The organism is Pseudoponticoccus marisrubri (genome assembly GCF_001482405.1).
Classification (GTDB): Bacteria; Pseudomonadota; Alphaproteobacteria; order Rhodobacterales; family Rhodobacteraceae; genus Pseudoponticoccus; species Pseudoponticoccus marisrubri.
The window spans coordinates 111,912-158,304 of record NZ_LPXO01000010.1; the positions used below are offsets into that span (position 1 = coordinate 111,912).

General features: G+C 69.3%; 49 protein-coding genes and 1 riboswitch (1 of these 50 running past the window's edge). Of the genes, 28 read left to right on the top strand and 21 right to left on the bottom strand.

Going from position 1 to position 46,393, the window contains the following annotated elements; genetic code table 11:
- From AVJ23_RS15635 to AVJ23_RS15665, 7 genes are all read right to left on the bottom strand, one after another.
- Window positions 1-91, bottom strand: partial view of an ABC transporter ATP-binding protein gene (locus AVJ23_RS15635; RefSeq protein WP_058863146.1) — the 5' end (the start) only. The gene continues 1,049 nt to the left of window position 1, outside the view; the window shows 91 of its 1,140 coding nt (coding positions 1-91); it begins with the start codon at window positions 89-91; the stop codon falls past the left edge of the window.
- Window positions 91-993 carry a carbohydrate ABC transporter permease gene (locus AVJ23_RS15640; protein ID WP_084794652.1) on the bottom strand — a complete coding sequence of 301 codons (903 nt, stop codon included), beginning with the start codon at window positions 991-993 and terminating at the stop codon, window positions 91-93. Before AVJ23_RS15640 ends, AVJ23_RS15635 begins: the two co-directional genes overlap by 1 nt.
- The gene (locus tag AVJ23_RS15645) at window positions 990-1,925 is read right to left on the bottom strand and encodes a carbohydrate ABC transporter permease (protein ID WP_058863147.1); all 936 of its coding nucleotides are present in this window, start codon (window positions 1,923-1,925) and stop codon (window positions 990-992) included. Before AVJ23_RS15645 ends, AVJ23_RS15640 begins: the two co-directional genes overlap by 4 nt.
- Window positions 1,926-1,983: 58 nt before the next feature.
- Window positions 1,984-3,243 (bottom strand): ABC transporter substrate-binding protein, encoded by a 1,260-nt coding sequence (locus tag AVJ23_RS15650; protein WP_058863148.1) that lies wholly within the window; start codon window positions 3,241-3,243, stop codon window positions 1,984-1,986.
- A 96-nt stretch (window positions 3,244-3,339) separates the two neighbouring features.
- On the bottom strand, window positions 3,340-4,182 hold the full coding sequence (locus AVJ23_RS15655; protein WP_058863149.1) for a fumarylacetoacetate hydrolase family protein: 843 nt from the start codon (window positions 4,180-4,182) through the stop codon (window positions 3,340-3,342).
- On the bottom strand, window positions 4,179-5,489 hold the full coding sequence (gene eno / locus AVJ23_RS15660) for a phosphopyruvate hydratase (protein ID WP_058863150.1): 1,311 nt from the start codon (window positions 5,487-5,489) through the stop codon (window positions 4,179-4,181). Before eno ends, AVJ23_RS15655 begins: the two co-directional genes overlap by 4 nt.
- Window positions 5,490-5,559: 70 nt before the next feature.
- Window positions 5,560-6,519, bottom strand: a complete 960-nt coding sequence (locus AVJ23_RS15665; RefSeq protein ID WP_058863151.1) for a phosphotransferase family protein — start codon at window positions 6,517-6,519, stop codon at window positions 5,560-5,562.
- 121 nt (window positions 6,520-6,640) lie between these two features.
- On the opposite strand from AVJ23_RS15665, the gene AVJ23_RS15670 reads away from it, so the two are divergent.
- Complete coding sequence (locus tag AVJ23_RS15670) at window positions 6,641-7,609, top strand: LacI family DNA-binding transcriptional regulator (RefSeq protein WP_058863152.1); 969 nt, start codon at window positions 6,641-6,643, stop codon at window positions 7,607-7,609.
- Window positions 7,610-7,694: 85 nt separating this feature from the next.
- Here AVJ23_RS15670 and AVJ23_RS15675 read toward each other — a convergent pair whose 3' ends face one another.
- Both AVJ23_RS15675 and AVJ23_RS15680 read right to left on the bottom strand, forming a co-directional pair.
- The gene (locus tag AVJ23_RS15675) at window positions 7,695-8,723 is read right to left on the bottom strand and encodes a ParB N-terminal domain-containing protein (RefSeq protein WP_058863153.1); all 1,029 of its coding nucleotides are present in this window, start codon (window positions 8,721-8,723) and stop codon (window positions 7,695-7,697) included.
- Window positions 8,720-10,030 (bottom strand): AAA family ATPase, encoded by a 1,311-nt coding sequence (locus AVJ23_RS15680; RefSeq protein WP_099045525.1) that lies wholly within the window; start codon window positions 10,028-10,030, stop codon window positions 8,720-8,722. The genes AVJ23_RS15675 and AVJ23_RS15680 overlap by 4 nt, the downstream gene beginning before the upstream one ends.
- A gap of 368 nt (window positions 10,031-10,398) precedes the next feature.
- Between AVJ23_RS15680 and AVJ23_RS15685 the strand changes: the two genes are divergently transcribed.
- Window positions 10,399-11,109 (top strand): DnaA N-terminal domain-containing protein, encoded by a 711-nt coding sequence (locus tag AVJ23_RS15685; RefSeq protein WP_058863154.1) that lies wholly within the window; start codon window positions 10,399-10,401, stop codon window positions 11,107-11,109.
- A gap of 6 nt (window positions 11,110-11,115) precedes the next feature.
- Here AVJ23_RS15685 and AVJ23_RS15690 read toward each other — a convergent pair whose 3' ends face one another.
- From AVJ23_RS15690 to AVJ23_RS15735, 10 genes are all read right to left on the bottom strand, one after another.
- Window positions 11,116-11,850 carry an ABC transporter permease gene (locus tag AVJ23_RS15690; RefSeq protein WP_058863155.1) on the bottom strand — a complete coding sequence of 245 codons (735 nt, stop codon included), beginning with the start codon at window positions 11,848-11,850 and terminating at the stop codon, window positions 11,116-11,118.
- Entirely contained in the window at window positions 11,847-12,593 is a 747-nt protein-coding gene (locus AVJ23_RS15695; RefSeq protein WP_058863156.1) for an ABC transporter ATP-binding protein, read from the bottom strand. Before AVJ23_RS15695 ends, AVJ23_RS15690 begins: the two co-directional genes overlap by 4 nt.
- A 28-nt stretch (window positions 12,594-12,621) precedes the next feature.
- Window positions 12,622-13,557 (bottom strand): ABC transporter substrate-binding protein, encoded by a 936-nt coding sequence (locus AVJ23_RS15700; protein ID WP_058863157.1) that lies wholly within the window; start codon window positions 13,555-13,557, stop codon window positions 12,622-12,624.
- Entirely contained in the window at window positions 13,554-14,546 is a 993-nt protein-coding gene (locus AVJ23_RS15705) for a HesA/MoeB/ThiF family protein (protein WP_058863158.1), read from the bottom strand. The genes AVJ23_RS15700 and AVJ23_RS15705 overlap by 4 nt, the downstream gene beginning before the upstream one ends.
- A complete protein-coding gene (locus AVJ23_RS15710) occupies window positions 14,543-15,139 on the bottom strand; it encodes a thiamine phosphate synthase (protein WP_058863159.1) in 597 nt (198 codons plus the stop codon). The genes AVJ23_RS15705 and AVJ23_RS15710 overlap by 4 nt, the downstream gene beginning before the upstream one ends.
- Entirely contained in the window at window positions 15,136-15,915 is a 780-nt protein-coding gene (locus tag AVJ23_RS15715; protein ID WP_058863160.1) for a thiazole synthase, read from the bottom strand. The genes AVJ23_RS15710 and AVJ23_RS15715 overlap by 4 nt, the downstream gene beginning before the upstream one ends.
- Window position 15,916: 1 nt before the next feature.
- Window positions 15,917-16,114 carry a sulfur carrier protein ThiS gene (gene thiS, locus AVJ23_RS15720; RefSeq protein ID WP_058863161.1) on the bottom strand — a complete coding sequence of 66 codons (198 nt, stop codon included), beginning with the start codon at window positions 16,112-16,114 and terminating at the stop codon, window positions 15,917-15,919.
- Window positions 16,098-17,081: an FAD-dependent oxidoreductase gene (locus AVJ23_RS15725; protein WP_058863162.1), complete on the bottom strand. Its 984-nt coding sequence runs from the start codon at window positions 17,079-17,081 to the stop codon at window positions 16,098-16,100. The genes thiS and AVJ23_RS15725 overlap by 17 nt, the downstream gene beginning before the upstream one ends.
- Entirely contained in the window at window positions 17,078-17,875 is a 798-nt protein-coding gene (gene thiD / locus AVJ23_RS15730; RefSeq protein ID WP_058863163.1) for a bifunctional hydroxymethylpyrimidine kinase/phosphomethylpyrimidine kinase, read from the bottom strand. Before thiD ends, AVJ23_RS15725 begins: the two co-directional genes overlap by 4 nt.
- Before the next feature lie 66 nt (window positions 17,876-17,941).
- Window positions 17,942-18,042: riboswitch (TPP riboswitch) on the bottom strand.
- A gap of 101 nt (window positions 18,043-18,143) precedes the next feature.
- Window positions 18,144-19,124, bottom strand: coding sequence for a LysR family transcriptional regulator (locus AVJ23_RS15735; RefSeq protein WP_058863164.1), 981 nt, complete (start codon window positions 19,122-19,124; stop codon window positions 18,144-18,146).
- 309 nt (window positions 19,125-19,433) lie between these two features.
- Here AVJ23_RS15735 and speB point away from each other — a divergent pair, with 309 nt between their 5' ends.
- The 8 genes from speB (at window position 19,434) to AVJ23_RS15775 (ending at window position 27,807) form a co-directional block, all read left to right on the top strand.
- Window positions 19,434-20,501, top strand: a complete 1,068-nt coding sequence (gene speB, locus AVJ23_RS15740) for an agmatinase (protein WP_058863165.1) — start codon at window positions 19,434-19,436, stop codon at window positions 20,499-20,501.
- A 38-nt stretch (window positions 20,502-20,539) separates the two neighbouring features.
- The gene (locus AVJ23_RS15745; RefSeq protein ID WP_058863198.1) at window positions 20,540-21,373 is read left to right on the top strand and encodes an ABC transporter permease; all 834 of its coding nucleotides are present in this window, start codon (window positions 20,540-20,542) and stop codon (window positions 21,371-21,373) included.
- Window position 21,374: 1 nt separating this feature from the next.
- On the top strand, window positions 21,375-22,187 hold the full coding sequence (locus AVJ23_RS15750) for an ABC transporter permease (RefSeq protein ID WP_058863166.1): 813 nt from the start codon (window positions 21,375-21,377) through the stop codon (window positions 22,185-22,187).
- Window positions 22,184-23,347 carry an ABC transporter ATP-binding protein gene (locus AVJ23_RS15755; protein WP_205626870.1) on the top strand — a complete coding sequence of 388 codons (1,164 nt, stop codon included), beginning with the start codon at window positions 22,184-22,186 and terminating at the stop codon, window positions 23,345-23,347. The genes AVJ23_RS15750 and AVJ23_RS15755 overlap by 4 nt, the downstream gene beginning before the upstream one ends.
- Window positions 23,348-23,386: 39 nt before the next feature.
- Entirely contained in the window at window positions 23,387-24,505 is a 1,119-nt protein-coding gene (locus tag AVJ23_RS15760) for an ABC transporter substrate-binding protein (protein ID WP_084794656.1), read from the top strand.
- Between the two features lie 70 nt (window positions 24,506-24,575).
- Complete coding sequence (locus tag AVJ23_RS15765; protein WP_058863169.1) at window positions 24,576-26,123, top strand: amidohydrolase family protein; 1,548 nt, start codon at window positions 24,576-24,578, stop codon at window positions 26,121-26,123.
- Complete coding sequence (locus AVJ23_RS15770; RefSeq protein ID WP_058863170.1) at window positions 26,120-26,962, top strand: creatininase family protein; 843 nt, start codon at window positions 26,120-26,122, stop codon at window positions 26,960-26,962. Before AVJ23_RS15765 ends, AVJ23_RS15770 begins: the two co-directional genes overlap by 4 nt.
- Window positions 26,959-27,807, top strand: coding sequence for a creatininase family protein (locus tag AVJ23_RS15775; RefSeq protein ID WP_058863171.1), 849 nt, complete (start codon window positions 26,959-26,961; stop codon window positions 27,805-27,807). Before AVJ23_RS15770 ends, AVJ23_RS15775 begins: the two co-directional genes overlap by 4 nt.
- A 45-nt stretch (window positions 27,808-27,852) precedes the next feature.
- On the opposite strand, the gene AVJ23_RS15780 is transcribed toward AVJ23_RS15775, so the two are convergent.
- Window positions 27,853-28,467, bottom strand: coding sequence for a glutathione S-transferase family protein (locus AVJ23_RS15780; protein ID WP_367576931.1), 615 nt, complete (start codon window positions 28,465-28,467; stop codon window positions 27,853-27,855).
- Window positions 28,468-28,527: 60 nt separating this feature from the next.
- Here AVJ23_RS15780 and AVJ23_RS15785 point away from each other — a divergent pair, with 60 nt between their 5' ends.
- The 10 genes from AVJ23_RS15785 to AVJ23_RS15825 all read left to right on the top strand — a co-directional run bounded on the left by AVJ23_RS15785 (window position 28,528) and on the right by AVJ23_RS15825 (window position 37,783).
- A complete protein-coding gene (locus AVJ23_RS15785; RefSeq protein ID WP_058863172.1) occupies window positions 28,528-29,214 on the top strand; it encodes a helix-turn-helix transcriptional regulator in 687 nt (228 codons plus the stop codon).
- Between the two features lie 50 nt (window positions 29,215-29,264).
- Entirely contained in the window at window positions 29,265-29,663 is a 399-nt protein-coding gene (locus tag AVJ23_RS15790; protein WP_058863173.1) for a dihydroneopterin aldolase, read from the top strand.
- 409 nt (window positions 29,664-30,072) lie between these two features.
- Complete coding sequence (locus tag AVJ23_RS22865; RefSeq protein ID WP_157772686.1) at window positions 30,073-30,618, top strand: hypothetical protein; 546 nt, start codon at window positions 30,073-30,075, stop codon at window positions 30,616-30,618.
- A 300-nt stretch (window positions 30,619-30,918) separates the two neighbouring features.
- Window positions 30,919-31,701: a CPBP family intramembrane glutamic endopeptidase gene (locus AVJ23_RS15795; RefSeq protein ID WP_240484680.1), complete on the top strand. Its 783-nt coding sequence runs from the start codon at window positions 30,919-30,921 to the stop codon at window positions 31,699-31,701.
- A gap of 71 nt (window positions 31,702-31,772) precedes the next feature.
- Entirely contained in the window at window positions 31,773-32,612 is an 840-nt protein-coding gene (locus tag AVJ23_RS15800; protein ID WP_058863175.1) for an amidohydrolase family protein, read from the top strand.
- A 96-nt stretch (window positions 32,613-32,708) separates the two neighbouring features.
- A complete protein-coding gene (locus AVJ23_RS15805; protein ID WP_058863176.1) occupies window positions 32,709-33,257 on the top strand; it encodes a MaoC family dehydratase in 549 nt (182 codons plus the stop codon).
- The gene (locus AVJ23_RS15810) at window positions 33,254-34,402 is read left to right on the top strand and encodes a CaiB/BaiF CoA transferase family protein (RefSeq protein ID WP_058863177.1); all 1,149 of its coding nucleotides are present in this window, start codon (window positions 33,254-33,256) and stop codon (window positions 34,400-34,402) included. Before AVJ23_RS15805 ends, AVJ23_RS15810 begins: the two co-directional genes overlap by 4 nt.
- Complete coding sequence (locus AVJ23_RS15815) at window positions 34,399-35,526, top strand: extracellular solute-binding protein (protein WP_058863178.1); 1,128 nt, start codon at window positions 34,399-34,401, stop codon at window positions 35,524-35,526. The genes AVJ23_RS15810 and AVJ23_RS15815 overlap by 4 nt, the downstream gene beginning before the upstream one ends.
- Window positions 35,517-36,680, top strand: coding sequence for a CaiB/BaiF CoA transferase family protein (locus AVJ23_RS15820; protein ID WP_058863179.1), 1,164 nt, complete (start codon window positions 35,517-35,519; stop codon window positions 36,678-36,680). The genes AVJ23_RS15815 and AVJ23_RS15820 overlap by 10 nt, the downstream gene beginning before the upstream one ends.
- Entirely contained in the window at window positions 36,677-37,783 is a 1,107-nt protein-coding gene (locus tag AVJ23_RS15825; protein ID WP_058863180.1) for a lactonase family protein, read from the top strand. The genes AVJ23_RS15820 and AVJ23_RS15825 overlap by 4 nt, the downstream gene beginning before the upstream one ends.
- Here the strand turns inward: AVJ23_RS15825 and AVJ23_RS15830 are convergent.
- Complete coding sequence (locus AVJ23_RS15830; RefSeq protein ID WP_240484682.1) at window positions 37,780-38,580, bottom strand: IclR family transcriptional regulator; 801 nt, start codon at window positions 38,578-38,580, stop codon at window positions 37,780-37,782. The genes AVJ23_RS15825 and AVJ23_RS15830 overlap by 4 nt on opposite strands.
- Before the next feature lie 167 nt (window positions 38,581-38,747).
- Here AVJ23_RS15830 and AVJ23_RS15835 point away from each other — a divergent pair, with 167 nt between their 5' ends.
- The 8 genes from AVJ23_RS15835 (at window position 38,748) to AVJ23_RS15870 (ending at window position 46,005) form a co-directional block, all read left to right on the top strand.
- Window positions 38,748-40,067 (top strand): ABC transporter substrate-binding protein, encoded by a 1,320-nt coding sequence (locus tag AVJ23_RS15835; protein WP_058863181.1) that lies wholly within the window; start codon window positions 38,748-38,750, stop codon window positions 40,065-40,067.
- Window positions 40,068-40,157: 90 nt separating this feature from the next.
- Window positions 40,158-41,054 carry a carbohydrate ABC transporter permease gene (locus AVJ23_RS15840; protein ID WP_058863182.1) on the top strand — a complete coding sequence of 299 codons (897 nt, stop codon included), beginning with the start codon at window positions 40,158-40,160 and terminating at the stop codon, window positions 41,052-41,054.
- Entirely contained in the window at window positions 41,054-41,923 is an 870-nt protein-coding gene (locus tag AVJ23_RS15845; protein ID WP_240484684.1) for a carbohydrate ABC transporter permease, read from the top strand. Before AVJ23_RS15840 ends, AVJ23_RS15845 begins: the two co-directional genes overlap by 1 nt.
- 58 nt (window positions 41,924-41,981) lie before the next feature.
- Window positions 41,982-43,073, top strand: a complete 1,092-nt coding sequence (locus AVJ23_RS15850) for an ABC transporter ATP-binding protein (protein WP_058863184.1) — start codon at window positions 41,982-41,984, stop codon at window positions 43,071-43,073.
- Window positions 43,073-44,191: a mandelate racemase/muconate lactonizing enzyme family protein gene (locus AVJ23_RS15855; RefSeq protein WP_058863185.1), complete on the top strand. Its 1,119-nt coding sequence runs from the start codon at window positions 43,073-43,075 to the stop codon at window positions 44,189-44,191. Before AVJ23_RS15850 ends, AVJ23_RS15855 begins: the two co-directional genes overlap by 1 nt.
- Entirely contained in the window at window positions 44,188-44,517 is a 330-nt protein-coding gene (locus AVJ23_RS15860; protein WP_058863186.1) for an L-rhamnose mutarotase, read from the top strand. Before AVJ23_RS15855 ends, AVJ23_RS15860 begins: the two co-directional genes overlap by 4 nt.
- The gene (locus AVJ23_RS15865) at window positions 44,507-45,553 is read left to right on the top strand and encodes a Gfo/Idh/MocA family protein (protein WP_058863187.1); all 1,047 of its coding nucleotides are present in this window, start codon (window positions 44,507-44,509) and stop codon (window positions 45,551-45,553) included. The genes AVJ23_RS15860 and AVJ23_RS15865 overlap by 11 nt, the downstream gene beginning before the upstream one ends.
- Complete coding sequence (locus AVJ23_RS15870) at window positions 45,553-46,005, top strand: MaoC/PaaZ C-terminal domain-containing protein (protein WP_058863188.1); 453 nt, start codon at window positions 45,553-45,555, stop codon at window positions 46,003-46,005. The genes AVJ23_RS15865 and AVJ23_RS15870 overlap by 1 nt, the downstream gene beginning before the upstream one ends.
- Window positions 46,006-46,393 lie beyond the last annotated feature (388 nt).

Below are 46,393 nucleotides of genomic sequence, written 5' to 3' on the forward strand. Positions count from 1 at the left end.
ATTCGCCATCGGCGATCTCGAGGTTGATGTCGCGCAGCGCGATCACGTCGCCATAGGCTTTCCAGATGGTCTCGATCGAAAGACTGGCCATTACTTGACGGCTCCCTGCGTGAGGCCCCGGACGAAATACCGGCCGCCGAGGAAATAGATGACGAGCGGCGGGATCGCGGCGATCAGCACCGCGGCCGAGCCGAACCCGTATTCGCTGACGCCGGTATCGTCGGCGTTCAGGCTCATCAGCGCGGCGGTGATGGGCCGGAAATCCGAGCTGCTGAAGGTGACGGCGAAGAGGAATTCGTTCCAGATGAAGGTGAATTGCCAGATCACCGTGACGATGATGATCGGCGGCGAGAGCGGCAGCACGATGCGCCAAAAGGTGCGGAAGAACCCTGCCCCGTCGATCTGCGCCGCGCGGATCAGGTCGTCGGGCAGGTTGATCATGTAGTTGCGGCAGAACAGCGTGGTGAAGCAGGTGCCCTGGATGATGTGCACCAGCGCCAGACCCGTCAGCGACTTGGCCAGCCCCAGCCAGGACAGCGCGATGGCCCAGGGCAGCAGCACCACCTGCGGCGGCAGGAAGACCCCGATGGTGATGCAGACGAAGATCACGTCGGCACAGGGCATGCGCCACTTGGTCAGGGCAAAGCCGTTGAGCAGCCCCACCGCGGTCGAGATCACCGTGGCCGGCACCACCATCAGCATCGAGGCCCAGAAATAGGGCTTCACCCCGGTGCAGCTGGCATTGATGCAGGCGGTGGACCAGGCGGTGCCCCAGTTCTCGAGCGTGAGCCGCGTGGGCCAGCCGATGAAGCTTTCGCGCAGGATGTCCTCGTTCACGCGGACCGAGTTCAGCGCGATCACCGCCAGCGGCATCAGCACGAAGCCCGCCATCACGAGCAGCACGGCATAGAGCGCGACGCGCCCGGCGATCTGGCCCGCGCTGCGCGGCTTGCGCCGCGTCAGGTCGGGGATATGAGTATCGGCCACGGTCATGCCGCGCCCCCTTTCCGGCGCTTCAGCGCCCAGTTCAGCGCCAGCACCGGCAGGAAGACCACGACCAGCCCGATCAGCATCCAGACCGCCGCCGCGGCGCCCTGCGCCAGCTCGCCCGCGGCGAACAGCCGGTCATAGACGAAGATCGCGGGGAAGGTGGTCGAGATGCCCGGCCCGCCATGGGTCAGCGCCAGCACGAGGTCGAAGGTCTTGATGGCGAATTGCAGCAGGATGATCAGCACCGAGATCAGCACCGGCCAGATCGCCGGCAGCACGATGCGGCGATAGATCCGCAGCATGGGCGCGCCGTCGATCTGCCCGGCCTTGACCAGGTCGCGTTCGACGCCGCGCAGCGCGGCCAGCACCATGACCATGACAAAGCCCGCCGCGTGCCAGACCGCGGCGATCACCACGGCATAGATCGCGGTCTCGCGGCTGGTGATCAGCCCCATCTCGAAACCCTGCCAGCCCAGCTGCTTGACGAAGGCCTCCAGCCCGGTCGAGGGGTTGAGGATCCATTGCCAGGTGGTGCCGGTCACCACGAAGGAAATCGCGATCGGGTAGAGGAAGATCGAGCGCAGCAGGTTCTCGCCCCGCACCTTCTGGTCCATCAGGATGGCCAGGACCACGCCCACCAGCGTGGTCAGCCCGATATAGAGCAGCCCGAACAGCGCCAGGTTCCACACCCCGGTGGTCCAGCGCGGGTTGCGCCACAGCCGGGTATAGGCGTCGAAGCCGGCGAAATCGTAGACCGGCAGCAGCGTCGACGAGGTCAGCGACAGGTAGATGTTCCAGATCACGAAGACGAAGATGTAGATCCCCGTGGTGATCAGCGTGGGCAGCAGGACCGCCAGCGGCACGAGTTCCGAGATCCGCCGCGCACGGCTTTTCGGACGTGGCCGGAAATCCGCCGCATGGGGGGCAGAGGGCATGGCCGTCTCCTGTAAGACAGGCCCGGGCCGGCTTGCGCGACGGCCCGGGCGGCGTGGGTCAGTACTCGTTGATGACGGCCTCGGCCATGCGGCGGGCGGCGGTCTGGCTGTCCATGTCCGAGGTGATGAACTCCGAGATCACGGTGAACATCGCCTTGCGGAACTTCTCGGGCACAGCCATGTTGTGCGCCATCGAGCGCACCACCGTGCCGGCCTCGGCCGCGGCGCGCAGATCCTGCAGGTTCTGGCGCTGGCAGGGGTTGAAATCCTCGCCCAGCTCGACATCCATCCGCGCCGGGATGGAACCCTTGGTGACGTTGAACACCTTCTGGAATTCCGGCGTCATGATGGTCGAGGCCAGCAGCTTCTGCCCCTCGATGTAATCCTCGCGGCTCTGCTCGAAGAAGACCACCGAGTCCGAGTTCAGGATATAGCCCGGCTGGCCGCTGTTCATCGGCGCGCCGGCGCAGAGATAATCGACATCGTATTCGTAGCCGGCGGCGTTCATCGTGCCGATCGCCCAGTCGCCGTGGAAGTAGAACCCGGCCTCGCCCTCGGCCATCATGCGCAGCGGCTCCTCCCAGCCGCGTCCGGGAAAGGCGTCATCCATCCAGCCCACCATCAGGCGCAGCTGGTCGAAGGCGGCCTGCATCTCTTCGCCCTGCAGCGCGTCGAGATCCATCTCGATGAAGGCCTCGCGGAACAGCTCGGTCGAGATGCCCTGCACGATGATCTCGAACAGCGTGCCGTCGATCCAGTCCTGCCCGCCATGGGCGACGGGGATGATCCCCTGCTCCGCCATCTTCCCGGCGATGGCGTTGAACTCGTCCCAGGTGGTGGGCAGCTCGGTGGCGCCCACCGCCTCCATCGCGGGTTTGCTGGCCCACATCCAGTCGATGCGGTGGATGTTCATCGGCGCCGCGACCCATTCGCCGCGCGGCTTCATGACCGAGACCAGCTCGGGCGCGACCACCTCTTCCCAGTTCTCCTCGGCGGCCAGGTCGTTGAGATTGGCGGTCAGCCCGGTCTTGGCCCATTCGCCGATCTCGGGGCCCTTCAGCTGCACGGCCGAGGGCGGGTTGCCCGAGATCACGTCGGCGCGCAGCCGCGCGATCGTGTTCGAGGTATGGCCCGGCACGGCGGTCTGGTTCCAGCTGCCGCCGGCCGCTTCGTACATCTCGCCCAGCTTGTTGATCGCCTCGGCATTGGAGCCGGAATGCCACTGGTGCAGCATGTTGGTCTTTGGCTCGGCCTGCGCCTGCAGGCCAAGGCAGAGCGCCGCGGTTCCGGCCAGAAGGCCCGTCATCATCTTCGTCATGGTATCCTCCCTGAAGTGTCCCAGTATCTCGGCCGCGCGTCGTGTTAACGTGAACATCGCAAGACGCAGGCGGCCCCGTGTTTCGGCAAGCGGCGCCTAGAGCGCCACGACCCTCTGTTTCTGCGCGCCCAGCCCGTCGATCCCGAGGCGGACCTCGTCACCGACCGACAGCCATTCCTGCGGGTCCATCCCCGCGCCGACGCCCGGCGGCGTGCCGGTGCAGATCAGGTCGCCGGGCTCCAGCCGGGCGAACTCGCTCATGTAGGAGACGATGGTCGCCACGTCGAAGATCATCGTCGACGTGCTGCCGCTCTGCTTGCGGGCGCCGTTCACCTCCAGCCACATGTCCAGGGACTGCACGTCGCCCAGCTCGTCCGGGGTGACCAGCCAGGGGCCGGTGGGGCAGAAATTGGGGAAGGACTTGCCCTTGACCCATTGCCCCGCGCGTTCCAGCTGCCAGGCACGTTCGCTGATGTCATTGACCACGACAAAGCCCGCCACGTGATCCATCGCCTCGGCCTTGTCGATGTTGAGCGCCGGTTTGCCGATCACGATGCCCAGCTCGACCTCCCAGTCCAGCTTGGTCATCTTCGGCGCGTGCAGGATGTCGTCGAAGGGCCCGCAATAGGTGCCGGTGGCCTTGTTGAACAGGATCGGCTCGTCGGGGATGGCCATGCCCGCCTCGGCGGCATGGTCGGAATAGTTCAGCCCGACGCACCAGATGTTGAAGGGCTGCGCGGTGGGCGGCGCGACGCGGCCCCCCTGCACCACCGGCAGGGCCGAGAGATCGGCGGCGCGCAGCCGCTCCATCAGCTCGGGCGAGAGCGTCCTCGGCCCGAAATCCTCGACGATCGAGGAGACGTCCCGCGCCTGCCCCTGCGGGTCCAGCACGCAGGGTGTCTTGGCCCCGTGCCGGTCGCCATAGCGCATCAGTTTCATGTGGTTTCCTTCTGTCTCGCGCCCCACCAGGTGCCCGCCAGCGGCGCGCCCCCGACAAAGGCCCCCTGCCCCAGCCTCTCGGCGATGCGCAGGCATTCGTTCCATTTCGCCATCCGGTCGGACCGCGTGAACGAGCCGACCTTGAGCTGCCCGCCGCCCAGCCCGGTGGCCAGGTGGCTGATCGAGACATCCTCGGTCTCGCCCGAGCGGGCCGAGACGATGGCGCCCCAGCCCCGGCCCCGCGCCGCGCGGAAGGTGTCGATGCTTTCGCTGACCGTGCCGGCCTGGTTGACCTTGACCAGCACCGCGTTGCAGGCGCCGGCGGCCGCGGCCTCGTCGACAAGCTGGGCATTGGTCACAAGGTAGTCGTCGCCGATGATCTGCACCCGGTCGCCGAACCGGCGGGTGAAGGCGGCCATGGCCTCGGGGTCGTCCTCGCCCACAGGGTCCTCGATCGAGGCGATGGGATAGCTGTCCAGCCAGCCGCCCAGCATGTCGATCAGCGCCTGCGAGCCCATCTCGCGATCCTCCAGCGCCAGCCGGTAGCGCCCGCCCTGCCCGAACTCGCTGGCCGCGATGTCGAGCGAGATCACCACCCGGTCGCCGGGTGTCTCGCCGGCCAGCTCGATCGCGGCAACCAGCGTCTCCAGCGCCTCCTCGTTGCTGTCGAACTGCGGCCACCAGCCGCCCTCGTCCGCCACGCCGGCCAGCCGGCCCTTGCGCGCCATGATGTCGCCGGCGGCGAAATAGACCGCGCTGGTGATCTCCATCACCTCGTCGAAATCGCGCGCGCCGGGCACCATGATCATGAAGTCCTGGATGTCGACGCGCCGCCCGGCATGGGCCCCGCCACCGAAGATCTGGATCTCGGGCAGCGGCAGGCTGGGCGTGGTGCCGTAATGCTCGGCCACGTGCTGCCAGAGCGGGCGCCCTGCCCCGGCCGCCGCGGCATGCAGCACCGCCAGCGAGGCCGCCACCGTGGCATTGCCGCCAAGGCTTGCCTTGAGCGGCGAGGGATCGAGCGCCAGCATCGCCGCATCCGCCCCGGCCTGGTCGGCCACCTCGCGCCCCACCAGCGCCGCCGCGATCGGGCCGTTCACGCTGGCCACGGCGCGGGCCACATCCTTGCCGCGCAGCCGGTCGCCGCCATCGCGCAGGTCGATCGCCTCGCGCGTGCCGCGCGACGCCCCGGCGGGTGCGATGGCCCGGCCAAGCGCCCCGCCCTCCAGCACGACATCCACCTCGACCGTGGGGTTGCCCCGGCTGTCCCAGACCCGGCGGCCCTTTACCGCTGCGATGCGTGTCACGTGACCGCTCCTTCCAGATGTTCGAAGATGGTTCGGCGCAGATCCTCCAGCCGCGTCACGGGCTGCGCGATCAGCTGCCGCGACAGGGCGCGGACCTGCGCCCGCGTGGCGGGGGCAAGGTACTCGACCGGCGACTTGCCGCCTGCTGCCGGGCCAGCATCAGCCCCGGCAGCAGGCGGCAGACCCGCGCCTCGAGCGCCGCGGCTGGCTCCCACGTGACATGCGGGGCGTAGGCCTGCCAGAAGGACGCGATCTCGGCCCCCAGCAGCGCGCGGCTGCCCGGCAGATGCGCGGCCTTCAGCACGAGGTGGTTGAGGCAGAAGGACAGGTCGAAACTGGCATCGCCCATCGTGGCGCATTCGGCATCCAGCAGCACCGGCCCGCTGTCGCGGAAGAGGATGTTCTTGGGGCTGACATCGCCATGCACCAGCACCTGCGCGCTGTCGTAAAGCATCGCCGCCAGGGCGCGCAGCGGGTCGGCCAGGTCGCGATGGACGCGGCCGGCCTCGACCAGGTAGGGCTCGATCCGCAGGGCGTAGAAATCCTTGCGGTTGTCGAAAGGGGTGCGGTCGAAGCCGGGCGTGGCGGACTGCGCGTGGATCCGGCCCAGCAGGTCCGCCACCTGCCCCGCCTCGCCGCCCCGGGCGCGGCCCTCCAGCAGCGCGGCCTTCCACAGGGTGACCCCCTGCCCCTCCAAGTACTCCATGGCGAAGCCGTGCTGCGTCTCCGAGCGGCCCAGCAGCGCCACGGCGCTGTCGGGACAGACCTGCGCGGCGACGCTCAGCCAGGCATATTCGGCGGCGTTGCGATGCACCGGCGCGCGCCAGTCCGCCGCCACCCGCAGCCGCGGCAGCGCGAATTTCACGCAAAGCGCCCGGCCGCCCAGCTCGACCCGCGCGATGTCCGAGGCGACGCCGCCGGTCAGCGGCGTGACCGCACCCACATCCGCGGCCCGGCCGAGGCCCAGCTCTTCGATCAGGGCGCGGCAGCGGGCCGTCAGCGTGTCGGGGTCGAGGTCGCAGGCGATCATCTTGGGATCCGTCGGGCAGTTGCTGGCACATTGTTCACGTGAACATATGTCGTCGAATCCACGATTTGTGTCAAGACTGCGATTGAGATCGGTGCTAGGAGGTCGAAAAGAAAGGACCACAGTGCCCACCCGTGTCACGATAAAATCCATCGCCCGCGATCTTGGCATCTCGCACATGACGGTGTCGCGGGCGCTGTCGAATCACCCCAACGTGCAGAAGGAAACGCGCGAGGCGGTGCTGAAACGCGCCGAGGAGCTGGGCTATGTGCGCAGCGCCGCCGCCACCGCGATGCGGGGCGACCGGATGCGCATCGTGGGCCTGCTGCTGCCCAATATCGTGAACGAGTTCTATGCCCGCTTTGCCGACACCATGGCCATGGCCTGCGAAGAGGCGGCGCTGCACCTGACCATCCACCTGACCCGCGACGATATCGACGCCGAGACCCAGGCGCTGCGCCGCCTGCAGGAATTGCAGGCCCGCGCGGTGGTGATGGTGCCCACGCCGGGCCAGTCCCAGGCGGGGCGGCCGCATCTTCAGGCGATGCGCGTGCTGCAGCTGATCCGCGAGCGCGATATCGGCCAGCCGGTGCCCACCGTGCAGGTGGACGATGCCGGCGCGATCCGCGACGCGGTGCTGCACCTGGCCGCCGCCGGGCACCGCCGCATCGGCTATATCGGCGCCACCCCGGCGCTGTCCTCGGGGCGGGTGCGGCTGGCGGCCTATCGCACCGGGCTGGCGGCGGCCGGGCTGAGCGAAGAGGCGCCGCTGGTCATCACCGGCGCCCCCACGGCCGAGACCGGGCGCGCCGGGCTGCACCGCCTGCTGGAGAGCGCCACCGCCACGGTCTGCGGCGGGTTCGAGATCTCGAACGGCGCGCTGATCGCGCTGCTGAGCGCCGGGCAGCGCCCCGACGGGCCCTTCGGTTTCGTGGGCTATGGCGATCCGTCCTTCTACAGCTGGATCGGCGCGGGCGTGTCCACCGTCAGCATCCCCGTCGATGCGCTGGCCCATTGCGCGGTGGAGCTGCTGCAGGAGGACGCCCCCGCGCCCGAGCGCCACGCCTTCACCGCGCGCTTCGTTGCCCGCTAGGCCCCCGCGACGCAGAACGCCCCGCCGGGTCGGGCGGGGCGTTGCGGGTAACCCATGGGTTACGGTCGGTGGAGTAACCCGCGGGTTACGATTTCAGCGCCGCCTCGAAAGCCTCGACCGCGCGCTGCAGCCGGGTCCGGTCGACCGAGGAGAAATCCACCTCGGACAGGATCCGGCATTCGCCCTTGCGCGCGGTGACCTTGGACTGGCCCACATGGAACTCGTATTTCACGCTTTTCGGCGCCGGTGCTTTCTTCGCGTTCCGCGCCCCGCCCTCGGCAAAGCGGCGCAGCACGCCGGCCTGTTCCTCGGCGCTGGTGGCGCGCGCCAGCTCGGCGCGCAGCCCCTCGGCCTCGTCCGGGCTGGCCTGCAGGCGGCGGGCCACCTCGACGCCCAGGTTGCGCGGCACCGCCTTGGGGAAGTGCAGCGTCTCGCCCAGCTCTTCCAGCAGGAAGACGAAGCTGCGGATATAGCTGCGCTTCATCTTGTGCAGCGAGGCGTAGATCCGGCTGACCAGCTCGGCCGCGCCCTGCCCCTCTTCGCGCGCGGCGATGATCGCCACCTGCGCCATCTCGGCAAAGCTCAGATCCTCGCGGATCACGTTCTCTTCGACCATGTCGATATAGAGGTCGATCCGGCTGCCCTGCCCCGCATCCACCCGCGCCACGGCCCGCGCATAGCGGTCATCGCCGGTCTCGGCATGCAGCTGGCGCAGCGCGGTCAGCCGGCGCCAGCCCTTCTTGAGCTGGTAGCCGCCCTCGACCGCGAAGACCTCGATCGGCTCCTTCTGTCCGCGCTCGCGGATCGAGGTCTTGAGCTCCTCCATCTCGTCCGAGGCGGCCACCGCGTCCAGGTCCAGCCGGTCGCGCGGCAGCGCGTCGGTGCTGATGTCGCCGATCGGCAGCTCGACCAGCACGCGGCCCTCGCCCTGGGCGCGGCGCCATTCCTTGGCATCGGCGGCGTTCTGGCGGCGCTGCTCGACCAGGCTCTCGGTGCTTTCGGCCATCGCGCCCGCGGCCTCGCGCACGGCGGTGCCCATGGGGCCGGGGTTGCGCTTGCGCTTGGGGGTCTCCGGCGTCTCGATCGGGCCGAATCCGAACTTGTTCCGGCTCATGCCTCAACCTCCTGCTTGCTGTCGCGACGCGCCCAGGCGCCCAGCACCACCTCCTTGAACTCCTCGTAGGTGGCATCGAAGCTCTGGCGCGCGCGCTTCCATGTCTCGCGCGTCATCTGGCGATAATCCTGCTCGTAGACCGACATCTGGAAACGGCCGGATTGTTCGACGGCGCGCGTCATCTCGATCGCGTTGCGGCAGACATCGGCGCCGAACACGTTGCGGAACGCCTCCATCATCGCGGCATGCAGCGGGTTCGAGGCCTCGAACCGGGTCATCAGCAGGCGGATGTCGTCGAACTGCTTGGGCAGGGTGATGCCGGCATCCTGCGCGATCTTCGCATAGCCTTCCGAGATATCCTCGAGCGCGTCGCCCAGCTGGCCGAGGAAGCTGGTCGTGCTGTCATATTCCCAGTAGCCGGGCCCCGAGGGGATGTAGAGAATATCGGCCGCGAAGGCCGCGTTCAGCGACTGGTAGCCGATGGCCGGCGGGCAGTCGAAGATGATCAGGTCGAACTGGTCGTCGGGCAGCTCGTCGAGATAGCGCGCCACGCAGCCGAAGAAGCTCCAGGCCTTGTGCATGGCGCGGTACTGCGCGCTGGCGAATTCCACGAAGGCGGCATTGGCGCAGGAGGGGATGATGTCGATCGTGGGCCAGGCGGTCTTCTGGATGAAATCCTGCACCCGCTGCGCGCCGATCGACTGCACGTCCTCGGGCAGCTCGTCGGCGGTGGGGTAGGGGCAGTCGGCCGGGTCGTCATAGGCGGCGGCGATGCGGTCGGCCTCGCGGCACAGATCGCGGCACATGATGCCCCAGACCGTGTTCCACTCCTTCACCTCGACCAGCCCCATGGAATGGGTCAGCGTGGCCTGCGGGTCGAAATCCACCACCAGCACGCGGTAGCCGTCCAGCGCCGCGGCATTGGCCAGGTGCTGGGCCACCACGGTCTTGCCGACGCCGCCCTTGAAGTTCGACACCGCCACGCGCATCGCCCGGCCCGCCGGGCGTTCGGGCAACAGCGTCTTGCCGCGAAAGCGGATGCGGCGGCGCAACTCGTTGATCTCGGCCAGCGAGAACCAGCGCTGCCGGCCCTCTTCCTCGGTGGCGCCCTGCGGCAGCGACGGGTCGTCGGCCAGCTTCTTGCGCAGCGTGTCGGCCGGCACGTTGAACATGAACTGGCTGATCTCCCAGATCGAAAAGGGGCGCAGGCTCTTTTCCTCGGCGGGCGAGAAGGTCGCCCGGCGCACCGCCGCCTGCTGCGCAAGGCTTCGTTCGTTCATGGCCTGAAGGTTGGAATGATCTCGCATGACCTCACTCGCGTTATCTGTTATTGAAGCCTGAATAACCGGATTTCGCGAAATGCCAAAACGGGAATTCCGCGAAATCGCGATTTTCTGCGGCGCGCGCTCAAAGACGGGATTTCCGTGGTCCCCGCGCAACGCTTTGGGTGACAACCGGGCCTGGTCCCCCAGCGATAGGGTGACAGGGCAGGACCGATAGGGTGACAGCAGAGAGTCCCCCTATACCAATATACCTCTCTTTTCCTTTTCTTGAGGATTTGGGGGCACGTTCCCGTATTTAACTCCTTGTTGACAAAAAACGGGATTAGTGAACACTCGGGGACAGAGCGGGAATCGGACGCAGAGAAGACGGTCCCGGTGGCAGGAGAGTGGCAGTGACGGATGCAAGGCGCTTCACCGGACCGCAGGCGGGGTCCCAGAAATACGACCTGCTCACCGCGATCTCGGTGGCCGGGCTGAACGGCAGCCCGGGCTTCCAGACCTCGATGATGCGGCTCGTGGCGCTGGTGACGGCGCGCTACAACTGGGCGCGGGACGAGCTGACCGTCGGCCAGCGCGAGATGGCGCGGCTCTGGTCGGTGGATGAACGCACCGTCAAGCGCGAAATCAAGCGCCTGACCACGGCGCAGATCCTGCTGCAGCTGCGCCCCGGCGTGCGCGGGCGGGTCGCGGCCTACCGGCTCAACGTCGCCGAGATCCACCGCCTCAGCGCCCCGGTCTGGGAGCGGGTGGGTCCCGATTATTCCGACCGCATGGCGCGACAGGCGCCGGCCGCCCCGGAGACACCGCCGCGCGTGGTGCATGTGGATTTCGCCGCGCCCCGACCCGAGACTCCGGCCACACCGACCGAGACCCGGGCCGACCCCTGGGCGCGCACGCTGGCCCGGCTGGAACAGCTGGAGCCCGCGCTGCATCGCAGCTGGTTCGCCGCGCTGCGCATGGCGGGCTGCGAGGGCGGGGTGCTGCAGCTGCGCGCGCCCTCGCGCTTTCAGGCGCAATATGTCCAGACCCATCACCTGCGGCTGCTGACCGGCACCGCGCAGCTGGAATTTCCCGGGCTGCGGCGGGTCGAGATCGGGGTCTGAGCGGGCTCAGTCCCGCGCCAGCAGCGGCCGGGTGGCGCGGTTCACGGCGGCGTGCAGCAGCACGGTGAACACCGCCAGCACGATCAGCGCGGCGAACATCAGGTCGGTCTTGGCGCGGCCATTGGCCAGCAGCATCAGGTAGCCCAACCCGCGCGAGGCGCCGACCCATTCGCCGATCACCGCCCCGATGGGGGCGTAGACGGCGGCCAGCCGCAGCCCCGTGGCCAGGCCGGGCAGGGCGGCGGGAATGCGGATATGCCACAGGATGCGTGCCGGGCTGCCGCCCATCACCCGCGCCAGCCCCTGCCAGTCGCGATGGGGCCGCATCAGCGCGTCGAGAAACGAGGCGGTGACCGGGAAGAAGATGATGATGAGCGCCATCGCGACCTTGGAGCCCAGCCCGTAGCCGAACCACAGCGTCAGGAGCGGCGCCAGCGCAAAGACCGGCACCGCCTGGCTGAAGACCAGCAGCGGGCCGACCAGCCGCCGTGCGCGGGCCGAGGCGGCCAGCCCGATGGCCGAGAGCGCGCCCAGCACGGTGCCCAGCCCCAGCCCGATCAGCACTTCGGCCATGGTGACCAGCGCGTGTTCGGCCAAAAGCGCCCGGCTCTGCCACAGGGTCTCGGCCACGCGGGCGGGGCCGGGCAGGATGAAACGGGGCAGGCCGGTGACCCAGACCAGCCCCTGCCACAGCGCCAGGCCCAGCAGCGCCGAGGCGGCCAGCGCGCGCAGCCCGCTCATCCCGCGGCCCGCGCGGTGGGCGCGTCACGGCGCAGGATCTCGAGCAGCTCGGCCTGAAGCCTGAGCGTGGCGGCGTCGCCCGCCGGGCGCGGCACGGGGCCGGGCGGCGGGGCCAGGTCGTGCAGCCCGCGCTCGGTCATCACCACGATGCGGTGACCCAGCCGCGCGGCCTCGGCCGGGTCATGGGTGACCAGCAGCACGGTGCGGCCCTGCAGGCTGTCGGCGGTCAGCTCCTGCATGCGGGCGCGGCTGCGCGCATCCAGCGCCGAGAAGGGCTCGTCCAGCAGCACCACGGCGCGATCCTCCATCAGGGTGCGGGCCAGCGCGGCGCGCTGGCGCTGCCCGCCCGACAGTTCCGCCGGGCGGCGCGTGGCCAGATCGGCCAGCCCGACCTGTGCCAGCACGTGGTCCAGCCGGGCGGGATCGGCGCGCCGGCCGCGCAGCCGGGCGCCCAGCGTGGCATTGCCGGCCACGTCCAGCCAGGGCAGCAGCAGGTCGTCCTGCGCCATCAGCGCGACCCGGCCCTGCAGCGGCGTGCCATCCGCCGCCCCGCAGCGCCCGGTGAAGGTGACCGGCCCGGCCAGACCCGCCAGCAGGCGCAACAGGGTCGATTTGCCGATGCCCGAGGGGCCCAGCAGGCAGGTCCAGCGCCCGGCGGGCACCTGCAGGGACAGGTCCTCGAACAGCGTCCGGCCCGCGATCTCGGCGCGGCCCGTCACCTCCAGCGCGGGCGCGGCGCTCACGGCGTTTGCCCCTGTCCCGGGGGGCCGCTCATTGCGCGCCGAGGTCCACGGCCAGGGCGTCCACGGGGCGGGTGCCCTCGACCAGCCCGGTCTCGGCGAGGAAGGCCTCGAACCGGGCATAGCGGTCCTCGTCCAGCGCCTCGGGGCGCAGGGCGAAGCGGGGCAGCGTGTCGGCCCAGGCCATCTCGTTCAGCGCGTCATCCAGCTCGGGCGCGCTGCCGGCAAAGATCTCCCAGCTCTCCTCGGGGTGGTTGACGATGTATTGCGTGGCGCGTTCCGTGGCGCGCAGGAAGCGGCGCAGCAGGTCGGGATCCATCCGATCGGGATTGGCGACATAGATCAGCTCGTCATAGGCGGGCACGCCCTCTTCCTCGGGATAGAAGCAGCGCCCCGCCACCCCTTCCAGCGCCATCTGGTTCAGCTCGAAATTGCGGAAGGCGCCCAGCACGGCGTCAACCTGCCCCGACATGACCGAGGGCGAGAGCGACCAGTTCACGTTGACCAGCCGCACGTCCTCCAGCGCCAGCCCGTGGCGCGCCAGCATGGTGCCGAGCAGCGCCTGCTCGACGCCCGCGACCGAGAAGCCGATCGTGCCGCCCTCCAGATCCGCGATCGTCTCGATCGGGCCGTCCTCCAGCGCCAGCAGGCAGTTCAGCGGCGTGGCGACCAGCGTGCCCACCCGCACCAGCGGCAGCCCCTCGGCCACCTGCAGGTGCAGCTGCGGCTGGTAGGAGATCGCCAGTTCCGCCTGCCCGGCGGCCACCATCTTGGGCGGGTCCGAGGGATCGGCGGGGGCCACGACCTCGACCGCCAGTCCCTGGTCGGCGAAATAGCCCTGTTCCTGCGCCACGATGATCGGCCCGTGATCGGGGTTCACGAACCAGTCGAGGATCAGCGTCAGGCGATCCTGCGCAAGCGCCGGGGGCGCGGCCAGGATCAGGGCGGTCAGCAGAAGATGTTTCATTCGGTGGTCTCCGGTGGGGAAGGGGGGGCGCCAAGCGCCATCAGGGCGATCTCGCCCGGCCAATGGGCGCGCAGCCGCTCCGCCGCCTGCCAGGCGCGCAGGCCCGAGCGGCAGGCCAGCACGGCGCGCTGGCCGGGGGCAGGGCAGGGGCCGTCCGGCCCGAATTCGGCCACGGCATGGCGCGTCGCGCCGGGCAGGGCGGGGCCGGGCTCGTCCGGACCGCGCAGGTCGACGAGGAAGTCGGTCTGCCGCAGCGCGTCGGGTGCGATGAAGCGGGGGCCGCCCTCGGGCTCGGGCGCGCCGTCGAAGCGGAAGCCGCCAAAGCGCAAACTCGCCGCGTCGCAGGTCACCACCCGGCCCAGCGGCGAGGGCGCGGCGCCGGTCAGCACGGCCAGCGCCATCTGCGCCTGCAGCGCGCCAAGCAGCCCCACGACCGGGCCCAGCACGCCCTGCTCGGCGCAGCTGCCGGGCTGTTCGGGCAGGTCGGGGAACACCGCCCGCAGCGAGGGCGCGGGCCCGCAGAACCCGCCGACATGGCCCGCCTGTCCCACCACCGCGGCCGAGATCAGCGGCAGGCCGCGCGCCTGGCAGGTGTCGCTGGCGATGTAGCTGGCGGCGAGGCTGTCGGCGCAGTCCAGCACCAGCGTCACGCCCCCGCAGAGCCTCGCGGCATTGGACGGGTCGAAGGCCGTGGCGAGCGGCTCCACCCGGCATTCGGGGTTGAGCGCGTCCATGTGGCGGGCGGCGGCCACCACCTTGGGCGCGCCGATGTCATCCATGCGGAACAGCGTCTGGCGGTGCAGGTTCGACAGCGCCACGGTGTCGGGATCGACCAGCCGGATCCGGCCCACGCCGGCGCCGACAAGGTATTGCAAGACCGGCGCGGCCAGCCCGCCCGCGCCGATCACCAGCAGATGCGCGGCGTCCAGCGCCTGCTGCCCGGCCGCGCCGAATTCCGGCACGGCGATCTGGCGGGCATAGCGGCTCATCCCGTCACCTCCAGCCAGGCGCGCACCCGCGCCTCGGGGTCCGCGTTCAGCGTGATGTCGGTCACGGCCGAGACCACGTCCGCCCCGGCGGCAAAGGCGCCCGGCGCGCGGTCGACGCGCATGCCCCCGATGGCAACCAGCGGCGTGTCCCCGATGCGGGATTTCCACGTGGTCAGTTTCTCGACCCCCTGCCGGTGCCAATTCATCCGTTTCAGGATGGTCGGGTAGATCGGCCCCAGCGCCACGTAATCGGGGGACAGCGCCAGCGCGCGGGCCAGTTCCGCGTCGTCATGGGTCGAGATCCCCAGCCGCAGCCCGGCCCTGCGGATCGCGCCCAGATCGGCGCCGTCCAGGTCTTCCTGCCCCAGGTGCAGCCAGTCGCAGCCCAGATCGATCGCCAGCCGCCAGTGATCGTTGACCACCAGCGTGGCGCCATAATCGCGGCAGAGATCGCGCGCGCGGGCGATCTGGTCGCGCAGGTCGGGCGCGGGCCGGTCCTTCAGCCGCAGCTGCACCAGCCGCACCCCCAGCGGCAGCATCCGCTGCAGCCAGGACACGTCATCGAAGATCGGATAGAAGCGCGGCAGGGTCATGTCAGGAAGGCCTTGCCCAGCACCGGGGTCGAGGGTTCGGCCATGTCGCGCGGCGGCATCGGGTCGGCGCGGTGGGCCAGCGCCCCGGCGGCCACCGCCCCGGCAAAGGCCTCGGCCATGGCGGCGGGATCGCCCGCCTTGGCCACGGCGGTGTTCAACAGCACCGCGTCATAGCCCAGCTCCATCGCCTGCGCCGCCTGGCTGGGCAGGCCCAGCCCGGCATCCACCACCAGCGGTACCTCCGGGAACTGCGCGCGCAGCGACCGCAGCCCGTAGAGATTGTTGAGCCCCAGCCCCGTGCCGATCGGCGCGCCCCAGGGCATCAGCACCTCGCAGCCCGCTTCCAGCAGCCGCTCGCACAGGACCAGGTCCTCGGTGCAATAGGGAAAGACGGCAAAGCCCTCATCCGTCAGCAGGCGCGCCGCCTCGACCAGGCCGAAGGGATCGGGCTGCAACGTGTCGGCATGGCCGATCACCTCCAGCTTGATCCAGTTGGTGCCGAACAGCTCGCGCGCCATCTGCGCCGTGGTCACCGCCTCGCGCACCGAATGGCAGCCGGCGGTATTGGGCAGCAGCGCCACGCCAAGCGCCTCGACCAGCGCCCGGAATTGCTGGCCCTGCGCGGTGTCGCCCGACCCGGCCTCGCGCCGGACCGAGACGGTGGCCACGCCCGCGCCCGAGCGGCGGAAGGCCTCGGCCAGAACCGTGGGCGAGGGGTATTGCGCGGTGCCCAGCATCAGGGCCGAGGCGATTTCCGTGCCGTAGAAGACGGGCATCTCAGCCTCCCTGCCGTGGCGCGACGATCTCGACCCGGTCGCCGGGGGACAGCACCGTCTCGGCGCGCCGGGCGGCGGGGACGAAGCCCTCGTTCACCGCGGTGGCCACCTTGGCGCCGGCCTGCCCGGTCTCGTCCAGCAGCTCGGCCAGCGTGCGGGCGGCGGTCTCGCGGGGTTCGCCGTTAAGCGTGATGGTCATGCAGCATCTCCGGGTCCGGTTGGCCCTCCAGCGCCGCGGCGGCCATCTGCGCCAGCGCGGGCGCAAGCAGGAAGCCGTGGCGGAACAGGCCGTTGACGTAAAGCGTGTCTCCCGCGCGGGTGAGACGCGGCAGGTTGTCGGGAAAGGCGGGGCGGGCATCGACCCCGATCTCGACCAGCTCGGCGGCGCCGAAGGCAGGGTCCAGCGCATAGGCGGCCGAGAGCAGCTCCATCACCGAGCGCACGCTGGCGCCCGCGCGCGCGCCGCTCTCGATCTGGGTCGCGCCCAGCATGAAGCGCCCGTCGCCGCGCGGCACGATATAGAGCGGATAGCGCGGGTGCAGCAGCCGCACCGGCCGGGTGAGGTCGATCTCGGGGGCGCGCAGCACCGCCATCTCGCCCTTGACGCCGCGCAGCTCGGGCAGGGCAGGGCGGGCGGCCAGCCCGGTGCAGTCGATCACCTGCTCTGCCAGCGTGTCAGACGCCCCGTCGGTGACAAGCCGCACGCCCCGCGCCACCAGCCGGTCGCGCAAACCGTGCAGCGTGGCGCGCGGGTCCAGATGCGCCTCCTCAGACATCATCAGCGCGCGCTCGAAGCGCCCGGCCAGCTGCGGCTCGGCCGCGGCGATGCCGTCGCGGTCCAGCCAGCGGTGGTTGGTGCTGCGCCGCGCGAAGAGGTCCAGCTCGCGCCGGTCGCGCCCCAACGCCACGACCAGCGTGCCCGCCCGGGTCACGGCGGCGCCCTGCGCCTGCCACCAATCGGCCGCCTGCCGGCCAAGGCGCACCACCGGCTCCTCGGCCGTGACCCCCTCGCAATCCGGGGCGAGCATCCCGCCCGCCCACCAGGAACAGGCCTGCGCCCCCGGCCCGCCGGCGGGGTCGGTGATGGTGACGGCATGGCCGCGCGCCGACAGCTCGGCCGCGACGCACAGCCCGGCAACGCCGCTGCCCCGGACCAGCACCCTCATGCCCAGAGCTCGTGGAAATGGTGCACCGGGCCGTGGCCCTGTCCAATGCGCATCCCGTCCGCGGCGCGGATCGCGCCGTGCAGCCACAGATGCGCGCGGCCCACCGCGTCGGCCAGGGCCATGCCCTGCGCCAGCCCCGCCGCGATGGCCGAGGAGAGCGAGCAGCCCGTGCCATGGGTGTTGGCCGTGGCGATGCGCGGCGCGGTGAAGGGCTGCGCGCCCTGATCCGTCACCAGCCAGTCGGTGCAGGTGGGCCCGCCCCCGTGCCCGCCCTTCATCAGCACGGCGCCGGCACCCAAGGCGCGCAGCCGGTGGCCCTGGTCCTGCATCGCGGCCCCGTCGCCGGCGGCTTCGTCCCGCAGCAGGCGGGCGGCCTCGGGCAGGTTCGGGGTCAGCAGCGTGGCGCGCGGCACAAGCCGGCGCGCCAGCGCGTCCACCGCGTCATCGGGCAGCAGGACATCGCCCGATTTCGCCACCATCACCGGGTCGAGCACCACCGCCCCGGCAAAGCCCGCGATCGCCTCGGCCACGCAATCCACCAGCGCGGGCCCGCCCAGCATGCCGATCTTGATCGCATGCACCTCGATATCGTCCAGCACGGCGGCCACCTGCGCCGCGATCACCTCGGGCGGGACCGGGTGCACGGCGGTCACGGCGCGGGTGTTCTGCGCGGTGATCGCGGTGATGACGCTGGCGCCATAGGCCCCCAGCGCCGAGACGGTCTTGAGATCGGCCTGGATCCCGGCGCCGCCGCCGCTGTCCGAGCCGGCAATGGTCAGAACTGTCGCCGTCACATGCACGCCCTCCCAAGGGTCGGAACGGCCGGGACGGACGGGAAGCAGGGCGGGCACGGCATGCGTGCGGTCGCAAGGGCTGTTTCCTACGCCGGTCCTAACCGGTTCAGGTTCAATGGGTTTGCGTCGCCGCATCTCAGCCCCGAGGGGCACCCCAACAGACGCCTCATGCCTAGAGCACCCCCCGCCCCGCCGTCAAACGCTTTTCGGCGGGGCGGTAGGAGTGCGCGGGAAATGTAGGGGATAACAGGTGGCTGGGAGGAAACCCTCAGGCCTGCGGGCGGGCGGGAGCGGCCTCGGCCCGCGGGACGGGTCGGCCGTGCGGCTGGCCGGGCGTGGCGCGCGGGTGGCGCGCGGCGACCAGGCAGTCGGTGAAGGTCTCGACCACGGCCGAGCGCGGGCCATCGACGCGCCGCACGAATTCGAAGGGCGCGGTATAGCCCATCTCGCCTTCCAGCAACACGCGCATCTCGTCGCGCTGGATCCAGGGCGCGGCGAGGTGGTCGGGCAGGTAGCCAAGGTAGCGGCCCGACAGGATCATCAGCGCCACCGCTTCCATGTGAGCCGCAAAACTGGCCGGTTCCTGCGCGTCGGACAGTTGCTGGCGCAGGTAGCTGCGCGACACGAACGGGTGGGCGCTGATCGCGTCGGGGTTCAACGTCGTGTCGCCCTGCGCAAAGAGCGGGTGGCGCCGACCGCAGACCAGCAATTGCCGTTCGTCGAACAGCCAGTCGTAGCGCAGGCTGGCGCCGTGGTGAAAGAACGCGCCGATGCCGATGTCGCAGCTGCCGTCCAGCACCGACAGCTCGATATTGTCGGGCGTGTCCACATGAATGCGCAGCCGGGCATCGGGGGCCTTCTGGGTGAACAGGTCGATCGCGTCGGGCAGCGGGCTGGCAGGGTTGCTGGAGACGTGGTCGACGATATGCACCGTCAGGTCGCCGACCAGACCGTCGCGCAGGCTGGCCATGCGGGCCTCGAAACTGCCGACACTCTCGAACAGGGCGCGGGTCGCCTCGATCACCTGCTCGCCCTCCTCGGTCAGGCGGAACCCGCCACGGCCGCGATGGCACAGCCGGAATCCCAACTGCTGTTCCAGTTCGGACATCTGGTTCGAGACGGTGGACTGGCCGAGGTTGAGCGCCGCCTGCGCCTGTGCGAAACCGCCCAGCCGGACGATCTCGGCAAACAGCCGCAGCAGGCGGAAATCCTTGTAGAACAGTTTCTGGCCGACATTGGTCTGGTTCATGACCGGGTCCTCTCGCCGCGATCCGGCCCGCCTGTGCCCGAATATCGGGCAGGGGGCCTGCGGAAAATCCTAGACCAGCGGCCGATTCCCGGGTTTCGGACCCGTTAAAGAATGCGCACATTTGTGCGCATTGTCGATTCTTTCCGCTGAAACCACCCGTTCCGGGCGAGCGTGCCGCGAAAACGGGCGAAGTGCGAATGGCGCGGGCCTTGCATGTCGGGGCGGGAATGTTTGCTCCCGGTGGCCGATATTGAAGCCGGTGCCATCTGCGGGCCTGCTTGGAGACAGACCAGCAGGACCGAGGCCCCCATGAAGGACGACACAAACAAGCTTGCCCGGCTGCGCGCCCGGTTCGGGGACCGTTCCGGGGGCGAGATCGCCGATCCCCGCTTTGCCCGGGTGGCCGCACAGCTGTTCTCGAAGGACGGCACCCGCGTCGCGCCCTTTGCCGGGCACCCGACGCTGCTCTCGGCGCCGGCGCGCGTCATGGATCCGGAAGTGCCCGATTTCTCTGGGCTGGACGTGGCGCTGATCGGGATGCCGATGGACATGGGCGTCAGCAACCGGCCCGGCGCCCGGTTCGGGCCGCGCGCGCTGCGCGCCATCGAGCGGATCGGCCCCTACAACCACGTGCTCGATTGCCTGCCCGTGGGCGATCTGCGCATCGCCGATACCGGCGACGTGCCGTTCCGCAGCCGCTTTGCGCTGGAGGACAGCCACGCCGATGTCGAGCGCTGGATCACCCATGTCGTCGAGGCCGGGGCGGTGCCGCTTTCGGTCGGAGGGGATCATTCGATCTCGCACCCGATCCTGCGCGCGCTCGGCCGTGACCGGCCGGTGGGCATGATCCATATCGACGCCCATTGCGACACGTCCGGACCGTTCGACGGCACCCGCTTCCACCATGGCGGGCCGTTCCGCAACGCGGTGCTGGACGGCGTGCTGGACCCGGCGCGCACGATCCAGATCGGCATCCGCGGGTCGTCGGAATACCTGTGGGAGTTCAGCACCGCCAGCGGCATGACCGTGGTCCATGCCGAGGAGATCACCGAGGCCGGGCTGCCCGGCCTGATCCGCCGCGCCCGTGACGTGGTAGGGGCGGGGCCGACCTATCTGTCCTTCGACATCGACAGCCTGGATCCGGCCTTTGCCCCCGGCACCGGCACGCCCGAGGTGGGTGGGCTGAGCACGCGCGAGGCGCTGGCCCTGCTGCGCGGCCTGAAGGGGCTGAGCCTGGTGGGGGCGGACATCGTCGAGGTGGCGCCGCAATACGATGCCACCACCAACACCGCGCAGGCCGGCGGGCAGGTGCTGTTCGAACTGGCGAGCCTGATGTGCTTCTCGCCCGCCATCGCGTCGACCGGGGTGGGCCGGTGAGCGGCGCGGCGCTCCCGGCGGCACCCGCGCTGCCCCGGATGGACCGCACCCAGCTGATCGTCTGGGCCATGGCGCTGCTGCCCATCGTGGTGCTCTGCGTGTTTTATTTCTACCCGCTGATGCGGGTGCTGACGATCTCGGTCACCGAGCCCGAATTCGGGCTGGGCAACTACCGAGACATCTTCACCAGCTCGGCGGTGCGGCGCGTGGTGCAGACCACGCTGTGGATCTGCGTCGTGTCCTCGGTCGTGTCGCTGTTCTTCGGCTACTTGCTGGCCTACGCCATCGTGCATGCCGCGCCCAGCTGGCAAAGCTGGATGCTGCTGGCGGTGCTGCTGTCCTTCTGGGTGTCCGTTCTGATCCGCACCTTTTCCTGGATCGCGCTGCTGCAGACCCGCGGGCTGGTCAACGAGACCCTGCAAGTCATCGGCCTGATCGACGAGCCGATCCGCTTCATCCGCAACCCGTTCGGTGTGATCCTTGGCATGGTGCATTACATGATCCCCTACGCGGTGCTGCCGCTGATGGCCAACATGCGCACCATCGACACCCGCTACGTGCCGGCGGCGCGCGGGCTGGGGGCCTCGCCCTTCGGCGCCTTCTGGCGGGTCTTCCTGCCGCTCAGCCTGCCCGGTCTGATCAGCGCCTCGATCCTGGTGTTCATCTTCTCGATCGGCTTCTACATCACGCCGGCGCTGCTGGGGGGCGGGCGCTCGACCATGGTGGCGGAATACATCGCGCTGCAGGTCAACGAGACCCTGGCCTGGGGGCAGGGCACTGCGCTGGCCTCCAGCATGCTGATCCTCGTCTTCGCCATGCTGGTCGTGCTGGGCCGGATCGTGAAGTTCCGCACCATGTTCGGAGCGGCGTGAGATGGAGCGGTTGCGCGGCGGCTTCGGATTCGCCTTCACCCTGTGCCTGGCCTGGCTGCTGATCGCCTTTCTGATCCTGCCGCTGCTGATCGTGGTGCCGATCTCGTTCACGCCCGAACGCTACCTGTCGCTGCCCGAGGGCACCTATTCCCTGCGCCATTACGAGACCGTGTTCACCGATCGCGGCTGGCGCAAGGGGATCTTCGACAGCACTGTGGTGGCGCTGGGGGCAGCGGCGCTGGCCATCGTGATGGGCACGCTCTGCGCCATCGGCTTATGGAAGCTGTCCTCGCGGCTGGGAGAGACGATCCGCATCCTGGCGCTGACCCCGATGATCGTGCCGCCCATCGTGCACGCTTTGGGGATGTACCGGGTCTGGGTGGATTACGGGCTGATCGACACTTATTCGGGCCTGATCCTGGCGCATGCGATGAAGGGCATCCCCTTCGTGGTGATCTCGGTCTCGGCGGTGCTTTCGAATTTCGACCCGCGGCTGGAGCAGGCGGCGCGCAGCCTGGGCGCCGGGCCGCTGACGGCGATGCGCCTGACCATCCTGCCCAATATCTGGCCCGGCGTGCTGGCCGGCGGAGTCTTCGCCTTCGCCATCTCTTGGGACGAGATCGTGGTCGCGCTGTTCCTGACCCGGCGCCGTGTCGACACGCTGCCGCGCCAGATCTGGGACGGCATTCAGGACAACATCTCGCCCGCGGTGGCGGCGGTCGGCGTGCTGCTGATCCTGGCCACGATCCTGGCCGTGCTGGGCAAGATGGCCTGGGACCGGCGCATGGCCGCCCGCGCAAGGGGGCCTGCATGACACGTCAGCACCCGCTGCCATCCGCCGCCACCCTCTCTCCGATCCCGCTGCAGCAGGAAGGCCTGTCCATGACCCAACCCGACACAGCGGCCAGCGGCCTGACGATCCAGAGGCTGGTCAAGCAATACGGCGAGACCTACGCGCTGAAGGATGTCAGCCTCGAGATCCCCGCCGGCAGCTTCACCACGCTGCTGGGGCCCTCGGGGTCGGGAAAGACGACGCTGCTGATGTCGATCGCGGGCTTCACCCGGCCCGAGACCGGCCGCATCCTGGCCGGCGGGCGCGACATCACCGGCCTGCCGCCCGAGAAGCGCGAGTTCGGCATGGTCTTCCAGGGCTACGCGCTGTTCCCGCACCTGACCGTGGCGGGCAATGTGGGCTTCGCGCTGAAGCTGCGCCGCCGGTCGCGGTCCGAGATCGCGACCCGCGTCGCCGCCGCGCTGGACCTGGTGCAGCTCTCCCACCTGGCCGACCGCTACCCGCGGCAGCTGTCGGGCGGGCAGCAGCAGCGCGTGGCGCTGGCCCGGGCGCTGGTGTTCGAGCCGGGGGTGCTGCTGCTGGACGAGCCGCTCTCGGCGCTGGACAAGTCGCTGCGCGCCGACCTGCAATGGGAGCTCAAGGCGTTGCATGCCCGGCTGGGCGTGACCTTCGTCTATGTCACCCACGACCAGGAAGAGGCGCTGTCCATGTCGGACCAGATCGCCATCATCCGCGCCGGCGAGGTGGTCCAGAGCGGCGCGCCCGCCGAGCTTTACGACCGGCCCAAGACCCATTTCATCGCCGATTTCCTCGGCCGCAGCAATTACGTCGAGGGCACGGTGGCGCGGCGCGACGGCCGCCCGGTGATCGAGGCGGCGGGCCAGCTCGTGCCGGTGCCCGAGTGCGCCGCCGTCCCCGCCGCGGGGCGCCCCGCCATCCTCGCCATCCGCCCCGAGAAGATCACCGTGCGCCCCGATGACGGGCAGGGGCCGGGGCTGCCCGGCCGGCTTTCGGCCTGGAGCTATCTCGGCGCCACGATCAGCTGCCGGGTGGCCACCGATCTTGGTGAATTCCACGTGCACTTGCCCACCTGGCAGGCCGCGTTCGAACCGCAGCCGGGACAGGCCCTGCGCCTGGACTGGCCCCCGGAGGCCGGCCGCATCGTCCGCGACGACCGGTAAGACCCGAAGGCAACCCTCAACCAGACAAGGAAATCTCTCATGAGAAACAGGACTGTGACCTCCGACGTCGAAACCCGCGTCGAACGTTTTCGCCAGATGACCGACGGCCAGCTGGTGAACCGCCGGACCTTCCTGAACGTGCTGGGGGTGCTGGGCGTCTCGGCCGGCGTGTTCCGCATGACCCCGGCGCTGGCCCAGGGCCGCGAGATCGTGCTGGTCAACTGGGGCGGCGACGCCGTCACCGCCATGACCGAAGCCTTTGCCGAGCCCTTCATGCAGGCCGATCCCGACCACACCGTCTATGTCGAGGGCGCCGGCCCGTCCTCGGGTGCGATCAAGAGCATGGTGGAGAGCGGCGCGGTGACCTGGGACGTGGCCGACCGCAACATCCCCGCCTCGCTGGAACTGGGCCGGCAGTGCCTGCTGGAAGAAATCGACTATACCATCGTCGACCGCAGCAAGGTGCGCCCGGAACATGCCGGCCAATGGGGGGTGGGCAGCTACATCTTCTCGAACGTGATCTGCTGGGACACCAAGGCCTTTCCGGACTGGGAACCGACCGGCTGGGCGGATTTCTGGAACCTGGCCGACTATCCCGGCACCCGCACGCTGCGCCGCCATATCGACGGCCAGCTCGAGGCGGCACTGATGGCCGACGGGGTGGCGCCGGCGGACATCTACCCGATCGACGTGGACCGCGCGCTGGCCAAGATCGCCGAGATCAAGGAAAACACGATCTTCTGGGGCTCGGGCTCGGAGAGCCAGCAGCTGTTCCGCGACCGCGAGGTGGTGATGGGCAACATGTTCAACACCCGCGCCAGCGTGGTGCGCCGCGAAAGCGATGCCGAAATCGAGTTCACCTATGCCCAGGGCATCGTCTGGCCCGGCGCCTGGATCGTGATGAAGGGCAACCCGGCCGGCAGCGCGGTGTTCGACCTGATCGCCTCGATGCAGGATCCGGCGGCGCAGGTCGTGCTGTTCGAGCTTCTGGGCAACGGCCCGGTGAACCCGGAGGCCGCCGCGATGGTGCCCGAGGCGCTCAAGCCGCTCGATCCCGGCTCGCCCGAGAACTATGCCAAGCAGATCCCGGCCGATGCGGAATGGTATGCCGAGAACTCGGCCGAAGTGCTGAACCGCTATATCGAGGCGATCTCGTGATGCTCCCGGGCGCCGGGGCGGCCTGTCTGTGCCGGTGCGGCGCCCGGACCGCGACGGGGCAGGCGCGCGCATGACCGCGCCCCGCGACTGCGTGATCCGGGGCGGTCGCCTGCTGCGCCCCGGTGCCGACAGTGCACCGCCGGCCGACATCCTGGTGGCCGAGGGGCGGATCGCCTCCATTGGCCCGCCCGGCCTTGCCGCGCCCGAGGGTTGCCCGGTCATCGAGGCAACCGGCTGCCTGCTGCATCCGGGGCTGGTGAACGGCCACACCCATGGTCACGGGCACTATTCGCGCGGGCTGACCGACGACCTGACACTCGAGACGCTGCTGGCCGGCAGCTTCTGGTTCAACGGCAACCGCAGCCATGCCGACAAGTACCTGTCCACGCTGGTCGGCGCGGCCGAGATGGTGCTGAAGGGCTGCACCGCCTGTTTCGACCTGTTCTGGGAATTCCCCACCGTCTCGCAGGAGGGGATGGTCACCGCCGGGCGCGCCTACAGCGATGTGGGCATGCGCGCGGTGGTGGCCCCGATGGTGGCCGATGGCAGTTTCCTGGGCTCGGTGCCCGGGCTGCTGGAGGCGATCCCCGCGGACCTGCGCGACGAGATCATCCCCTGGACCGCGCCCACGCCGGAGGCGTTGCTGGCGCGGCTGGCGGCGATCGACGAGGCCTGGCCCTTCGAGCGCGACCGCATCGCCTTCGGGCTGGGCCCGACCGTGCCGCTTCTGTGCAGCGACGACTTCCTGGCCGGGGCCGGGCGGCTGGCGCGCGACCGCGGCCTGCCGATCCAGACCCACCTGTCCGAGACCCGCATCCAGGAGGTGACCGCCCGCAACCGCTGGGGCCGGTCGCTGACCGAGCACCTGGCCGACCTGGGCGTGCTGGGCGACACGCTGTCTGTGGCGCATGCGGTCTGGCTCAACGGCCATGACATCGATCTGCTGGCCGGGGCCGGCGCGGTGGCGGTGCTCAATCCCTCCTCCAACCTGCGGCTGGGCTCGGGGCTGCCACGGATGCGCGCGCTGCTCGATGGCGGGCTGACCGTGGGGCTGGGCACCGACAGCGCCTCCTGCGCGGATCACCAGAACATGTACGAGGTCACCCGGCTGGCCGGCTACCTGTCACATGTGCAATCGCCCGATCCGTCCCGCTGGGTGACCAGCGCCGAGGCCGCCCGCGCCGCGACCGAGGGCGGGGCGGCGGCGCTGAACATGCCGCATATCGGCCGGCTGGAGCCGGGATGTGCCGCCGATATCGTGTTCCTCGATCTGGGCTGGGTGCATTGGCTGCCGCTGCGCAACGTGACCATGCAGTTGGTCCAGGCCGAGGACGCCACCGCGGTGCGCCACGTGATGATCGACGGGCGCATGGTGGTGCGCGACCGCCGGCTGCTGACCGTCGACCTGGCGCGGCTGCAACGGCAGGTCTCGGACGCGGTGGCCCGGCTCGACGCCATGAACACTGTCAATGCCGCGCTGTTCCGCAGGCTGCAGCCGGTCGTGGGCCGGTTCTGCTCTGCGCTGTCCCCGCATCCCCAGGCCGCGGCGGCGCCGCTGCCGCCCACCGGCGGGCCTGCTGCCCCCGGATCACGCCGACCCAACGAGGAGCCGACATGACCTTTCCTTATCCCGACACCGCCACATGGCGCGAGATCCCGATCTTCGATGAGCTGACCTCGCATGACGTGGCCGCCGCCGTGGCGGCCGGCGCGCATGTGATCGTCCCCTTCGGCGCGACCGAGCAGCATGCCGGCCACCTGCCGCTGGGCACCGACACCTATCAGAGCGTCGACATCGCGCGCCGCGCGGCGGCGACGCTGATGCGCGAGGGCGTGCCCCTGCTGGTCGGCCCGGCCGTGCCCTTCGGCCCCTCGGCGGTGCAGAGCGAAAGTCCGATCGACTTTCCCGGCTCGGTCTATGTCTCGCATGCCACGCTGTTGTCGCTGACCCGCGACATCTGCCACGAGCTGGCCCGCCAGGGATTCAAGGTGATTTACCTCGTCTGTGGCCATGCCGAGAGCGACCCGGTCCTGCAGATCGCCGCCAAGGAGGTCTCGGAAGAGACCGACGCCTCGGTGCTGTCGGTGCAATGGCTGATCGGCACCCAGCCCGAATACGGCACGGTCAAGCGCGCCCCCGGCTCGCAGGGGCATGCGGGCGAGGGCGAGACCGCGCGCATGCTGGCTTCGGCCCCGCACCTGGTGCGCCCGCACAAGTATGTCAGCTATCGCCCGGCACTGCCCGCCGACCCGGCCGCGCATGACAAGATGCCCTATCTCGGCGGCGCGATCGGCCGGTACAAATACCCGCCGCATGTCTTCGAGGGGTTCGAGGACGGGCTCTGGGGCGATCCCGAATACGCCACCGCCGAAAGCGGCGAGGCCTATTACGAGATCATCGACCGGTGGCTTTGCGACGTGATCCGCAAGGAACGCGCGCTCTGGGGCGCGGCATGACCGGCGCCGCCCCCGACCATCGCGCGGTGCCCAGCTTCGACGAGATGACCTCGGTCGAGGTGGGCGCGGCGATCGACGCCAATGCGGTGATCCTGGTCTCGCTGGGTGCGACCGAGCAGCACGGCGCTCACCTGCCGCTGGGCGCCGACACGATGCAGGGGATCGAGCTGGCCCGGCGCACCGTGGCGCGGCTGCAGGCCGAGGGGCACCCGGCCATCGTCGGCCCGGCGATCCCCTTCGGGCCGCGCGGCTTCCTGTCCGAGACGCCGATCAAGCTGCCCGGCAACGTGAACCTGAGCGCCCGCACCTTCATGCGGGTGCTGGAAGAGGTCGGCCGCGAGATCATCGACCAGGGCTTTCGCCGGGTCTATTTCCTGGGCTTCCATGCCGAGAGCGACGCGCCGATGCAGATCGTCGCCAAGACGCTTTGCGAAAGCACACAGGCCAATGTGGTGACGCTGAACTGGCTGGTCGGCGCCCGTCCGCGGTACTCGAAATTCATGGAGGCCAAGGCGCAGGACGGTCATGGCGGCGAGGGCGAGACCTGCCGCATGCTGGCCACCGCCCCGCACCTGTGCCGCATGGACAAGGCCGCACCGTGGCACCCGACAGTGCCGCAGGACCGGCCCGACGCGGACGCGCTGCCCTATCTCGGCGGCGGGGTCGGCCGCTACAAGATGGCCGAACCCTATTTCGAGGGCTTCACCTCCGGCATCACGGGCGATCCGCAGCTGGCCACCGCGGACCGGGGCGAGCTGGTCTATGACATCATGACCGGCTGGCTGGCCGACGTGATCCGGCACGACCTGGCCGGCAGCGAGGATTTCAGCCGCTCCGAGCTGTGAGGCCCGGCATGTTCGGGGCCGCACGGCCTGACCCGAGCCGCCCGCTCACCCCGCCAGTGTGGCCATCTCGCGGGCGGTGACGGCGGCGACGGCGGGGCGTGCGGCGCAGCGGCGGATCCAGTCGCGGATCGCGGGGCGGTCGGGTATGGCCTCGGGCATCACGTGGAACGGGCTCGACAGCAGCAGGTCGACGGCGGTGTAGCGCGCCCCCAGCAGGTAGGGCCCCCGGGCCAGCGCCGCCTCCAGCCGGGCCGTGACCGCGCCCATGTCGCGGAAGGTGGCGCGCAGCACCGGGTGGTCGCAGCCGGCCTCGTCCAGGACCAGCACCGGCTCCATCACGCCCTGGTAGTAGAACAGCCAGCCCAGGAAGGCGCCGCGCTGCGGATCGCCCACCGGGCAGCCCATCCCCGCCTCGGGGAAGCGGTCGGTCAGGTAGGTGAGGATGGCGCCCCGCTCGGACAGCGCGTCGGTGCCGTCGACCAGGTAGGGCACCTTGCCCTCGGGATGGGGATTGCGCGGATCCGGCCCGCCGCTGCCGTCGCGGCGCGTGACCGCGACCTCGCACAGCTCGATCCGGTCGGTCAGGCCCATCTCCTCGATCAGCACGAGCAGCGTGGTCGAGCGGGAAAAGGGCGCGTGGTAGAGGGTCGGCATGGTCATGTCTCCTGTCAAAGCGTGTGGGCTTGCCATAGCGCCCCCCTGCTGACAGTTTGCGTCAGCATGGCCCGGACCGACCGCCTGATGCGCCTGATGGATGCGCTGCGCCGCCTGCCCGCCCCGGTCACCGCGGCGCGGCTGGCCGAGGAGACCGGCGTCTCGCGCCGCCAGCTCTATCGCGACATCGCCACGCTGCGCGCCGGCGGCGCGCTGATCGACGGCGCGGCGGGCGTGGGCTATGCGCTGACCGAGGATCCCGCCCTGCCGCCGCAGAGCTTCTCGCGGCTGGAGATCGAGGCGCTGGTCCTGGCCGTGGGCGAGCTGCGCCAGACCGGCGACGCGGCGCTCGAGGCGGCGGGCCGGGCGGCGCTGGCCCGGATCATCGCGACGCTGGACGATGCGCGGGCGCGCCAGGCCCTGCACACGGTGCTGCGCAGCTTCCGCCCGCCGCCCGCACCGGTGCCGCATGTGGTGGAGATGGCGCTGCTGCGGCAGGCCTGCTGGGAGGAGCTGGCGCTGGACGTCACCTATCGCGACCTGCGCGGCCGGGTGAGCGAGCGCGAGCTCTGGCCGCTGGGGATCAGCTATGCCGAGGGGGCGCTGAAGCTCCTGGCCTGGTGCTGCCTGCGGCAGGACTGGCGCATCTTCCACGTGCCGGGGCTGGAGCGGGCGGTGCTGAACGGCCGCAGCTTCCGGCCGCGCCGCGTGGGGCTGTTGCGCGACTACGCCGCCCGGGGACAGGCGATGTGAAAACCGCGCGGGCGGGCTACCTGACGGGGGTCCACAGCCCGGAGGCCCGCATGACCCGCCACAGCACCGTCGACCTGAGCGATCTTGCCCTGCAGACCGAGATCGGAACCTATGGCCCGGGCGACGTGGTGCCGGACACGCACCTGCTCGACCTGACCCTGACGCTCGATCCCGGTTTCGTGCTGGTGCCGGGGGACGGGATGGAGCATGTGTTCGACTATGACCCGCTGATCGCCGAGATCGACCGGCTGGCCCGCGACGGCCCCTACGAGACGCAGGAATGGCTGATGACCCGCATCGCCGCCGCCTGCGCCCGCCACCCCGAGATCACCGCCATCGACCTGCGCCTGCGCAAACGCCCGGTGCTGAACGGCTCGGGCACGCTGGGCATGCGGCTGGTGCTGGAAGGCGCCCCCCTGGCCGCCCTCGCCCGGGGCGGGGCGGGGTAGGGGGGCGCTAGGCCGCAGGCCCGCAGGGATCAGTGGGGCGGTGTTTTTTTGGCGGTCACGTTGCCAGGGGCTTTGTTGGTGGGACGTTCAGATGGGCAGGCAGGAGGTGATGGTCCGGTCCGCGATGCACCGCAGTCTGGTGTGTGAGACAAATCCGCCGTTTGAAACTTGCAAGTCAATGCCTGGCTTTCGGCGTCGCAAGCAAATAGCACCTGAAGTCAACTATGACACAGCTCGAAATTATAAAATTCTGGAAATATCGGGGAAAAACCGCTGATGGGCGAGGACATCTGGCTTGACCAAATGACGCCGTGTTGTAAAAAGATAGTGGCTGTCAGAACATTAACTATAAGTCGAAATAATCTCAAGCCAAAGTCCCCGTTGTTGTAAAGTCCGAAAGGTGGAGTTCATGAAGAAACAGCTATTTGCGGCATTGGTTTTTCTAGCCAGCGCCAACATTGCCCTTGCTCAGGAAGAGAGTGCGACCGATCTTTCGCGCTACGAACTGTTCGAGGAAGGTCAGACAATAAAAACCCTGACCGACCTTCAAGATATGGAAGACCGTTACAAGTCACTTGTAGCCGATGGGAATTGTACAGATGCGCTTCCTGCGATTGTAGAGTTTTACGAAGCTGCAAATCACGTATCGAACCTGATTAGGCGCGGCAATGAACCCTACTACGATGCAAGACGAGACGATCAAAAAGCCATAGCCCGAGATCGTTCTCTTCTGAATGAACTGGTTGTCGCCGAAAACACTTTCAATAATTTGATAAGACAAAGAAACCGTGCGTGGGTAGAAGAGGCAAAGTGCCTTCTGTCGACGGGTGAAAAGCAAGAAGCTGTTGTCCGCCTTTACCGCGCCCTCGACTACATTGACGGGGAAGACCTAAGGCTTTGGGAGGAGGCTCGCAGGCTGCTTTGGGCAGAAGTAGGTTTTAGCGGGAATAACTAGGTTTGGCACGGTGGATGTCCTATAGCGTAGGTGTTTTCCCTCTTGGCCGACATTGGTGTGCTTGGCAGCATCCGTTAGATTGGTTTCGATGCCGCCGTTCGCCGCGACGGCCTTGATGTCATCACCGACCGCGTTTAGCTGCACCTCGCCGCGATCCATGACCGATCATGCCGTGCACAGCGGCGCCACCCCAATAGATGACTCCGATCAACACGTTCACGAAATCCGATATGTCTGCTAGGGCGGCGGGTGGATGGGGTGTTGGGATGCGAGGGGTCCATGTCCGGTCGAACCATTGCGGTGTTTCTGTGTCTCACCTTCCTGCTCACCTGGGCGATCATCGGGGCCTATGTGCTGGCGCCGGGCTGGGCGGCGGGGTGGTTCGGCGAGATCAGCGGGGCGCATCCGCTCTTCTTCCTGGCCACCTGGTCTCCGGCGCTGGCCGCCATTGCGCTGGTGCTGGCGCAGGGGGGGCGTGCGGGGCTGGGGCGGTTCCTGTCGCGGCTGGGGCTCTGGCGGGCGCCGGCGGGCTGGGTCGCCTTCGTGCTGCTCGGCGTGCCGCTCGTCTTCGTGGCGGGCTCGCTGTTGAAGGGCGGGCCGGTGCTGGCGCCGCTGCCGCCCGAGGGGGCAGGGGCGATGGTCGGCGTCCTGCTGATGATGCTGTTTCTCGGACCCATCGAGGAGCTGGGCTGGCGCGGCGTGCTGCAACCGCTGCTGCAACGCCACGTGGCGCCGCTGGGCGCGGGGATGCTGGTGGGCGCGATCTGGGGGATCTGGCACCTGCCGGCCTTCTTCCTTGCGGGCACCGTCTTTGGCGGCTGGAACTTCCTGCCCTTCTTCCTTGGCAACGTGGTGCTGGGCGTGCTGGTCACGCCGCTTCTGAACCGCACCGGCGGCAGCCTGCTCTGGCCGATGCTGTTCCACTGGCAGCTGATCAACCCGTTCTGGCCCGATGCGCAGCCCTGGGACAGCTGGATCCTGCTGGCCCTCGCCCTGGTCATGGTCTGGCTGCACCGTGACACGATGTTCACGCGGGCGGGTGCGGTGACGGAGCCGATCCCGCCCCGCCAGACCCGCTCATAAAAACACGTTTCATTCATGAATATCCGCGCTAGGCTGGCCGCAGCCGGCCACGCCCGAGACGCGGAGGATTCATGCATATCGTCGACACCCACCTGCACCTGGTCTATCCCGACCGCTTTGCCTATCCCTGGATCGAGGAGGTGCCGCCGCTGCAGGGCGCCTGGACGGCCGAGGCCTATTTCGACCGGGCCGTGCCCCTCGGGATCTCTGCCGCGCTGCACATGGAGGTGGACGTGGCCGAGGCGCAGATCGCCGAGGAGAGCCGCTTCATGGCCGGGGTGCATCCGCGCATCGCCGGGGTGATCGCCGCCTGCCGGCCCGAGCGGGCGGATTTCGCGGAGCAGCTCGACCGGTTGAGCGACCTCGCGGCGCTGCGCGGGCTGCGGCGGGTGCTGCACGTGGTGCCGGACGATGTCTCGCAGTCGGAGACCTTCCGCGCCAATATCGCCGCGCTCGCCGCGCGGGGGCTGAGCTTCGATCTCTGCGTGCGGGCCGACCAGCTGCCGCTGGCCATCGCGCTGGCCGATGCCGCGCCCGACACGGTGATGGTGCTGGATCATTGCGGCGTGCCCACGATGCAGCCGGAGGATTTCGACCGCTGGGCCGGGGATGTCGCGGACCTCGCCCGGCGCGGCAATGTCATGGGCAAGATCAGCGGCGTGATCGCTTATGGTGGCGAGGGCCCGCCAGAGCAGCGCCTGCGCCCCTATGTCGAGCATATGGTGGCCTGTTTCGGCTGGGACCGGCTGGTCTGGGGCTCGGACCACCCGGTCTGCACGCTGGGCGCGCCGCTCGAGGACTGGGTCGCCACCACGCATCGCCTGCTGGAAGGGTGCAGCGAGGCCGAGGTGGCGGCGCTGCTGCACCGCAATGCGCAGCGCATCTACCGGCTGGGCGAAATCGAGTCTTGAAAAAACCATCCATTGATGAAAAGATCATTCATATAAGAAAGACACACCGCCTGGCCCGGGGGAGGTCCGGGCGGTGCCAGGCCCGGGAGGAGCCGCATGACCCGTTTCCCGCCGACCGTGGGCGTCTCGTCCACGCACCCCGCGACCATGCCCGGAGATCACGCCGAGATCCCGGTCTGGAATGCCGAGAACTGGTTCTACGAGGACTGGCCGGTGGGGCAGAAGATCCGCTCGCTGCGCCGCACGATATCCGAGGGCGAGAGCCACCAGTTCAACATGCTGGTCACCGACATCCACCCTTACGTGCAGGACCAGATCTTTGCTGAGACCGAGGGGCTGTTCGGCAAGCGGCTGGTGGCCGGGGCCTTCGTCTTCTCGGCCGGGCTGGGGCTGGTGGCGACGAATTGCGTCAACGCGTTTTCCTACGGCTATGACAAGCTGCGCTTCATCAAGCCCACCTTCATCGGGGATTCGATCTACACGATCCGCACCCACATGGAGAAACAGCCCAAATACGAGGATATGGGCCTGATCCGCGCCAGCTACGAGGTGTTCAAGAACGAGGGCGAGCTGGTGCTCTACTGCGAGCATCTGCAGACGGTGACATATCGCGACCCCGCCACCGCCAAGGGGGGCGCCTCATGACCGAGGCGCCGCTGGACGGTGTCGTGGTGCTCGACCTCAGCCAGTTCCTGTCGGGGCCTTACGCCACGCTGCGCCTGTCGGACCTGGGCGCGCGGGTCATCAAGGTCGAGCGGCCCGATGGCGGCGACCTGGCGCGGCGGCTCTACCTGTCCGATACCGAGATCGGCGGCGACAGCACGCTGTTCCACGCCATCAACCGCTCCAAGGAAAGCCTCGCGCTGAACTTCAAGGACGCCGGCGACATCGCCACGCTGAAGCGGCTGGTGGCGCAGGCCGACGTGGTGGTGCAGAACTTCCGCCCCGGCGTGGCGACGCGGCTGGGGATCGACTGCGCGTCCCTGCAGGCGGTCAATCCCGGGCTCGTCTATGCCACGATCTCGGGCTACGGGCCGGATGGGCCGTGGATGGGGCGCCCCGGGCAGGACCTGCTGGCGCAGGCGCGCTCGGGCGTGACCTGGCTGAACGGCGATGACGGGCAGGGGCCGGTGCCCTTCGGGCTGGCCATTGCCGACATGCTGGCCGGGGCCGCGGCGGCGCAGGGGATCCTTGCGGCGCTGGTGCGCAAGGGGATCACCGGGCAGGGCGCGCATGTCGAGACCTCGCTGCTGGAGGCGCTGCTGGATTACCAGTTCGAGGTGCTGACCACCTATCTCAATGACGGGCACAGGCCGCCGAAACGCGCCGCCACGCGCTCGGCCAATGCCTATGTCCCGGCGCCCTACGGGGTCTATGACACGGCCGACGGGTACCTGGCGCTGGCCATGACGCCGATCCCGCGGCTGCGCGATTTGCTGGACCTGCCCGCGCTGGAGCGCTTTGCCGATCCCGCCACCTGGTTCGAGGAGCGCGACGCGATCAAGGCGATCCTGGCCGAGACCTTTGCCACGCGGCCCACGGCGCATTGGCTGTCGCTGCTGGAGCCGGCCGATATCTGGTGCGCCGAGGTGCTGGACTGGCCGGCCATGCTGGCCTCGGAGGGGTTCGTGTCGCGCGACATGCTGCAGACGGTGACGCGCGCCGACGGGGTGGCGCTGCGCACGACGCGCACGCCGCTGGTGATCGACGGGCAGCGCGCGCAGGACGGGCGCGCCGCGCCCCGCATCGGCGCCGACACGGCGCGCATCCGCGAGGAGTTCGGATTATGACGGTTCTGAAAGGCATGACCTGGAGCCACCCGCGCGGGTATGACCCGATGGTGGCCTGCGCCGCGCTCTGGTCCGAGCGCTCGGGTGTCGCCATCGACTGGGACAAGCGCAGCCTGCAGGATTTCGAGAGCTTCCCGGTCGAGGAGCTGGCCCGCGCCTATGACCTGATCGTCATCGACCACCCCCATACCGGGCAGATCGTGGCCGAGGGCTGTCTTGCCCCGCTCGACACGCCCGACCGCGCCGAGGAAATGGCGGCGATCGCGCGCGGCAGCGTCGGGCCGTCCTTTGCCAGCTACACCATGGCGGGGCGGCAATGGGCCTTGCCGCTGGATGCCGCGACGCAGGTGCAGGCCTGGCGCCCCGACCTGCTGGACGGCCCCGTGACCGGCTGGGACGCGGTGATCGCGCAGGCCCGTGCCGGGCGCGTGGTGCTGCCGCTGCGCCCGCCGCATGTGCTGATGTGCGTCATGACCTTTGCCGCCAACCTGGGCCGCGCGCCCGCCCCGGTGGAGACGCACGGCTTTCTCGACCCCGAGACCGGGGCCGAGGACAGCGCCCGCCTGCAGGAGCTGGCCGCGCTGGTCGCGCCCGAGTGCCACGGCATGGACCCGATCGCCGCCTTCGAGGCGATGGCCGAGCAGGGCTCCGGGCTGGCGCTCTGCCCCTATGGCTATGGCTATGCGAATTACGCGCTGGACGGGTTCCGCCCGCATCGGCTGGCCTTTGGCGACATCCCCGTGCTGGGCACGAACGGGCCCTGCGGCGCGGCGCTGGGGGGCACGGGGATCGCGGTCTCGGCCCGCTCGTCCCATGTCGCGGCGGCGCGCGATTTCGCCTATTACGTGGCCTCGGGCCCGGTGCAGGCAGGCCCCTATGCCGCCGCCGGCGGCCAGCCCGGCCATCGCGACGCCTGGACCGATCCGCGGATCAATGCCCGCTTCCTGGGCTTCTTCCGGAACACGCTGGCCACGCTCGACGCCTCCTACCTGCGGCCGCGCCATGACGGCTACATGATCTTCCAGCAGGCCGCGAGCGAGGTGCTGGACGCGGGCCTGAAGGCCCGCACCGCCCCCGCCGCGCTGACCGCCAAGCTCAACGAGATGTACCAGACATGCCTGTGACCGCCGACACGCCCGGCCTGCTGGACGGGCTGACCGTCCTCGATTTCAGCCAGTTCCTGTCCGGCCCCTTCGCCGCGCTGCGGCTGGGCGATCTGGGCGCGCGGGTCATCAAGGTGGAGCGTGCCGGCGGCGGCGATCTCTGCCGCGGCATGTACCTGACGCCGACCGATGACATGGGGCGGGACTCGACCCTGTTCCACACGATCAACCGCGGCAAGGAGAGCTTTGCCGTCGATCTCAAGGATCCGGACGGGCTGGCACAGGTGCGCGCGCTGATCGCCGGGGCCGACGTGCTGATCCAGAACTTCCGCCCCGGGGTGATCGACCGGCTGGGGCTGGGCCAGCGGGCGGTGGCCGAGATCAACCCGCGGCTGGTCTATTGCTCGATCACCGGCTTCGGGACCGAGGGGCCCTGGGTCGCGCGGCCCGGGCAGGACCTGCTGGCGCAGGCGCGCTCGGGGCTGATGTTCCTCAACGGCGATGAGGGTCAGGGGCCGCTGCCCTTCGGGCTGGCCATTGCCGACGTGCTGGCCGGCACGGCCATCGTGCAGGGCGCGCTGGCGGCGCTGGTGCGGCGCGGGCGGACGGGGCAGGGGGGGCATGTGGAGACCAGCCTGCTGGACTGCCTGATCGATTTCCAGTTCGAGGTGCTGACCACCTATCTCAACGATGGCGGGCGGCTGCCCGAGCGCGCGGGCTATCGCAATGCCCATGCCTACCTGTCCGCGCCCTACGGGATCTACCCCACCGCCGACGGCTACCTGGCGCTGGCCATGACCCCGCTGGACCGGCTCGCCCCGCTGCTGGACCCGCTGGAGCTGGCCGGGCTGGGCGACAGCGCGCCGTTCCGCCGGCGCGACGAGCTCAAACGCCGCATCGCCGCGCAGCTGTCCGAGCGGGCCACCGAGGCCTGGCTGGCGGTGCTGGAGCCCGAGGATATCTGGTGCGCCGGCGTGCTGGACTGGGACAGCCTGCTGCGGGAAGAGGCGTTCCGCCGGCTCGACATGCTGCAGGAATTGCCCCGCCCCGAGGGCGACGCGATGCACACGCTGCGCGCCCCGATCCGGGTGGATGGCGCGCGCCCGCGCGGCCGCGCCGCGGGGCCCGCGCTGGGGCAGCATACCGAGGCGATCCGGCAGGAGTTCGGCCTGTGACGCAGGACGGCCAAAGCCTGTTCTTCATCGGCAGCTGCACCCGCCCGCTGCCCTATTTCGCCAGCGCCAATGGCGCGGGGCTGACGGGGGTCTTCCTGGATGAAGAGACCGGCGCCTGCACCAGGGCGGGCGTCACCACCGGGATCGACAACCCGACCTATGCCGCGATCAGCGCGGACGGGCGGATGCTCTACGCGTCCTCCGAGGTGGTGGACTGGCACGAGGGCACGCTGAGCGCCTATGCCATCGACCGGGCGGGCGGCACGCTGGCTTATGTCAACAAGGCGGTGACGCGCGGCAACGTGGCCGCGCAGGTCTCGCTCGACCGGAGTGACCGTTTCGTGGCCTGCGTCAACTATGCCTTCATGCCGCCCGGCGCGGGCCCCGACCGCGCCGTGGTGATCTTTGCCCGCGCCCCCGATGGCGGGCTGGGGCCCGTCACGGCCGAGGCGCGGCTGTCCGGCCATGGCCCCGACCCCGACCGGCAGGCGCGGTCGCACGCGCATTGCCTGCGCTTCAGCCGCGACAACCGGCTGGCGCTGGTGGCGGATCTGGGCACCGACCGGGTAGAGCTCTTCCGCTTCGATGCCGCCTCGGGCGCGCTGGCGCCCGCGGGCGCGGTGGGGCTGCCGCCGGGAACGGGGCCGCGCCATATCGAGATGCACCCCCGGCGCGACATCGCCTATGTGGTGGGCGAGCTGAACGCGACGCTGGCCACGATCGCGCTGGACAGCGGCGCGGCGGCCGGGCGCTGCCTGCATGTCGCCCCCTGCCTGCCGCCCGGGGGGCCGCCGGGCACGCATGGCTCGGCGGTGAAGATCAGCCCCGATGGCGGGCATCTCTATGTCGGCAACCGGGGGCACGACTCGATCGCGCATCTGCGCGTCGATGCCGGCGGCGTGGCGCGGTTTGCCGGCACCGTGCCCTGCGGCGGCGCCACGCCGCGCGACCTGGCACTCAGCCCCTCGGGGCGGGTGCTGGTCGTGGCCAACCAGGACAGCGACCGGGTGGAGGTGTTCCGCCGCGGCCCCGATGGCGGGCTGGCGCCGCTGGGGCCGGGCTTCGCCACCGGCACGCCCACCTGCGTGGCCTTCCTGCCCTAGCCCTGCGGGCCGGTCGCGGCGTTCCAGCCGGTGAAGCCGCTGAGCACGCGGGCCGCGTCGCGCAGATCGGCGAGCACCTCGTCCACGCCGGGCGTGCCCTCGGCATCGACCTGCGGCAGGTAGGGCACGGTCAGCGCCGCGATGGCATGGCCATCGGCGCCCAGGATCGGCGCCGAGAGGTTCACCACGCCCACCGTCTGCAGCGAGTCCATGCGCTCGAAGCCGTCGCGGCGCACCTGCTCCAGCCGGTCGGCCAGCTCGGCCGGCATGGCGCGCGGCGGCGCCCCGGGGGGCGTGGTCTCGGCCACCATCATCTCGCGCGTCTCTTGCGTGGCGAAGGCCAGCAGCACATGGCCCGAGCCGGTGTCGAACAGGTCGATATGGCTGCCCACCCGGATCGAGATGCCCCAGTAGCCGGGCGCCTCCTGCTGGGCCACGACGACGGCGGCGCCGCGGTCGAAGACGACCAGCTGATTCGCCTGCTGCGTGCGGGTGGCCAGCTCGCGCATGCGCGGGGTGGCGAAGGAGGCCAGCCGCCGCGTCGGCGCGTGCAACTGCGCCAGCCCGAACATCTTGAGCGTCAGCGCGTAGCGGTCGCCATCGGTCTTGGTGACGTAGCCGCGCCGCATCAGACGGTCGAGCATGCGGTAGAATTCATTGGGCGACCGGCCGAGCGCCTTGGCGATCTCGGCCTGGGTCAGCCCCCCTTCGATGCCGGACAGCAGTTCGAGAATGTCGAGCCCCTTGTCCAGCGCCGGCGCGCGATAGCGGTCTTCCTCGGCGGGTTTCGTGCTCAACGGGTCGGCTCCTTTCCCTGACATATGAAAGCCTGCCTTCATTAGAGAATATTTCGCGGAATTCAAACGAAATCATTGACAGCACGGGGGTCGATACTTTTACCTATGAAAAGATTATCCATAAATGAGAGTCACCAGGACGCTCAGGGGATAACAGGGAGGAAGACATGAAACTGATGACCTCGGCGTCCGCGGGCGCCCTGATCCTTGCCGCGGCCACGGCCGGCGGTGCATCCGCGCAGGAGCTGCCCGGCAGCTTCGAGGGCGTGACCATCGAGGCCAAGCTGATCGGCGGCCAGCAATACGAGGCGCTCTACAACCGGCTGGCGGAATGGGAGGCGGCGACCGGCGCCACGGTCGACGTGATCTCGAAGAAGAACCACTTCGAACTGGACAAGGAGATCAAGTCCGACATCGCCACCGGCCAGCTGGACTGGTGCGTGGGCTCGAACCATTCCTCCTTCGCGCCGCAATATCCCGGCATCTATGTCGATCTGCGCGAATACCTGCCCGAAGAGGCGCTGGCCGATTTCGTCGCCGGCAACATGGCGGCGGCCACGCTGGGCGACCGGCTGGTGATGCTGCCGCGGGCGCAGTTCGACGTCTCGGCCATGTATTACCAGAAGGACCTCTACGAGGATGCCGACAACGCCGCGGCCTTCCAGGAGGAATACGGCTACGAGCTGGCCCCGCCCGAGACATGGGAGCAGGTGGCCGACCAGGCCAAGTTCTTTGCCGATGCGCCCAATTTCTACGGCACGCAATATGCCGGCAAGGAAGAGGCCATCGCCGGGCGCTTCTACGAGATCCTCGTGGCCAATGGCGGCGAGTTCCTGAACGAGGACGGCGAGCCCGCCTTCAACTCCGAGGCCGGGATCGAGGCGCTGAACTGGTTCGTCGATCTCTACGAGGCCGAGGCCGTGCCCGCGGGCGTGCCGAACTACCTTTGGGATGACCTGGGCCAGGGCTTTGCCAGCGGCACCGTGGCGCTGAACCTCGACTGGCCGGGCTGGGCCGGGTTCTTCAACGATCCCGAAGCGTCGAAGGTCGCCGGCAATGTGGGCGTCGCGCCGCCGCCGGTGGGCAGCGCGGGCATCCGCTCGGGCTGGTCGGGCTTCCACGGCTTCTCGGTCACCGAGGATTGCGCCCACCCCGAGGCCGCGGCCTCGCTGGTGTGGTTCCTGACCAACGAGGAGAGCCAGAAGCTGGAAAGCGCCGCCGGCCCGCTGCCCTCGCGCAACGCGGTCTGGGATCACGTGATCGCCGAGGCCGAGGGCGACGCCTACCGCTCCGAGGTGCTGGCCGCGTTCCAGACAGCGGCCGAGACGGCCTTTGCCGTGCCGCAGACGCCCAGCTGGATCGAGATCACCAACGTGCTCTACCCCGAACTGCAGGCCGCGATCCTGGGCGACAAGACCCCGCAGGAGGCGCTGGACGATGCCGCCGAAGAGGCGACCATGGTCCTGGAGGACGCGGGCGAGCTCTGAGCCCGCGCGCGGCGTCGGGATTGGGGGCCGGCTCCCTACGGCCCCCGATCCACCCGTTCCCCATCCTTGCCATCCCGACAGGAGCCCCCGATGAAGGCCTGGCGCCTCCCGCCCCATATCGTGCTGCTGATGCCGGCCGTCATCGTCCTGGCGGCGGTGGTGCTGATCCCGCTGGTGCTGTCGCTCTATTCCAGCTTCACGCCCTTCCGGCTGACCCGGCCGGACTCGATCTACCAGTTCATCGGCTTCCGCAACTACGAGCGGATCTTCACCGATGCCGATTTCTGGATCGCCTTCGGGCGCACCGTGCTGCTGCTGACCATCGCGCTGAACCTCGAGATGGTGCTGGGGCTGGGCCTGGCGCTGCTGGTCGAGCGCGCCAGCCGCGGCCAGCGCCTGCTGCGCACCATCCTGATGTTTCCGATGATGTTCTCGCCCATCCTGGTGGGGTTCCAGTTCAAGTTCATGTTCAACGACAATGTCGGGCTGGTGAACAACGCGCTGCAATCGCTGGGGCTGACCGACCAGGCGATTCCCTGGCTGATCGACGGCACGCTGGCCTTCATCGCGATCACCATCGCCGAGGTGTGGTCCTCGACCTCGGTCTTCGCGATCTTCATCCTGGCCGGGCTGATGGCCATGCCGCGCGAGCCGATCGAGGCCGCCCGGGTGGATGGCTGCACCGCCTGGCAGACCTTCAAATACGTGACCTGGCCCTTTCTCATGCCCTTTGCCTTCATCGCGATGACGATCCGCAGCCTCGACGTGGCGCGGGCCTATGACATCATCAAGATCATGACCGATGGCGGCCCCGCCGGCCGGACCGAGGTGCTGTGGACTCTGATCGCGCGCACCGCCTATTCCGATGCCCGCATGGGGATGGCCAACGCGATGGCCTATGTCGCCATCCTGCTCTCGATCGCCTTCACGGCGCTCTTCTTCCGGCAGCTCGGCAAGGCCCGGGCCCAGGTGGCGGCGGATTGGTGATGATGGACGCGAACCGCAAATCCCGCATCCGCAAGCGCCTGACCGACTGGGCCCTGACCGGGCTGCTGTTCCTGGCGATGTGCATCATCTGCCTGCCCGGGCTCTGGATCGTGCTGAACTCGCTGCGCCCCACGGTCGAGATCATGGCCAAGCCGCCGGTCTGGATCCCGCGCGAGCTGTCCTTCGACGCCTATGTCGCGATGTTCTCGGGCGTGGGGCAGGGCGGCATCCCGGTGGTGCAGTACTTCCGCAACTCGATGATCATCGCGGTGACCTCGACGATCATCTCGCTGGCGATCGGCATGTCGGGGGGCTATGCCTTTGCCCGCTACCGCTTCCGCTTCAAGGGCGGCTGGTTCCTCGGCCTGATGCTGACCCGGGCGGTGCCGGGCATCGCGCTGTCGCTGCCGCTCTTCTTCCTCTATGCGCGGGTCGGGCTGATCGACACCCATGCGGGGATGATCCTGGCCTACACGGCGCTCAACATCCCCTTCACCATCTGGCTGATCGACGGCTTCTTCCGGCAGGTGCCCAAGGACCTGGCCGAGGCGGCGCAGATCGACGGCTGCACCCGCTGGCAGGCCTTCTGGCAGGTCGAGTTCCCGCTGGCCCGCCCCGGCATCGCCAGCGCCGGCATCTTCGCCTTCCTGATCTCGTGGAACGAGTTTGCGCTGGCGTCGCAGCTGACGCGGTCGACCGACAGCAAGACGCTGCCGGTGGGGCTGCTGGACTACACCGCCGAGTTCACCATCGACTGGCGCGGCATGTGCGCGCTGGCCGTGGTGATGATCATCCCCGCGCTGCTGCTGACCTACGCGGTGCAGAAACACCTGGTCTCGGGGCTGACCTCGGGCGCGATCAAGGGCTGAGGCCCCGGGCCCGGCAAACGGCAAACACCGCACGGCACGTGCGATCGAAGGACAGGACATGGCAACGCTGACGCTTTCACAGCTCGACAAGAGCTACGGCGCCTTCCACGCGGTCAAGGCGATCGACCTCGATGTCTCGGATGGCGAGTTCGTGGCGCTGGTCGGCCCCTCGGGCTGCGGCAAATCCACGACGCTGCGGATGATCGCGGGGCTGGAGGAGATCTCCAGCGGCGACATCCGGATCGGCACGCGGGTGGTCAACGACCTGCCCCCGCGCGACCGCAACATCTCTATGGTGTTCCAGAGCTACGCGCTCTACCCGCACATGACGGTGGCCGAGAACATGGGCTTCACGCTCAAGATCGCGGGCCGCGACAAGGCCGAGATCGACCGCGCGGTGACCGAGGCGGCGCGCGTGCTCGAGATCGAGCCGCTGCTGGACCGCCGGCCGGCGCAGCTGTCCGGCGGGCAGCGCCAGCGCGTCGCCATGGGCCGCGCCATCGTGCGTGACCCCGACGTGTTCCTCTTCGACGAGCCGCTGTCGAACCTCGACGCCAAGCTGCGCGGCCAGATGCGCACCGAGATCAAGCAGCTGCACGCCCGGCTGGGCGCCACCATCGTCTATGTCACCCATGACCAGGTCGAGGCGATGACCCTGGCCGACCGGATCGTCATCATGAAGGACGGCCGGATCGAGCAGGTCGGCACGCCGGACGAGGTGTTCAACCACCCCGCCAGCCTCTTCGTCGCGGGGTTCATCGGCTCGCCGCCGATGAACATGGCGCCGGCCACGGTGCAGGGCGGGCGGCTGGTGCTGGGCGATGGCGCCGCGCTGCCGGTGCCGCCCGACATCACCGTGCCCGAGGGCGCGCGGGTGACGCTGGGGCTGCGCCCCGACGATCTCTATCCCGAGGGGCACGGCATCCATTCCGAGGATGGCCACGCGGTCGAGAGCCGCGAGCTGGCCGTCGACATCTCGGAGCCCCTAGGCAACGAGACGCTGCTTTTCGTGCCCTTCGGCGGCAGCACATGGACCGCGCGGATGCTCAACCCCCGCGCGGTGCGGCGCGGCGAGACGCTGCGCTTTCACTTCGATCTGTCGCGCGCGCATCTCTTCGACGCCGACACCGGACAAAGCCTGAGGACCTGATGGCACGTATCGAAAGCATCCACCTGCGCATGGTCGACCTGGCCCCCAAGGTCGAGCGTACCGACGCGATCCAGTCCTTCGTCAGCCAGGAAACCCCGCTGGTCACCATCACCGACAGTGACGGCGCGGTGGGGCAGGGCTATTCCTACACGATCGGCACCGGGGGATCCTCGGTGATGCGCTTGCTGTCGGACCATCTCTGCCCGCGCCTGCTGGGCCGCGAGGCCGAAGAGGTCGAGGCGATCTGGAACGACCTCGAATTCGCCACCCATGCCACCACCGTGGGGGCGATCACCTCGATCGCGCTGGCCGCCATCGACACCGCGCTGTGGGATCTGCGCTGCCGCCGCGCCGGGCTGCCGCTCTGGCAACTGGCGGGCGGGGCGAAACCGCAGGCGCCCTGCTACACGACCGAGGGCGGCTGGCTGCACCTGCCGCAATCGGCGCTGATCGAGGACGCGCTGCAGGCCAGGGCGCAGGGGTTCAAGGGCTCCAAGGTCAAGATCGGCAAGCCCTCGGCGGCCGAGGATTCCGCAAGGCTGGGCGCGCTGCGCGACGCGGTGGGCCCGGAGTACGAGATCATGACCGATGCCAACCAGGGCTTCCTGCGCGACGGCGCCCGGCGCCGCGCGCTGGCGCTGGCCGAGCATGACCTGGCCTGGATCGAGGAGCCGCTGGCCGCCGATGACATCGCCGGCCATGCCGAGCTGGCGCGCGTGGCGCCGATGCCCGTCGCGGTGGGCGAGAGCCTCTATTCCATCCGCCACTTCGCCGAATATGTCAGCCGCGGTGCCGCCTCGATCATCCAGGTCGATGTGGGCCGGATCGGCGGCATCACGCCCTGGCTCAAGGTGGCGCATATGGCCGAATGTCACGGGCTGGCCGTGGCGCCGCATTTCCTGATGGAGCTGCATGTCAGCCTGGTCTGCGCCATCCGCAACGGCGCCTGGGTCGAGTACATCCCGCAGCTTGACGACATCGTGGGCGAGCGCCTGCGCATCGAGAACGGGCAGGCCATCGCGCCCGAAACGCCCGGGATCGGCATCGACTGGGACATGGCCGAGATCGACCGCCGCGCCGTGGCCGAGTTCACCACGCAGATCGGGAGGGACACATGATCCGCATCGGACAGGTCATCGGCGTCAAGCCGGAGGAGATCGAGGAATACACCCGCCTGCATGCCGAGGTCTGGCCCGGCGTGCTGGACAAGATCGCCGAGTGCGGCATCCGCAACTACACGATCTTCCTGCGCGAGCCGGAAAACCTGCTCTTCGCCTACATGGAATATCACGGCGACGACTGGGCGGCCGACCAGGCGAAGATGGCCGCCGATCCCGAGACCCAGCGCTGGTGGGACATCAACAAGCCCAAGCAGGCGCCGCTGGACACGCGCGAGGAGGGCGAATGGTGGGCCGGCATGCGCGAGGTCTTCCATGTCGACTGAGCTGCGGCAGGGCTGGGCGCCGCCCGCGCGGCGCCGCCCGATCGTGATCTTCGGCGCGGGCAGCATCGTGCGCGACGCCCACCTGCCGGCCTGGGCGGCGGGCGGCTACGAGGTGGCGGGCATCACCGATCCCGACAGGGCCAAGGCGCAGGCGCTGGCCGCGGCGCATGGCACGCGCGCGCTGAGCCCCGAGCAGGCCGTCGCGGTCGAGGGGGCGGTCTTCGACCTCGCCACGCCGCCCGATGCCCATGCCGGCATCCTTGCCACCCTGCCGCGCGGCGCCCCGGTGCTGGTGCAGAAACCCATGGGCAGCGACCTGCCCGGCGCCAGCGCGATCCTGCAGACCTGCCGCGAGCGCGAGCTGCTGGCGGCGATGAATTTCCAGCTGCGCTTCGCCCCCATGGCGGTGGCGCTGAAGGATGCGATCGACCGCGGCCTGCTGGGGCAGGTGGTCGATATCGAGATGCATGCCGTGCTGGCCACGCCCTGGGGGCTGTGGAAATTCCTCGAAGGGCTGCCCCGGATCGAGATCGCCATGCATTCGATCCATTATCTCGACCTGATCCGGCACCTCGTGGGCGACCCGCGCGGCATCCATGCGCAAAGCCTCGGCCACCCGTCGCACGCTGTGGCCCAGACCCGCACCGCGGCAATGCTGGATTATGGCCCCGACCTGCGCTGCGTGCTGTCGGTCAACCATGACTGGGATTTCGGCCGCCCGCACCAGGCCTGCGAGCTTCGCGTCGCGGGCACGCAGGGTGCGGCCTACATGAAACTGGGGGTCAATCTCGACTACCCCAAGGGCGAGCCGGACGTGCTGGAGATCAACACCGGCGACGGCTGGCAGCCCGTGGCCCTGACAGGCTCGTGGTTCACCGAGAGCTTCACCGCCCGGATGCACAACCTGCAACGCGCCGCGGGCGGCGAAGAGCCGCTGATCGCCCCGGTCGCCGATGGCTGGAAGACCATGGCGCTGGTCGAGGCGGCCTATGCCTCCTCCGCCGCGCCCATGCACCCGATCGAGGAGGCCCCCTGATGGAGAGACCCCGCAGCTTCGAGCAGATCGAGATCGGCGAGACGCGCGAGAGCTATGGCCGCACGATCACCGAGACCGATTTCGTGGTCCATGCCGGCCATACCGGCGATTTCTTCCCCCATCACATGGATGCCGAGTTCATGGCCCGCTCGGAATTCGGCGGCCGCATCGCGCATGGCACGATGGTCTTTGCCATCGGCATCGGCCTGACCGCGACCGAGATCAACCCGCGCGCCTTCTCCTACGGCTATGACCGGCTGCGCTTCGTCCGCCCGGTCTTCATCGGCGACACGATCCGCACCCGCTGCACCATGGCGCGGAAAGAGGACGACCCCAAACGCCCCGCCTCCGGCCGCCTCTTCGAGACCGTCGAGGTGCTCAACCAGCGTGACGAGGTCGTGCTGGCCTGCGAACACATCTACATCGTCGACCGCGACACCCCGAAAGGGTGATCGCGGGGGGGCGCAAGCATAGCGCCCATTGGACAAGGGTAAGCGCTCGAGTGGCAGAACGCCGAGAGCGAACGGTTCCCAATCCTCAGATCACCAATGAACCGGTGTGCGGCTTTCGCGTTTTCAACGCGCCACGCCTGGCGGCGTGACAAGGTTCGAATGCCAAGTATCAGACATTCATTCGTAGCGCCGCTGCCTTGAAAACGGACAACGGATCCGTCACGGTCGCCTTACTATAGTGAAACTAGCAAAACATCGGATCAGTATGTTTAAGACTCCTGGCCCGCCCTGAACTGATGCGGTGGATGCCCCCCACCCAGCGGCATCTCGTATGCCATGATGGTTCCACATGAGCCGAGCTGAGGGCACATCAATGACGACGCAGATC

What these genes read in the sequence shown, in the direction of transcription:
- AVJ23_RS15640 (WP_084794652.1), bottom strand. Translation starts at nt 993, where the DNA reads ATGACCGTGGCCGATACTCATATCCCCGACCTGACGCGGCGCAAGCCG.
- AVJ23_RS15645 (WP_058863147.1), bottom strand. Translation starts at nt 1,925, where the DNA reads ATGCCCTCTGCCCCCCATGCGGCGGATTTCCGGCCACGTCCGAAAAGC.
- AVJ23_RS15650 (WP_058863148.1), bottom strand. Translation starts at nt 3,243, where the DNA reads ATGACGAAGATGATGACGGGCCTTCTGGCCGGAACCGCGGCGCTCTGC.
- AVJ23_RS15655 (WP_058863149.1), bottom strand. Translation starts at nt 4,182, where the DNA reads ATGAAACTGATGCGCTATGGCGACCGGCACGGGGCCAAGACACCCTGC.
- AVJ23_RS15665 (WP_058863151.1), bottom strand. Translation starts at nt 6,519, where the DNA reads ATGATCGCCTGCGACCTCGACCCCGACACGCTGACGGCCCGCTGCCGC.
- AVJ23_RS15675 (WP_058863153.1), bottom strand. Translation starts at nt 8,723, where the DNA reads ATGAGCCGGAACAAGTTCGGATTCGGCCCGATCGAGACGCCGGAGACC.
- AVJ23_RS15680 (WP_099045525.1), bottom strand. Translation starts at nt 10,030, where the DNA reads ATGCGAGATCATTCCAACCTTCAGGCCATGAACGAACGAAGCCTTGCG.
- AVJ23_RS15690 (WP_058863155.1), bottom strand. Translation starts at nt 11,850, where the DNA reads ATGAGCGGGCTGCGCGCGCTGGCCGCCTCGGCGCTGCTGGGCCTGGCG.
- AVJ23_RS15700 (WP_058863157.1), bottom strand. Translation starts at nt 13,557, where the DNA reads ATGAAACATCTTCTGCTGACCGCCCTGATCCTGGCCGCGCCCCCGGCG.
- AVJ23_RS15705 (WP_058863158.1), bottom strand. Translation starts at nt 14,546, where the DNA reads ATGAGCCGCTATGCCCGCCAGATCGCCGTGCCGGAATTCGGCGCGGCC.
- AVJ23_RS15710 (WP_058863159.1), bottom strand. Translation starts at nt 15,139, where the DNA reads ATGACCCTGCCGCGCTTCTATCCGATCTTCGATGACGTGTCCTGGCTG.
- AVJ23_RS15715 (WP_058863160.1), bottom strand. Translation starts at nt 15,915, where the DNA reads ATGCCCGTCTTCTACGGCACGGAAATCGCCTCGGCCCTGATGCTGGGC.
- thiS (WP_058863161.1), bottom strand. Translation starts at nt 16,114, where the DNA reads ATGACCATCACGCTTAACGGCGAACCCCGCGAGACCGCCGCCCGCACG.
- AVJ23_RS15725 (WP_058863162.1), bottom strand. Translation starts at nt 17,081, where the DNA reads ATGAGGGTGCTGGTCCGGGGCAGCGGCGTTGCCGGGCTGTGCGTCGCG.
- AVJ23_RS15735 (WP_058863164.1), bottom strand. Translation starts at nt 19,124, where the DNA reads ATGAACCAGACCAATGTCGGCCAGAAACTGTTCTACAAGGATTTCCGC.
- speB (WP_058863165.1), top strand. Translation starts at nt 19,434, where the DNA reads ATGAAGGACGACACAAACAAGCTTGCCCGGCTGCGCGCCCGGTTCGGG.
- AVJ23_RS15745 (WP_058863198.1), top strand. Translation starts at nt 20,540, where the DNA reads ATGGACCGCACCCAGCTGATCGTCTGGGCCATGGCGCTGCTGCCCATC.
- AVJ23_RS15750 (WP_058863166.1), top strand. Translation starts at nt 21,375, where the DNA reads ATGGAGCGGTTGCGCGGCGGCTTCGGATTCGCCTTCACCCTGTGCCTG.
- AVJ23_RS15755 (WP_205626870.1), top strand. Translation starts at nt 22,184, where the DNA reads ATGACACGTCAGCACCCGCTGCCATCCGCCGCCACCCTCTCTCCGATC.
- AVJ23_RS15760 (WP_084794656.1), top strand. Translation starts at nt 23,387, where the DNA reads ATGAGAAACAGGACTGTGACCTCCGACGTCGAAACCCGCGTCGAACGT.
- AVJ23_RS15765 (WP_058863169.1), top strand. Translation starts at nt 24,576, where the DNA reads ATGACCGCGCCCCGCGACTGCGTGATCCGGGGCGGTCGCCTGCTGCGC.
- AVJ23_RS15770 (WP_058863170.1), top strand. Translation starts at nt 26,120, where the DNA reads ATGACCTTTCCTTATCCCGACACCGCCACATGGCGCGAGATCCCGATC.
- AVJ23_RS15775 (WP_058863171.1), top strand. Translation starts at nt 26,959, where the DNA reads ATGACCGGCGCCGCCCCCGACCATCGCGCGGTGCCCAGCTTCGACGAG.
- AVJ23_RS15780 (WP_367576931.1), bottom strand. Translation starts at nt 28,467, where the DNA reads ATGACCATGCCGACCCTCTACCACGCGCCCTTTTCCCGCTCGACCACG.
- AVJ23_RS15785 (WP_058863172.1), top strand. Translation starts at nt 28,528, where the DNA reads ATGGCCCGGACCGACCGCCTGATGCGCCTGATGGATGCGCTGCGCCGC.
- AVJ23_RS15790 (WP_058863173.1), top strand. Translation starts at nt 29,265, where the DNA reads ATGACCCGCCACAGCACCGTCGACCTGAGCGATCTTGCCCTGCAGACC.
- AVJ23_RS22865 (WP_157772686.1), top strand. Translation starts at nt 30,073, where the DNA reads ATGAAGAAACAGCTATTTGCGGCATTGGTTTTTCTAGCCAGCGCCAAC.
- AVJ23_RS15800 (WP_058863175.1), top strand. Translation starts at nt 31,773, where the DNA reads ATGCATATCGTCGACACCCACCTGCACCTGGTCTATCCCGACCGCTTT.
- AVJ23_RS15805 (WP_058863176.1), top strand. Translation starts at nt 32,709, where the DNA reads ATGACCCGTTTCCCGCCGACCGTGGGCGTCTCGTCCACGCACCCCGCG.
- AVJ23_RS15810 (WP_058863177.1), top strand. Translation starts at nt 33,254, where the DNA reads ATGACCGAGGCGCCGCTGGACGGTGTCGTGGTGCTCGACCTCAGCCAG.
- AVJ23_RS15815 (WP_058863178.1), top strand. Translation starts at nt 34,399, where the DNA reads ATGACGGTTCTGAAAGGCATGACCTGGAGCCACCCGCGCGGGTATGAC.
- AVJ23_RS15820 (WP_058863179.1), top strand. Translation starts at nt 35,517, where the DNA reads ATGCCTGTGACCGCCGACACGCCCGGCCTGCTGGACGGGCTGACCGTC.
- AVJ23_RS15835 (WP_058863181.1), top strand. Translation starts at nt 38,748, where the DNA reads ATGAAACTGATGACCTCGGCGTCCGCGGGCGCCCTGATCCTTGCCGCG.
- AVJ23_RS15840 (WP_058863182.1), top strand. Translation starts at nt 40,158, where the DNA reads ATGAAGGCCTGGCGCCTCCCGCCCCATATCGTGCTGCTGATGCCGGCC.
- AVJ23_RS15845 (WP_240484684.1), top strand. Translation starts at nt 41,054, where the DNA reads ATGATGGACGCGAACCGCAAATCCCGCATCCGCAAGCGCCTGACCGAC.
- AVJ23_RS15850 (WP_058863184.1), top strand. Translation starts at nt 41,982, where the DNA reads ATGGCAACGCTGACGCTTTCACAGCTCGACAAGAGCTACGGCGCCTTC.
- AVJ23_RS15855 (WP_058863185.1), top strand. Translation starts at nt 43,073, where the DNA reads ATGGCACGTATCGAAAGCATCCACCTGCGCATGGTCGACCTGGCCCCC.
- AVJ23_RS15860 (WP_058863186.1), top strand. Translation starts at nt 44,188, where the DNA reads ATGATCCGCATCGGACAGGTCATCGGCGTCAAGCCGGAGGAGATCGAG.
- AVJ23_RS15865 (WP_058863187.1), top strand. Translation starts at nt 44,507, where the DNA reads ATGTCGACTGAGCTGCGGCAGGGCTGGGCGCCGCCCGCGCGGCGCCGC.
- AVJ23_RS15870 (WP_058863188.1), top strand. Translation starts at nt 45,553, where the DNA reads ATGGAGAGACCCCGCAGCTTCGAGCAGATCGAGATCGGCGAGACGCGC.